The sequence below is a fragment of the Streptomyces yongxingensis genome, assembly GCF_055597465.1.
This window is the reverse complement of record NZ_CM145717.1, coordinates 3,745,344-3,802,008: the sequence shown is the minus strand read 5'-3', so window position 1 is coordinate 3,802,008 and position 56,665 is coordinate 3,745,344. Positions and strand designations below refer to the sequence as shown.

The following is a 56,665-nucleotide window of genomic DNA, read 5'->3' as shown; positions in this document are numbered from 1 at the left end:
AGCAGCGCGACGCCCTGCGCTCCAAGGGCAAGCAGCCCCCGCATCTGCTGGTGATGACGGCCACGCCGATCCCGCGCACCGTCGCCATGACCGTCTTCGGCGACCTGGAGACCTCCGTCCTGGACCAGCTCCCCTCGGGCCGTTCCCCGATCGCCTCCCATGTGGTGCCCGCCAAGGACAAGCCGCACTTCCTGACCCGCGCCTGGGAGCGGGTGCGCGAGGAGGTGGCCGCCGGCCACCAGGCGTATGTGGTGTGCCCGCGGATCGGGGACGAGGAGGACGAGTCCAAGGCGGCGAAGGAGAAGTCCGCCGAGGACGAGGCCGAGAAGCGCCCGCCGCTGGCCGTCGTCGACGTCGCCGAGCAGCTCGTCAAGGGCCCGCTGAGTGATCTGCGGGTGGAGGTGCTGCACGGCCGGATGCAGCCCGAGGCCAAGGACGAGGTGATGCGCCGCTTCGCCGCGGGCGAGGTGGACGTCCTGGTCGCCACGACCGTCATCGAGGTCGGGGTGAACGTCCCCAATGCCACCGCCATGGTGATCATGGACGCCGACCGGTTCGGCGTCTCCCAGCTGCACCAGTTGCGCGGCCGCGTCGGCCGGGGCTCGGCCCCCGGGCTGTGTCTGCTGGTGACCGACATGCCCGAGGGCAGCCCCGCCCGGGCGCGGCTGGGCGCGGTCGCGGCCACGCTCGACGGCTTCGAGCTGTCCCGGATCGACCTGGAGCAGCGCCGGGAGGGCGATGTGCTCGGCCAGGCCCAGTCCGGGGTCCGCTCCTCGCTGCGGGTGCTCGCCGTCATCGACGACGAGGAGGTCATCGCGGCGGCCCGGAAGGAGGCGGCCGCGATCGTCGCCGCCGACCCGGAGCTGGCCGGATTGCCGCAGCTGCGCACCGCGCTGGACGCCCTGCTGGACAAGGAGCGCGCGGAGTTCCTCGACAAGGGCTGAGAGCCTGTGTCATGTCCCCGGCCGGGCGTGCGACGCCTGGCACGCGCCCCCAGCTACCGCTGGGAGGTGCCCCCTGACGCCGCACGCTGATCCGACCGGGGACATGACACAGGCTCTGAGCCCGAGGGGAGCGCCCGGCCCCCGCAGGCCCCCGTACGCCATATCGTGGAGGTGCGGCGGCTCCGCCCGGACGGGCACGGGGCGCCGCGCCCCGACCACCGCGAAGGACGGCCCACACCCATGACCCGCGTGATCGCCGGAGCGGCCGGCGGCCGCCGCCTGGCCGTGCCGCCGGGAAACGGCACCCGACCCACCTCGGACCGGGCGCGTGAGGGCCTGTTCTCCACCTGGGAGTCGCTGCTCGGCTCGCTGGACGGGGCCCGCGTCCTGGACCTGTACGGCGGCTCCGGCGCGGTCGGCCTGGAGGCGCTGTCCCGGGGCGCCGCCCACACGCTGCTGGTCGAGTCCGACCCGCGGGCGGCCCGCACGATCCGTCAGAACGTCCGCACCCTCGGACTGCCCGGCGCGGAGCTGCGCACCGGCAAGGCCGAACAGACCATCGCCGGACAGGCCCCCGACACCGGCCCGTACGACGTCGTTTTCCTGGATCCGCCCTACGCGGTCACCGACGCCCAACTCCAGGAGATACTCCTCACACTCCTGGGGAAGGGCTGGCTCGCGCCCGGCGCGCTGGCCACCGTTGAGCGCAGCACACGAGGTGGGGAGTTCGTGTGGCCTGCCGGATTCGAGGGGCTCAGGGCCCGTCGCTACGGCGAGGGCACGCTTTGGTACGGTCGCGCCGCCTCGACGTGCGAGAACGCGTCATGACCGGACCCGAGAGCGAGGAAACTCCGTTGCGCCGCGCAGTCTGTCCGGGGTCGTTCGACCCCGTCACCAATGGACACCTCGACATCATCGCCCGTGCCTCCAAGCTCTATGACGTCGTGCACGTCGCCGTGATGATCAACAAGTCGAAGCAGGGCCTGTTCACGGTGGACGAGCGGATCGATCTCCTCCGCCGGACCACGGAGGAGTACGGAAACGTTCAGGTGGAGGCGTTCCACGGACTTCTGGTGGACTTCTGCAAGCAGCGGGACATCCCCGCGATCGTCAAGGGGCTGCGGGCCGTCAGCGACTTCGACTACGAGCTGCAGATGGCCCAGATGAACAACGGCCTCTCCGGCGTGGAGACGCTGTTCGTGCCCACCAACCCCACCTACAGCTTCCTCTCCTCCAGCCTGGTCAAGGAGGTCGCGGCCTGGGGCGGCGACGTCTCCCACCTGGTGCCGCCGATCGTCCTGGAGGCGCTCGCCGAGCGGCTCGGCCGGAAGTAGCGGCTGACGGGGCGTCAGCGGCTGTCCGGGAGGCGCCCGCTGGCCGTACAGTCGTGCCGTTCGTATTCCGTACCCATCCGCATCCAGACAGTCTGCGAGCACCCACAGTGGACGTGCAGAAGAAGCTCGACGAGATCGTCGATACCGTCGGCGGCGCCCGGTCCATGCCCATGTCGGCCTCGTGCGTGATCAACCGCGCCGAGCTGCTCGCCATGCTCGAAGAGGTGCGCGCGGCACTCCCGGACTCCCTGGCCCACGCCCAGGAGCTGATCGGCGGCCGGGACCAGATGGTCGAGGAGGCCCACCGGGAGGCCGAGCGGATCATCGAGTCCGCGCACGCCCAGCGCGCCTCGCTGATCTCGGACACCGAGCTGGTGCGGAAGTCCCAGGAGGAGGCCGACCGGATCCTCGCCGAGGCCCGCCGGGAGGCCGAGGAGATCCGCGCCGAGGCCGACGACTACGTGGACAGCAAGCTGGCCAACTTCGAGGTCGTGCTCACCAAGACCATCGGCTCGGTCGACCGCGGCCGGGAGAAGCTGCTCGGCCGCGCCCCCGGCGCCGATGACGGCATCGGGCAGCCCGACGAGGGCCCGGAGCGCAGCGCCGACCCGGCCACCCTGCGGCACCGCGCGGACGAGTACGTGGACACCAAGCTGGGAGCCGTCTCCGCGGTCCTCGCCAAGACCCTGGAGGCGGTCGGCCGGGGCCGCCAGAAGCTGCTCGGGGCCCGGCCCGCCGATGAGCTCGGCGCCCATATGGCGGCCCAGGACGAGGCCGGCATGGCCCTGCGGACCACCGACGACGACTATCTGGCGGACCTGGCCCAGTCCCAGGCGGACCTCGCCCAGCCCGTCGCCCCGCCCGACCGGGCGGCCGCCGACGCCGCGTACTACGACGCTACCGCGGGCTACCAGCAGCAGCAGGCGTACGGCTACCAGCAGGCGTACGTACAGCAGGACCCGTACGCCACGCAGGGCGGCGGCTATCAGCAGGACGCCTACGGCTGGCAGCAGCAGCAACAGGCCCAGGCCCAGGGCTACGATCCGAACGCGGCCTACGTGCCCCAGCAGCCTCAGCAGCCGCCCCAGCACCAGCACCAGCAGCAGCAGGCGGGCGCCGCGCTCGACGAGACCAGCCTGTTCGACACGAGCATGATCGACCTCGACCAGCTCCGCCAGTACGAGCAGGGCCGCTGAGCGCTCCGCGGGAAGTGCCGCGACGCGTCGTCGGCTGACTGCGGCGCCGTCGTGGCTGGTCGCGCCCGCGCGGCGGAGCCGTACATCGACACGGCCCCTCTGCCCTCCGGGGCGCGAGAACCCCTTCCCCACCGGGCGGATTGGGTCTACGGCGGCCCGTCCAGTATCCTGGCTCTTCGGTCGCGAGTACGTCCGCGATCTCGGCTGCCCGATTCGTAGCGGATGTTCGGGTGGCCCGCCGCAGCGTAGAAAGCAGGAAGCCCTGAACGCCCGCCTCGACCACCGCGCCCCCCTCGTGTTCGACACGCGCGAGCTGGGCCGTCGTCCCGGTGCGCTCAAAAGGGTCTCCCGCTCCGTGGTGGCACCCAAGGCCCTCGGTATCGAGGTCATCGGGGTGCGGGAGGGCGCGACGATCGAGCTGGACCTCCGCCTGGAGTCGGTCATGGAAGGGGTGCTTGTCACAGGCACCGCCCGTGCGCCGCTCACGGGGGAGTGCGTAAGGTGTCTGGAGCCGCTGGAGCGAGAGCTCGAAGTGGATTTCCAGGAGATGTACTCCTACCCCGACGCCGACGACCGGAGCCGCGAAGCGGATACCGGCGACGACGCCGAGGAGGAGGACACGCTCTTCCTCGAGGCCGACCTGTTCGACCTCGAGCCCGTGCTGCGCGACGCGGTGGTGCTCGCACTGCCGCTGCAGCCGGTGTGCCGGGAGGACTGCCCGGGGCTGTGTGCCGAATGCGGCGCCCGGCTCGCGGACGACCCCGACCACCACCACGAGTCCGCCGACATCCGTTGGGCGGCACTGCAGGGACTCGCCGAGGCCATGAGGGACGGCGAGAAGGACAACGCACCCCGCGAGCGCGGGGATGACTCACAGGAGAAGTAGCCGTGGCTGTTCCGAAGCGGAAGATGTCGCGCAGCAACACGCGCCACCGCCGGTCGCAGTGGAAGGCTGCGGTCCCCAACCTGGTGGCGTGCGAGCGCTGCCACGAGCCGAAGCAGCAGCACATCGCGTGCCCGAGCTGCGGCACCTACAACCGCCGCCAGGTCCTCGAGGTCTGATCGGCGGGTGACAGGCTCTATGTCAGACGCCACCACGCCCCCGCGCAAGCGCGGTGAAGCGGCCCAGGCGGACACGGCCTCGTCTCACACGATCCTGGAAGGGCGGCTCGGGTACCAGCTCGAGTCCGCCCTTCTGGTGCGTGCGCTGACCCACCGCTCCTTCGCGTACGAGAACGGCGGGCTGCCCACCAACGAGCGGCTGGAATTCCTCGGGGATTCGGTGCTCGGCCTGGTGGTCACCGACACGCTGTACCGCATCCACCCCGACCTGCCCGAGGGCCAGCTGGCCAAGCTGCGGGCCGCGGTGGTCAACTCGCGCGCGCTCGCGGAGGTGGGCCGCGGCCTCGACCTCGGCGCCTTCATCCGGCTCGGCCGGGGCGAAGAGGGCACCGGAGGCAGGGACAAGGCTTCCATCCTCGCCGACACCCTTGAAGCGGTGATCGGCGCGGTCTATCTCGACCGGGGGCTCGACGCCGCCGCGGAGCTGGTCCACCGGCTCTTCGACCCGCTGATCGAGAAGTCCTCGAACCTCGGCGCCGGCCTGGACTGGAAGACCAGCCTCCAGGAGCTGACCGCCACCGAGGGTCTCGGGGTCCCGGAGTACCTGGTCTCCGAGACCGGTCCCGACCACGAGAAGACCTTCACGGCTGCCGCCCGCGTCGGTGGTGTCGCGTACGGCACCGGCACCGGCCGCAGCAAGAAGGAAGCCGAGCAGCAGGCGGCCGAGGCCGCCTGGCGCGCCATCCGCGCGGCTGCCGACGAGGCCCAGGCGAAGGCCAAGGCGGCCGACGCCGGAACCGCGGGCACGGCGGCGGACGGCGGAGCCGCCGCCGACACGGCCTCCACGGCACGCTGATCGGCCTTCCCCGACCCGCACCGTCCATCACGTCCGTAACACCCCTCACCGCCCCCGGGCGGACGGCCCGCCCGGGCCGTTCCGCCCGGGGGCGGTGAGGGCTCAAAGGCTTGAGGAGGCCCCCGTTGCCCGAGCTGCCCGAGGTCGAGGTGGTCCGCCGCGGACTGGAGCGCTGGGTCAGCGGACGTACGGTCGCCGAGGTCCAGGTGCTGCACCCCCGCGCGGTCCGCCGCCACCTCGGCGGCGCGGAGGACTTCGCGGGCCGCCTCCGGGGCCGCCGTGCCGGGACGGTCCGCCGCCGCGGCAAGTACCTGTGGCTGCCGTTCGACGACGACGCGCCCGCCGAGTCGGTCCTGGCCCATCTCGGGATGAGCGGGCAGCTCCTGGTCCAGCCGGCCGAGGCGCCCGACGAGAAGCACCTGCGCATCCGGGTCCGCTTCGCCGACGACGCGGGCACCGAGCTGCGCTTCGTCGACCAGCGCACCTTCGGCGGGCTCTCGCTGCACGACACCGTCCCCGGCGACCCGGAGGGACTGCCGGACGCCATCGCGCACATCGCCCGCGACCCGCTGGACCCCGCCTTCGACGAGGCCGCCTTCCACGTCGCGCTGCGCCGCCGCCGCACCACGATCAAGCGGGCGCTGCTGGACCAGTCGCTGATCAGCGGGGTCGGCAACATCTACGCCGACGAGGCGCTGTGGCGCGCCCGGCTGCACTACGACCGGCCGACGGCCACCCTCACCCGGCCGCGCGCCGCCGAACTCCTGGACCATGTGCGCGAGGTGATGACCGCCGCGCTGGCCGTCGGCGGCACCAGCTTCGACAGTCTCTATGTGAACGTGAACGGCGAGTCGGGGTACTTCGAGCGCTCCCTGGACGCCTACGGCCGGGAGGACGAGCCCTGCCGCCGGTGCGGCACCGCGATGCGCCGCCGCCCCTGGATGAACCGCTCCAGCTACTTCTGCCCGCGCTGTCAGCGCCCGCCGCGCCCGGCCACCGCGGCGGCCCGTCCGGCGTCCCGCGCGGCTGCCGCCTCGCCGCTCCCGGCGCGCGTGGTGTCGTAGCGCTCCTGGGCCGTCAGCACCTCGGGCATCCGGTCCTCGACCAGGTGGATCAGGGCCAGCAGCCGCTCGGCGACCGCGCTGCCCAGCGGGGTCAGCCGGTAGTCCACCCGGGGCGGGTTGGTCGGCTGCGCCTCGCGGTGCACCAGACCGTCGCGCTCCAGTGCGTGCAGCGTCTGGGAGAGCATCTTCTCGCTGACGCCGTCGACCCGCCGCCGCAGCTCGTTGAAGCGGAAGGTGCCGTCGTGGAGCGCGCCCAGGATGAGGCCGCCCCACTTGCCGGTCACATGCTCCAGGGTGCCGCGCGAGGGGCAGGCGCGGGCGAACACGTCGAAGGCCAGGTCCTCCGCGTCCACCGCGGAGGACGACCCGCCAGTGCGTTCACTGTCCATGCTCACACCATACGCGCACTCAGCGCTGACTCCAGGGTCGCGCTTTCGGCGGGTGAGTGTGCTGCTCGTGCGGGCATGGGAAAGCCCGGGGCGCCTTAGCGTGCCCCGGGCTTTCCCATGCGGCCGGACGCGGAGGCCCGCTCAGGGGCTTCCGCTCAGCGGCTCAGTAGCCGAAGTCCTGGGTCCACCAGGGGCCGCCGTCGCCGAAGTGCGCGCCGACGCCCAGTCGCTTGAACGAGCAGTTGAGGATGTTGGCGCGGTGGCCGGAGCTGCTCATCCAGGAGTCCATCACGGACTGCGCGTCCGACTGGCCCCGGGCGATGTTCTCCCCGCCGAGGTCCAGGATGCCCGCGCTCTCGGCGCGCTCCCAGGGGCTGTCGCCGTCGGGGTTGATGTGGTCGAAGAACTGGCGCAGGGACATGTCCTCGCTGAAGTCCTCGGCGAGCTGGGCGAGTTTGGAGTCGGCCGTCACGGGGGCGCAGCCGACCTTCTCGCGCTCTTTGTTGACGAGGGTGAGGACTTCGGCCTCCGAGGCGGTCTCGGGGCCGGCCGACTCCGCCGGGGGCGCGGGTGCGGTCGGCTCCGTCGAGGGCGTCCGGGACGGCTTGCCGTGCCCGCCGCCGTTCGCCCCGCCCTTGCCGTTGCTGTTGTCGCTTCCCTTGCCCTCGCCGTTTCCGCCGGGCCGGTCGTTCCCGGAGGGCTCGGAGGGCCCCGGCCGCTCCGGCGGGGTGGTGGAGGGCGTCCCAGAGGGCTTGGAGGGGGTCTGGGAGGGAGTTGTGGAGGGTACGTGAGGGCGGTCGTCACCACGGCTGGGAGGCACCGTGCTGCGACCGGTGGGGGCCGCGGACTGCGAGCCCTGTGTCTCCAGGCCGGAGTCCGAGGGACCGCCCGCCTGAACCTGTCCGGCGGAGTCATTGCCCCCGCCGAGCTTGTAGCCGTTCGGACCCAGTCCGGAGGCCATCGCCACGGCGCCGACCGCGACAGCGGCGGACACGCCCAACAGTCCGGTCCGGACCGGAGCGAGGGGGCTCCGGTGCGGTCCCCGGTGGCGGCCCGCGGCGGCCACCTGCGCCGGGGTACCGGGGGCAGATCGTCGATGGCGGCCCATCTCCTGCCTTCCTTGTGTGCTCGGCGTCAAAAGTCGCTCGAAATGTGTCACTCGTGTGCGCGAGTCATGTATCACTCGTGTGGGTGAGTCCTGTTGAGCCGGGACTGTACGCCATTCGGGCCCCAACGCGCCTGCCTACTGGGCAATTCGATGGTTTAGCGGCTGCTCGGGCGGGGGGTTAGCGTGCGCATATGAACGAAAGAGTCCGCCTCACCGTGTGGGTCCGCGGCCGCGTGCAGGGCGTCGGCTTCCGCTGGTACACCCGGGCCAACGCGCTGCGCATCGGGGACCTCGTCGGCTTTGCCTCCAACCTCGCCGACGGGCGGGTGCAGGTGGTCGCGGAGGGCCCGCGTACGGAATGCGAACAACTGCTCGAATGGCTCCGAGACGGCGACACGCCCGGGAAAGTCGAGGGAATCACCGAGATCTGGGACACACCGCGCGGCGGCTACGACACCTTCGAGATCCGTTGATCAACTCACCGGAGGCACCCTCCGCGGTGCCCCTCTGACCACGCCTTCCCTGCGCACGGTGAGCAGAAATCGGCTGATGGTTGCCAACGGGGCCGCTCCATGGAAGGCTGCGGAGTCACGAAAGATCCCCGACCGCGATGGGTCATCTGGAGAGGGGCGGCACCATGCGCCGCCGGTCTGCTCTCGGCCCCTGCGGGCCCGTCGGCGTGTGATCGTGTTGACCCTCAAACCAATTGGTGAGACGCTGGAAGCCCCGCGCACCTTAACTGTTTGCCGCGCAGCACGGTAGTAATTCGGCAGGCATCGCGGGTGCAAATCCCTCACGACCCACACCGCTTCGGTCGGTCACTCATTGTGGAGGACCATCCATCATGGCAAAGGCGCTTCTCGGTTACGTCGGCGGTTCCGACCCCCGAGTCCTCGCCGAGATGCGACGGCTTCAGCAGCGCGTCCAGGACCTCGAATCCGAGATCGTCCGGATTCAGGCCGAGAACGACGCGCTGTCCGCCGCCGCTCGTCACGGCGACTCGCTGCTCGAAAGCATCGACGTATCCCAGGCGGAGCCTGCGCTCGCCTGACCCAGCCCCAGGGCCGGTCGGGCTGCATCGTCAGCCGCTTGAGAATCCTCAAGGGACGCTTCGGCGTCCCTTCGTCGTATCCCCAGCGTGCCTCCGAGCCACCCTTACCGACTGATGTGCCCCTCTCTCCCAGCGGTGAAACCGATCATTGCTGAAACGGAGAAAAGCGGGACGGGTGCGCCGCGCCACCGTCAGGGGACGGTGCCGGAGGAAGGGCGGCGGGTAGAGTCCAAAGGCGTGCATCTCAAGAGCCTGACCCTGCGAGGGTTCAAATCCTTCGCCTCCGCCACGACGCTCCGGTTCGAGCCGGGCATCACCTGCGTCGTCGGCCCCAATGGCTCGGGCAAGTCCAATGTCGTGGACGCCCTTTCCTGGGTCATGGGCGAACAGGGTGCCAAGTCCCTGCGCGGCGGCAAGATGGAGGACGTCATCTTCGCCGGGACCACCGGCCGCCCCCCGCTCGGCCGCGCCGAGGTCTCGCTCACCATCGACAACGCCGATGGCGCGCTGCCCATCGACTACGCCGAAGTCACCATCACGCGGATCATGTTCCGCAACGGCGGCAGCGAGTACCAGATCAACGGGGACACCTGCCGGCTGCTGGACATCCAGGAGCTGCTCTCGGACTCCGGCATCGGCCGGGAGATGCACGTCATCGTCGGGCAGGGTCAGCTCGACGGGGTGCTGCACGCCGACCCGACCGGCCGCCGCGCCTTCATCGAGGAGGCCGCGGGCGTCCTCAAGCACCGCAAGCGCAAGGAGAAGGCGCTGCGGAAGCTGGACGCGATGAAGGCCAACCTCGCCCGCGTCCAGGACCTCACCGACGAGCTGCGCCGCCAGCTCAAGCCGCTCGGCCGGCAGGCCGCGGTGGCCCGGCGGGCCGCCGTCATCCAGGCCGATCTGCGCGACGCCCGGCTGCGGCTGCTCGCCGACGACCTGGTGACCCTGCGCGAGGCGCTGCGCGCCGAGGTCGCCGACGAGGCGGAGCTCAAGCGGCGCAAGGAGGCCGCGGAGGCCGAGCTGCGCACCGCGCAGCAGCGCGAGGCCGCGCTGGAGGAGCAGGTGCGGCGGCTCGCGCCCCGGCTCCGGGACGCCCAGCAGACCTGGTACGAGCTCTCGCAGCTCGCCGAGCGGGTGCGCGGCACGATCAGCCTGGCGGACGCCCGGGTCAAGAGCGCCACCTCCGCCCCCGGGGAGGAGCGGCGCGGCCGCGACCCGGAGGACATGGAGCGCGAGGCGGCCCGCATCCGGGAGCAGGAGGCCGAGCTGGAGGCCGCCCTGGAAGCGGCGAGCCGGGCGCTGGACGACACCGTGGCGCACCGGGCCGAGCTCGAGCGGAGCCTGGCCGATGAGGAGCGCCGGCTCAAGGACGTGGCCCGCGCCATCGCCGACCGCCGCGAAGGGCTCGCCCGGCTCCAGGGCCAGGTGAACGCCGCCCGCGGCCGGGCCGGTTCGGCCCGCGCCGAGATCGAGCGGCTGGCCGCGTCCCGCGACGAGGCACAGACCCGGGCGGTCGCCGCGCAGGAGGAGTACGAGCAGCTCAAGGCGGAGGTCGACGGACTCGACGCGGATGACGCGGAATTGGCGGAGCGCCACGAGGCCGCGAAGCGCGAGCTGGCGGAGGCGGAGGCCGCGCTGAGCGCGGCCCGCGAGGCGGCGACGGCCGCCGAACGCGAGCGCGCCGCGACCTCCGCACGGCATGACGCCCTCGCCCTCGGCTTGCGCCGTAAGGACGGCACGGGCGCCCTTATGGCCGCCGCCGACCGCCTCGGCGGGCTCCTGGGCCCCGCCGCCGAACTCCTCACCGTGACCCCGGGCTTCGAGGTCCCGGTCGCCACGGCCCTGGGCGCCGCCGCCGACGCGATCGCCGTCAGCGGTCCCCACGCGGCCGCCGAGGCGATCCGCCTCCTGCGGGCCGACGACGCCGGCCGTGCCGCTCTGCTGCTGACGACGCCGGACGCCGAGGGGGAGGAGCCCCCGTCCGCCAACCTCGCGGAGCCGTCGTCCACCGCCTCGGAGCCGGGCAGCTCCGGCGCACCGCACGCCACCTCCACCGAGTCCGCGCCGGGCACCGCCGCCCTCGTGCCGGGGACGCGCGCCGAGGGGGCCGTGCCGGGAGTGCCCGGCCAGGCACCCCCGCCGCGATGGACCGCCGCGTCGGCGGCCGCGGCCTCGGGCGCCGGCGGCAACGCCGGAGGGCCGAGCGCGTGCGCGGGGTCGGAGGCAGGGGTCGCCTTGTCGGGCACAGTGGGCGAGGCTGCCGCTCCGGCGGAGCCCGCGCCCTCGGTTGCCGCCGGGGGGCCGCCCGAACCGTCCGTCTCCACACGCGTACCGCACCCCGTGGGGAGCGGGCCGCACGGGCAGGAGCGGGACCGGGGAGGCGAAGAGCTGCCGCGGGTGGCGGATTTGGTGGATGGGCCGGCCGCGCTGCTGCCCGCCGTAAGGCGGTTGCTCGACGGCATGGTGGTGGTCGAGACCCTGGAGGATGCCGAGGAGCTCCTCACCCGGCGCCCGGAGTTGACGGCCGTGACCGCCGAGGGCGATCTGCTCGGGGCGCACTTCGCGCAGGGCGGGTCCGCCGGGGCGCCCACGCTGCTGGAGGTGCAGGCGTCCGTCGACGAGGCCGCGGCCGAGCTCGAGCGGCTCGCCGTACGGTGCGAGGAGCTGGCCGGGGCGCAGCGCGCGGCGCAGGAGCGGCGGGCCGAGTGCCTGGCGCTCGTCGAGGAGCTCGCGGGCCGCCGGAGCGCGGCGGACCGCGAGAAGTCGCGGGTCGCGCAGTCGCTGGGCCGGCTGGCCGGGCAGGCGCGCGGGGCCGCCGGGGAGGCCGAGCGGAGCGCCGCGGCCGTCGCCAGGGCCGAGGAGGCACTGGAGCGGGCGACCGAGGAGGCCGAGGAGCTCGCCGAGCGGCTGGCCGTGGCGGAGGAGGAGCCGGGGGAGGAGGAGCCCGACACCTCCGTACGCGACCGGCTGGCGGCCGACGGCGCCAACGCCCGGCAGACCGAGATGGAGGCGCGGCTCCAGGTCCGTACGCATGAGGAGCGCGTCAAGGGGCTCGCGGGGCGGGCCGACGCGCTCGACCGGGGCGCGCGCGCCGAGCGCGAGGCCCGGGCGCGCGCCGAGCAGCGGCGCGCCCGGCTGCGCCATGAGGCCGAGGTGGCCTCCGCCGTGGCGTCCGGCGCCCGTCAGCTGCTCGCGCATGTCGAGGTGTCGCTGGTGCGGGCCGAGCGGGAGCGGGACGCCGCGGAGCGCGCCAAGGCCGAGCGCGAGCGGGAGCTGGACACCGCCCGTGGCCAGGGGCGTGATCTCAAGGGCGAGCTGGACAAGCTGACCGACTCGGTGCACCGGGGTGAGGTGCTGGGCGCCGAGAAGCGGATGCGGATCGAGCAGTTGGAGACCAAGGCGCTGGAGGAGCTGGGCGTCGAACCGGCCGGGCTGATCGCCGAATACGGCCCCGACCAGCCCGTCCCGCCGTCCCCGCCCGCCGAGGGCGAGGTGCTGCCGGAGGATCCGGACCATCCGCGCAACCAGCCGGTGCGGTACGTCAGGGCGCAGCAGGAGAAGCGGCTGAAGGCCGCGGAGCGCGCGTACCAGCAGCTCGGCAAGGTCAACCCACTGGCGCTGGAGGAGTTCGCGGCGCTGGAGGAGCGGCACCAGTTCCTGAGCGAGCAACTGGAGGACCTCAAGAAGACCCGGGCCGATCTCCTCCAGGTGGTCAAGGAGGTCGACGAGCGGGTCGAGCAGGTCTTCACGGAGGCGTACCGGGACACCGCGCGCGAGTTCGAGGGCGTCTTCTCGCGGCTGTTCCCGGGCGGGGAGGGGCGGCTGGTGCTGACCGACCCCGAGAACATGCTGACCACGGGCGTGGATGTGGAGGCCCGGCCGCCGGGCAAGAAGGTCAAGCGGCTGTCGCTGCTCTCGGGCGGTGAGCGCTCGCTGACCGCCGTGGCCCTGCTGGTGTCGATCTTCAAGGCGCGGCCGAGCCCGTTCTATGTGATGGACGAGGTCGAGGCGGCGCTCGACGACACCAATCTGCAGCGGCTGATCCGGATCATGCAGGAGCTGCAGGAGGCTTCCCAGCTGATCGTGATCACCCACCAGAAGCGGACGATGGAGGTCGCCGACGCGCTGTACGGCGTCTCCATGCAGGGGGACGGCGTCTCGAAGGTCATCAGCCAGCGCTTGCGGTGACCGTTTCAATACTTGAAGTCAAGGCTTGCCCTCGCGTGTCGGCGTGCTGGAGCGATTTCTTCGTCACACCCTATTGACTTCGAAACTTGAAGGAATAGTCTCTGCAACGTTGCTTTTACCTTCAAGTGGTGGTCGACGTCTCAGCAGCCTCCGCTGGAAGGGCCAGCCGTCCCCCCACGTCCGGCAGCGTTGCCGGGCGGGCGTCAGGAGTTCACGTTGTCCACCACCGTGCAGGCACAGGGAGCCGAGGGCCGCAAGGCCCAGCCGGATCACCTCGGCCACGTCATCTTCATCACCGCAGCCGCCGCGATGGGCGGCTTTCTCTTCGGCTACGACAGCTCGGTGATCAACGGAGCGGTCGAGGCGATCCGCGGCAAGTACGACATCGGCTCCGCGGCCCTCGCCCAGGTCGTGGCCATCGCCCTGATCGGCTCGGCCGTCGGCGCCGCCACCGCGGGCCGGATAGCCGACCGGATCGGCCGGATCCGCGTCATGCAGATCGCCGCCGCCCTCTTCACGATCAGCGCGGTCGGCTCGGCGCTGCCCTTCTCGCTGTGGGACCTGGCCTTCTGGCGGGTGCTCGGCGGCGTCGGCATCGGCATGGCCTCGGTGATCGGCCCCGCCTACATCGCCGAGGTCGCCCCGCCCGCCTACCGCGGCCGGCTCGCCTCGTTCCAGCAGGCCGCGATCGTCGTCGGCATCGCCATCTCCCAGCTCGTCAACTGGGGCATCCTCAACCTCGCCGACGGCGACCAGCGCGGGCAGATCGCCGGCCTGGAGGCATGGCAGTGGATGCTCGGCGTCATGATCATCCCCGCCGTCCTCTACGGGCTGCTGTCCTTCGCCATCCCCGAGTCGCCCCGCTTCCTGATCTCCGTCGGCCGCACCGCCCAGGCCAAGCAGGTCCTGGAGGAGGTCGAGGGCAAGACCGTGGACCTCGATGTGCGGGTCGCCGAGATCGACCAGGCCATGCGCAGCGAGGAGAAGTCGACCTTCAAGGACCTCCTCGGTGGCCGGTTCGGGCTGCTGCCCATCGTCTGGATCGGCATCGGGCTCTCGGTCTTCCAGCAGCTCGTCGGCATCAACGTGGCGTTCTACTACTCCTCGACGCTGTGGCAGTCCGTCGGCGTCGACCCGAGCAGTTCGTTCTTCTACTCCTTCACCACGTCGATCATCAACATCCTCGGCACCGTGATCGCGATGATCTTCGTCGACCGGGTCGGCCGCAAGCCGCTCGCGCTCATCGGCTCCGTGGGCATGGCCGTCTCTCTCGGTTTGGTGGCCTGGGCCTTCTCGGCGCACCTGGTGGACGGCAAGCTGCCGCACACGGAGGGTGTCCTGGCGCTGATCGCGGCCCACTCCTTCGTGCTCTTCTTCGCCCTCTCGTGGGGCGTGGTGGTCTGGGTCCTGCTCGGCGAGATGTTCCCGAACAAGATCCGCGCCGCCGCCCTCGGTGTCGCCGCCTCCGCCCAGTGGATCGCCAACTGGGCCATCACCGCCAGCTTCCCGAGCCTGTCGGACTGGAACCTGTCGGGTACGTACATCATGTACACGGCCTTCGCCCTGCTCTCGATCCCGTTCATCCTCAAGTGGGTGCCGGAGACCAAGGGCAAGGCGTTGGAGGAGATGGGCTAACCCCCCCCGCCACCCACTCCTCGCACAGGAGAACTGCCCCGCCTCAGTCCTTGAGGCGGGGCAGCACTCGTTCCGCGAACAGCCGCAGGGACCGCCAGCCCTCCTCGACCGGCATCCCTCCGCACAGCGGATGGAGCACCAGGCTCGCCGCCTCGCCGCCCTCCTCGGCCAGCGCCAGGCACTCCTCCGGGGTGACGATGCGGTAGACGCCCTCACGGCGCAGCGCCGCCACGTCCTCGGCCCGTGAACGCACCGCCGAGCGCACCGTGCCCTGCTGCCAGGAGGCGTACCTGCGCGCCTCGTACAGCAGATGGGTGCCGTACTCCGCCCAGGCCCGGTCCGGGTCCTCGGACAGATGCAGCAGCGGGGTGGCCGCCGGGGGCATCAGACACCAGCCCTCGGTGCCGTACTCCTCCCGCCGCGCGTGGTAGTACGCCTCCAGTTCCGGCAGATGCGCGCTCGGGAAGAACGGGAGGCCCAGGCGCGCCGCGCGGCGGGCCGCCGCCTGGGAACTGCCGCCGATCAGCAGCGGCGGATGCGGCCGGGTGTACGGGCGCGGGGTGATCCGGACGGTGCGGCCCCGGTACTCGAAGGGCTCGCCCGTCCAGGCCGCGAGCAGCGTCTCCAGCGCCTCGTCCTGGAGCGCGCCGCGCCGCTTCCAGTCCGTGCCCAGGGCCGCGTACTCCTCCGGCCGGTAGCCGATCCCCGCCACCGTGATCAGCCGCCCGCCACTGGCCAGATCCAGCACGGCGAGGTCCTCGGCGAGCCGCAGCGGGTCGTACAGCGGCGCGATCAGCGCCGAGACGGTGACGGTGATCCGGCGGGTGGCGCCCAGCAGCGTGCCCGCGAAGGCCAGCGGCGCGGGCAGCCAGTTGTCGGGGGACCCGTGGTGCTCCTCGGTCTGGAGGGTGGAGACGCCCCGCTCATCGGCGAAGGCCGCCATCTCCAGCGCGGCGCGGTACCGCTCGGACAGGCCGCGCGGAGTCGCGTCGGGATCGACGAGGTTGAGGCGTACGACCGTGACGGGCATGGCGGATGTCCTCCTTCGTCATGGGACGCGGCAGCCGGACGGTAGCTGACGGACCGTCAAATCACCACCGTCATGGCACATTCGGCCCACCGCACGGGCACGGCCGGGGCGGATGACTCATGTGCCTGGGACGCGGGGCGGCCGATGGTGGGGGCCGGCCCGCTCCATGGGCCGCAGCCCGCATACGCCAACTGAGGAGGGGCGCGTGACGATCAGCACGGGGGAATCGCTCATCACCGCGGCCGACATCGACGACCTCATCACCCGGGTCCGGCAGACCGCCGGTGACCCCGGGCCCCTGGAATCCGCCAAGGCCACGCTGTTCTCCGGCGACGGCAGCGACCCCGACCCCGACGTCGCGCGGCTCATCCGGCAGCGGCTGCTGGTGACCGCCCTCCGCCACGGGGGCGCGCTGCTGGCCAAGCTGCTCAGCCGGCTCAGCCCCCGTGAGACCGCGATGGTGCGCCGCTACGCCCACCGGCTCGCGAACTTCCTCGACACGCTGGAGGTCTGGGCGGCGCAGCCCGTCATGCTCGCCCTGATGCGCTTCGGGCTGCCTTACGGAGAGGCGGAGACGATCGCGGTGGCAGTACTGCTGCTCGTGGGGTGAGCACCGGATCCCGCCACCGATGGAAACGGGGGTGCTAGGAGGTCACCGGTTCGGGTGGGCCGGGGCATCCGCGCACTTCGCGGCCGCGGTGGCGGGTAGTGCTCGGGGCGAGACACAAGGAGAACGACCATGCGCCCTACCCGAATCCGCACGGCGATCGCCCTCGGCCTGAGCGCCGGGGCCGTCATGTGGACCGCGGCCGCCTCCCCCGCCACCGCCTCCTCCCTTGCCGCCACGTCGGCCGACACCGACTGGCGGGAGGCGGGGCACTACGACACCACCGCGGCCTGCAAGCGCGTGGGCAAGGCCGGTGTCGAACGGCACAAGTGGGACGAGTACAAGTGCCGCCCCGGCCGTAACGACAACTACGTCACGCTGTGGGTCAGAGGCGGCCGCTCCGGCACGGCGCGCGCCCTGACCGCCGGGCCGGCCGCCGGTTGAGATGCGACGGGCCGCACTGCCGAAGGACCGCGCCGTGCGCGCCGCGGGCGGGGCATCGGTACTGATCGTGGTGGTCCTGGCCGGATGGGTGGCCGGGCTGCTGCGGGTCAACGACGAGTGGCTCGCGCTCGCCTACCCCCATCCCCGGGGCGCCACCGTGCTGACCAGGGTCGCCGTCGGCGTCCCGGTGCTGGGCGTCGGCGTGCTGCTGCTGGCCGAGCGCTCGGCCCGGCGCTACGGCGGCGTCCTGCTGGTGGCCGGCGGCCTGTGGCTGCTGCCCTCGGCCGCCGCCGGACTGCTGGGCCTGGCCGACCTGGGCACCACGGGCGCCGTGCTGTCCCTGCTGCTCGCCGCCGCCAAGATGGCCTGCCGCCCGCTGACCGTACTGCTGCTGCCGCTGTGGCTGTTCCCCCGGTGCGGGCGCCGGCGGTGGCAGTGGTGGGTGATCAGCCTGGGCGCGTCCGGCTACTGGCTGGGGTACGCGGGGCTGTGGCTGATCAGCGAGCCCCGAGTGGGCTCCGTGGCCAACCCGGCGTTCTCCACCGTGAGCGGCCAGTGGGCCTTTGACCACCTCGACGCCTACGCCGAGGCCGAACCCTGGGTGCTGCGCAGCGTCGCCGCGGCCGTGACCGCCGCCCTGTGCGGCCGCGCCGCCGTCTCGCGCGGCGCCGAGCGGCGCGACTGGGCGCTGCTGGCCGCCGCCTACCCCGCCTGCGTCTCGCTCCTGCTGTCCCAGTGGGGCGAGGGCGTGCCCACCATCGTGGCCCGTACGGTCGGCAGCGCCGTATGGGCCGCCGCGATCTGCCTCGGCGTCGCCCGCACCGGCATATGGCGGCTGGACCGCTCCACCAGCCACCGCCTCGCCCGCGCCTTCGTGCTGACCTCGCTGGCCGCCGTGGTGGTCTGCGCGGTCGTCGCCGTCCAGGCCGGACTCCCCTCCGTGCGCAGCGGGGCCACCACCATCACCGCCGGATGCGCCCTGGTGCTGGGCTGGGGGCTGCGGCCGAGCGCCCGCAAGCTCACCCTCTGCGTCGAGCGCGCCTTCTACGGGCCCCGGGCCCGCCCGCACGAAGCCGTGAGCGCCCTCGCCGTACGGCTGCAACAGGCCCCGCACCCGGGCGAGGTGCCGCAGCAGATCTGCCGCAGCGCCGTGGAGGACCTCGGCGTCTCGGGCGCCGCCGTCAGCGTCGACACCCGCGCCGGGCCCCGGCGGCTGGCCGCCGCGGGGGCCCCGCTGACCGGCGCGGTCCAGACGTTCCTGCTGCGCCACCACGGGCGCACCGTCGGCCGGTTGGAGGTCTCCCGCGACGGCTCCGGCACCCCGGCCGAACGCGACAGCGGACTGCTCTCCCTCCTCGCCGACCAGGCCGCCCCCGCGCTCGCCGCGCTGCGCCTGGCCGAGGAGGCCCAGGCCGCCCGCGAGCGCTTGGTGCTCGCCCGCGAACAGGAGCGCCGCCGGCTGCGCCGGGAGATCCACGACGGACTCGGCCCCCAACTGGCCGCCGTAAGGCTGCGCCTGGACATCGCGCAGACCTCCTGCCCGCCCGGCCACCCCGCCACCCCGCAGCTGTGCGAGGCCGCCGAGACGCTCGCCGAGGCCCTGGTCGAGGTGCGCCGGATCACCGCGGGCCTGGCCCCGGCCGCGCTGGCCGAGCGCGGACTGGCCGGTGCGGTCCGCGACCTGGCGCACCGGCTGGGCGTCGACGGCCTGCGGGTCAGCGTGGCCAGCCGCCCCGCCGCACTGCCCCCGCTGTCGCCGGGCGTGGAGACGGCCGCGTACCGGATCGCGGCGGAGTCGCTGACCAACGCCGTACGGCACGCCCGGGCGCGCCAGGTGAGCGTCGAGCTGACCGCGGGCCCGGACATCCTCGAGGTCAAGGTCACCGACGACGGCAGCGGCCTGCGCGAGACCGCGGTGCCCGGTGTCGGCCTCGCCTCGGTCACCGAACGGGCCGAGGAGATCGGCGGCTCCTGCTCGGTGACCGGAGCGGCCACCGGCACGGTGGTCCACGCGGTGCTGCCCCTCGCGGGCCCGGGCGAACACGGCAATCCGGAGGAGCACCGGAAGCCCACCGGCCACGAGGCGTGCCGGGCCCTCCTCAAGACCAGCAGACCGATGAGCCGGGCGCCGTAGGGCTTCCCGCCTCTGGGGTCTTCCGGCGAGAGAGCCGAAGGGGCGCGTCGCTGTCGTAAGGGAGAGCGCGCGCAGGGAGCGAGGGCTGCGATTGATTTGCGGCTGCCGCCGCGTGGGCGACCGAGCACGGTCGACCGTCGACAGGGGGCACCTCCCAGCGGTAGCTGGGGGAGAACCGAGCCTCGAAAAAGAAAGGCGGGCGAAGCGTGTCGCAGTGGCGGGTACTGCTGGTGGACGATCATCCCCTCTTCCGGGAGGGTCTGGCCGCCGCCGTCAATCTCGATGACGCGTTCACCGTCGTCGGCCAGGCGGCCTGCGCGGACGGGGCGATGGCCGAGGCCGTGCGCACCGGTCCGGATCTGGTGATGATGGATCTCGCGCTGCCGGGCCGGTCCGGGCTGGAGGCGACCCGGCGGATCCTGTGCGATCACCCCGAGATCCGGGTGCTGGTCATGACGATGTCCGAGGACGACGACAGCTTGCTGGCCGCCCTGCGCGCCGGAGCCCGCGGCTATCTCCTCAAGGGCGCGGGCCGGGACGAGATCCTGCGGGCCCTGCACACCGTGGCGCGCGGCGGCGCGGTGTTCAGCCCGCGGATGGCCGAGCGGCTCGGGGCGCTGGTCGGCGCGTCGGGCTCGGCGTCCGCGAAGGAGGCGTTCCCGACGCTGACCGCCCGGGAGCTGGAGGTGCTGGATCTGCTCGCGGCCGGGCTCGGCTACCGCCAGATCGCCCAGCGGCTGGTGGTGACGGACAAGACGGTGCGCAATCACGTCGGATCGATCTTCGCCAAGCTCCAGGTGCGCGACCGCGCCCAGGCGATCGTGCGCGCCCGGCGGGCCGGGCTGGGAGGCGAATGACTCGCTCCCCCTCGTGGCTGATACTGGGGGGCGTTATGGAATACCTCATCCTTGCCGTAGTCATCGCTGTGGTCGCGGTCGCCGCGATCAGCGGGCTCGTGATCAGCGGCCGCAAGAAGAAGCGGCTGCCCCCGCCCCCGCCGAGCAGCCCCACCGTCACCGCGCCGCCCGCCGAACCGCACGTCGGCGAGGAGGCCGAAACCCCGCGTGAGGAACCACGCAGAACCATCGAGGAGGTGGACCTCCCGGGGGCCGAGGCCCCGGCCGCGACCGCGGAGGCACCCGCGCCCGAGGTCCCGCCGATCGAGGTCCCGGAGCCGACCGCCGGCCGGCTGGTCCGGCTGCGCGCCCGGCTGTCCCGGTCCCAGAACACTCTGGGCAAGGGGCTGCTGACGCTGCTGTCCCGGGAGCACCTCGACGACGAGACCTGGGAGGAGGTCGAGGACACGCTGCTGACCGCGGACGTCGGCGTGGCGCCGACGCAGGAGCTGGTCGAGCGGCTGCGGGAGCGTGTGAAGGTGCTCGGCACCCGTACGCCCGACGAGCTGCGCGGTCTGCTGCGCGAGGAGCTGCTGCACCTCATCGGCACCGAGGCCGACCGTTCGGTGCACACCGAGAGCGGTGTGGGCGCGAACGGTGAGGAGAAACCGGGCGTCGTCATGGTCGTCGGCGTCAATGGCACCGGTAAGACGACCACGACCGGCAAGCTGGCCCGGGTGCTCGTGGCCGACGGCAAGTCCGTGGTGCTCGGCGCGGCCGACACCTTCCGTGCCGCCGCCGCAGATCAGCTCCAGACCTGGGGCGAGCGGGTCGGTGCCCGTACGGTCCGGGGGCCGGAGGCCGGCGATCCGGCGTCGGTCGCCTTCGACGCGGTGAAGGAGGGCATCGCCGAGAGCGCGGATGTCGTCCTGATCGACACCGCCGGGCGGCTGCACACCAAGACCGGTCTGATGGACGAGCTGGGCAAGGTCAAGCGGGTCGTGGAGAAGCACGGCGCGGTGGACGAGGTGCTGCTGGTCCTGGACGCCACGACCGGGCAGAACGGCCTGGTGCAGGCGCGGGTGTTCGCCGAGGTGGTGGACATCACCGGCATCGTGCTGACCAAGCTGGACGGCACGGCCAAGGGCGGCATCGTGGTGGCGGTCCAGCGCGAGCTGAACGTCCCGGTCAAGCTGGTGGGCCTGGGCGAGGGCGCGGACGATCTCGCGCCGTTCGAGCCGGAGGCGTTCGTCGACGCGCTGATCGGCGGCTGAGGCCCGTGGTGGGGGGATCACCCGTATCGCGCCGGACGGGCCGGGGTCGAATTCCCGGCCCGTCCGGCGTTTCGCGCAGGCGGCGGACCGGCGGGGATCAGCCCCCGGCCCGATGACTCAGATAGGCCAGGGTCCCCAGGACCAGCCGGGCGTGCGGCGGGCGGTCCGCGGTGTCGAGGGTCGGCGGGCGCAGCCAGCGGACCGGTCCGAGGCCGCCGAGGTCCGAGGGCGGGGCGGTGATGTGGTCGCCCGGGCCCAGACAGCGCAGATCGAGGTCGGCGTCGTCCCAGCCCATGCGGTACAGCAGCTCGGGCAGTTCGGCGGCGGCGCCTGGGGCGACGAAGAACTGGGCGCGCCCGTGCGGGGTGGCGGCCACCGGGCCGAGGGGCAGCCCCATCCGCTCCAGCCGGACCAGCGCGTGTCCACCCGCGTACTCCGAGACCTCCAGGACGTCGAACGAGCGGCCCACGGGGAGCAGTACGGCCGCCCCGGGGACCCGCTCCCACGCGGCCGCGGCGGCGTCCAGCGTGGCGCCCGCCGGGACGCCGGGGGCGAAGGCGAGCGGATGCGCCCCGGGGGAGGGACAGTCCCGGTCACCGCATGAACATTCGTTTCTGCCGCCCCCCGAGCCCCGTGCCGCCCGCGCGCCCGGCACCACGTCCCAGCCCCACAGACCGGTGTACTCCGCCACCGTCGTGGACTCGGACGTACGGCTGCGGCGCCGTGAGCCGGACCGCATGTCCCGGATGCCGCCGATCGTGAAGCCCATGCCCCCTCCAACGGGTCCCGCTCTCGATGGTTACGAGTCGGAGCGTCACGATGACGCTCCGTCGCCGATGAGGTGCGGCGGTGTGCGCTCCGATGTGACGGAGGTGGTGAGACGCGACCCGTGCGCCCCCACGTGCACCCCTTCACCTGTTCCCGTCGCCTCGGTGTCAAGTGAATCGTGGGAAACGGCAACCGGGTTCATTCGAAGGGGTGGCGAATGGTGGCGTTTTCGGGAACCGCCTCGCCGGAGGCGTGATCGTAGGATTACTTTCAGTGCACAGTCCCTGGAAACAGCGCTCGCTCGAACGCGAGCTGACGACGGGCGGAGTACGGATCGGTACATGCCACTGGCATGAGGCGGTTCCCCGTCCGGGCGGTTGATGCGCCGTATCCCGGGGACAACTGACCGTGACAGAAGGCATTCTGGTGGCGGTCCGGGAAGATTCGTGGGATGGGGGCGTTCCGGGTGGGCGACGGCGGCGGCGGTGCTGGGAAGCGCCCCAATGCGCAATTGGGGTCGTGGTTCGTGCGCAGCGGCTGGTCGAAGGGGGAGCTGGCGCGCCAAGTCAACCGCAGGGCACGGCAGTTAGGTGCCCACCACATCAGCACGGACACCTCGCGGGTGCGCCGCTGGCTGGACGGCGAGCAACCCCGCGAGCCGATTCCGCAGATCCTTTCCGAGTTGTTCTCCGAGCGCTTCGGCTGTGTGGTCGGCATCGAGGACCTCGGGCTGCGCGCCGTCCACCGGTCACCGTCCGTGTCCGGGGTGGACCTTCCCTGGGCCGGGCCCGAAACCGTGGCGCTGATCGGCGAGTTCTCCCGCAGCGATCTGATGCTGGCCCGCCGCGGCTTCCTCGGCACCTCGCTCTCGCTGTCCGCGGGCCCCGCCCTCATCGAGCCCATGCAGCGCTGGCTGGTGCCCTCGACGGGCGGACAGCCCGGCGGCGCCCGGGCGGCCGACGGCGGGCGCGCGCGCCGGGTCTCCCGGCTCTCCGAGCCCGAGCTGGAGCTGCTGGAGTCCACCATCGTGATGTTCCGTGCCTGGGACGCCCAGTGCGGGGGCGGGCTGCGCCGCAAGGCGGTGGTCGGCCAACTGCACGAGGTCACCGACCTGCTCCAGGAGCCGCATCCGGACGCGGTCTCCCGGCGGCTGTTCAAGGTCGCGGGCGAGCTCGCCCAGCTGGCCGGGTGGATGAGCTATGACATCGGGCTCCAGCCCACCGCGCAGAAGTACTTCGTGCTCGCGCTCCACGCCGCCAAGGAGTCCGGCGACCGCCCCCTCGGCTCGTACGTCCTCTCCAGCATGAGCCGCCAGATGATCCACGTCGGGCGGCCCGACGACGCGCTGGAGCTGATCCACCTCGCGCAGTACGGCAGCCGGGAGAACGCCACGCCGCGCACCCAGGCCATGCTGTATGCGATGGAGGCCCGTGCCTACGCCAATATGGGCCAGCCCAGCAAGTGCCACCGCGCCGTGAAGATGGCCGAGGACACCTTCGCCGAATGCGCCGGGGGCGACGGCGACCCGGACTGGATCCGCTTCTTCTCCGAGGCCGAGCTCAACGCGGAGAACGCCCACTCCTACCGCGATCTCGCCTATGTGGCCGGCCGCAGCCCCACCTACGCCAAGATGGCCGACCCGGTGATGCGCAAGGCCGTGCGGCTCTTCGGCCAGGAGACCGAGAACGAGTCCGGCCCCCAGCGTTCGTATGCGCTCAACCTGATCGGCATGGCCACCGTCCACCTCCTCCAGAAGCAGCCCGAGCAGGCCGCGGCGGTCGCCCACGAGGCGCTGCCGCTCGCCAAGCGGGTGCGCTCGGAGCGGGTCAACAACCGGCTGCGCAAGACCGTGGACACGGCGGTGCGCCAGTTCGGCGACGTGCCGGAGATCACCGATCTCAGTGAGCGGCTGGCCACTCTCATTCCCGACACCCCCGAGACGACGGGTCCCGGCCAGGCCGTCTGAGCGGCCCCGGCGATGATCGCGACACCGTAACGGAGGGCTCCGGCCCGCCCACCGCGGTTCACCGCCACGTAACACTCCCGCGTCCTTCGTCACTGCCGTGAAACATCGGGCGGCATTGGCTGAAACGGCGCTGCGCCAACCTCGAGGCGAATACCGGCCCACCGATGTCCTGCCCGCACGGGCCGTCGCTTCGAGGAGACGTCCACATTGAATGGCGCAAATACAGCGTTCGTCTTGATCAGCGCTGCGCTCGTGATGCTGATGACCCCTGGCCTGGCCTTCTTCTACGGCGGCATGGTGCGGGTGAAGAGCGCCCTGAACATGCTGATGATGTCCTTCATCTCGCTCGGCGTCGTCTCGCTGCTGTGGGTGCTGTTCGGCTACTCGCTCACCTTCGGCGATGACGTCGGCGGCGGGCTGCTGGGCAATCTCGACCACATCGGCTTCAAGGGCATCGAGCCGACCTCGCTGTGGGGCGAGAAGCCGGACGCGATCCCGGTCCTGGCCTTCGCGCTCTTCCAGCTGATGTTCGCGGTGATCACCCCCGCGCTGATCAGCGGAGCCGTCGCCGACCGCGTCAAGTTCGGCGCCTGGACGCTCTTCATCACCCTGTGGTCCACGGTCGTCTACTTCCCCGTCGCACACTGGGTCTGGCAGGCCGACGGCTGGCTGTTCAAGCAGGAGGTCATCGACTTCGCGGGCGGCACGGCGGTCCACATCAACGCGGGCGCCGCGGGCCTCGCGGTGGCCCTGGTGCTCGGCAAGCGCATCGGCTTCAAGAAGGACCCGATGCGCCCGCACAACCTGCCCCTGGTGATGCTCGGCTCCGGTCTGCTGTGGTTCGGCTGGTTCGGCTTCAACGCCGGCTCCGCCCTCGCCGCCAACGGGACCGCCGCCAACATGGCCTTCAACACCCAGATCGCCACCGGCGTCGCGATGCTCGGCTGGCTCGCCTACGAGCGCATCCGGCACGGCGCGTTCACCACGCTGGGCGCCGCCTCCGGCGCGGTCGCGGGCCTGGTCGCCATCACTCCCTCGGGCGCGGCGGTCGACGCCTGGGGCGCCATCGTGATCGGCCTGGTGGCCGGTGTCGTCTGCTCCTGGGCCGTCAGTCTCAAGTACAAGCTGGGCTTCGACGACTCGCTCGACGTGGTCGGAGTGCACCTGGTCGGCGGCCTCATCGGCACCCTCCTGGTCGGCGTCCTGGCCACCGACGGCGTCGGCGGCATGACCCAGTTGGGCAAGCAGGCCCTCGGCGCCTTCACCGTGCTGGTCTACTCCTTCGCCGTCTCCTGGGTCCTGGCCAAGCTCATCGACGTCACCATCGGCTTCCGGGCCAGTGAGGACGACGAGCTCGGCGGTGTCGACCAGGCGTTCCACGCCGAGACCGCCTACGACTTCAGCGCGGTCGGCGGATCCCCCCGTAGTACGGTGCCCGCCGCGGGCCAGGCCGGCGCGTCCGCGCCGCAGAAGCCGCACAACAAGAAGGTGGACGCGTGAAGCTCATCACCGCAGTAGTGAAGCCGCACCGGCTCGACGAGATCAAGGAGGCGCTGCAGGCGTTCGGCGTCCAGGGTCTGACCGTCACCGAGGCCAGCGGCTACGGCCGTCAGCGCGGCCACACCGAGGTCTACCGGGGCGCCGAGTACACCGTCGACCTGGTGCCCAAGGTGCGCATAGAGGTGCTGGTCGAGGACGAGGACGCCGACGACCTGGTCGACATCGTGGTCAAGGCCGCCCGCACCGGAAAGATCGGGGACGGCAAGGTCTGGAGCGTCCCCGTCGAGACCGCGGTCCGCGTCCGCACCGGGGAGCGCGGCCCGGACGCCCTCTGACCCCTCCGGACCACCAGTGGCACGCGGACAGGGAGCCGAGTTGACGGACAGCCTCGAGACCACGACCCACACCACCGACTCGGGGCCCGGCGGCTACGCGGCGGCGCGGCTGCGACTCCTCCAGGAGGAGTCGCGGTCCGGGCCGCCGCGCCGCGCCGCCCTGGCCGAACTCACCGATCAGTGGCTGGCCGCCCTGCTCACCGGCGGGACGGAGGCCGCCGGGATCGCCCGGGGCGTCGCCCTGGTGGCCGTCGGCGGCTACGGACGCGGCGAACTCTCCCCGCGCAGCGACCTCGATGTGCTGCTGCTGCACGACGGCTCTGCCGACCGTGCCGCCCTCGCCGCGCTCGCCGACCACATCTGGTACCCCGTCTGGGACATGGGCCTCGCCCTCGACCACTCCGTGCGCACCCCCGACGAGGCCCGCGGGACCGCCGCCGAGGATCTGAAGGTCCAGCTCGGCCTGCTCGACGCCCGCCACATCGCGGGCGACGCCGCGCTCACCGCCGATCTGCGCACCGCCGTCCTCGGCGACTGGCGGGCCCAGGCCCCGCGGCGGCTGCCCGAGCTCCACGCCCTGTGCCAGGAGCGCGCCGAGCGCCACGGAGAGCTCCAGTTCCTGCTCGAACCCGATCTGAAGGAGGCCCGCGGCGGGCTCCGGGACGCCACCGCGCTGCGCGCCATCGCCGCCTCCTGGCTCGCCGACGCCCCCCGCGAGGGCCTCGACGACGCGCGGCGGCGGCTGCTGGACGCCCGCGACGCGCTCCATCTGTCCACCGGCCGCGCCACCGACCGCCTCGCGCTCCAGGAGCAGGACCAGGTCGCGGGCGCCCTCGGGCTGCTGGACGCCGACGCCCTGCTGCGCCAGATCTACGAATCCGCCCGGATCATCTCCTACGCCTCCGATGTCACCTGGCGCGAGGTCGAACGGGTGCTGCGCGCCCGCTCATCCGCCCGGCCCCGGCTGCGCGCCCTCCTCGGCGGGCGCGGAGGCGCGGGAAGCGGCGCGGACGCGGGGGAGCGCAGCCCGCTCGCCGAGGGCGTGGTGGAGCAGGACGGCGAGGTGGTGCTGGCCCGCGCCGCGCGCCCCGACCGCGACCCCGTGCTCCCCCTGCGGGCGGCCGCGGCGGCCGCCCAGGCCGGGCTTCCGCTGTCCCCGCACGCCGTGCGGCGGCTGACCGCCGCCGCCCGGCCGCTGCCCGTCCCGTGGCCGCCCGAGGCCAGGGAGCAGCTGATCACGCTGCTGGGCGCGGGCGAGTCCACCGTCGGAGTGTGGGAGGCCCTCGAGGCCGAGGGGCTGGTCACCCGGCTGCTGCCGGACTGGGAGCGGGTGCGCTGCCGTCCGCAGCGCAACCCCGTCCACCGCTGGACCGTGGACCGGCACCTGGTCGAGACCGCGGTCCGGGCCAGCGCCCTCAGCCGCCGGGTCGGCCGCCCCGATCTGCTGCTGGTCGCCGCGCTGCTGCACGACATCGGCAAGGGCTGGCCCGGCGACCACTCGGTGGCCGGGGAGACCATCGCCCGGGACGTCGCCGCCCGTATCGGCTTCGACCGCGCGGACGTCGCGGTCCTCGCCACCCTCGTACGCCACCATCTGCTGCTGGTCGAGACCGCCACCCGCCGCGACCTGGACGACCCGGCCACGGTGCGCTCGGTCGCCGAGGCCGTCGGCAGCGCCACCACCCTGGAACTGCTGCACGCCCTCACCGAGGCCGACGCCCTCGCCACCGGCCCCGCGGCCTGGAGCGCCTGGCGCGGCTCCCTCGTCGCCGACCTGGTCAAACGGGTCTCGGCGGTGCTCGCGGGGGAACCCGCGGACGACTGGTCCACCCCGCAGCAGACCACGGCCGAGCAGGAGCGCCTCGCGGTCGAGGCATGGCGCACCGGCGGTCCGGTGCTGGCCCTGCACGCACGCTCCGAGGCACTGCCGCCGGGCGAAACGGGCCTCCTTACGGATGCCGTCGAAGCGCCGCCGGAGGAGGGGCCCACCGGCCCCGAGCCGATCGGCGTGGAACTCCTCATCGCCGTCCCCGACCAGCCCGGCGTCCTCGCCACGGCGGCGGGCGTCCTGGCCCTGCACCGCCTTACGGTGCGCGCGGCGGACCTGCGTTCCGTCGAGCTGCCGTCGGAGCTGGACGCGGCGGGCGCCGCGGGCGGAGTGCTGCTGCTGAGCTGGCGGGTGGCGGCCGAGTACGGTTCGCTGCCGCAGGCCGCCCGGCTCCGGAACGACCTGCTCCGCGCCCTGGACGGCTCGCTCGACATCGTCGCCCGCCTCGCCGAGCGCGAGGCCGCCTACCGCAAGTACCCCCGCCGCCGCGGGGTGCACGCCCCACCACCCCGGGTCACGGTCGCCCCCGGCAGCTCCCAGCTCGCCACCGTGATCGAGGTCCGCGCCCAGGACGCCCCCGGCCTGCTGCACCGCATCGGCCGCGCCCTGGAGCACGCCGGCGTCGCGGTCCGCAGCGCCCACGTCTCCACCCTCGGCGCCAACGCGGTGGACGCGTTCTATGTCACAGACGACTCCGGCGCCCCCCTGAAACCCATGCACGCGGCCGAGGTGGCACAGAACGTCGAGCGGGCACTGACCAGCCCGCCCGGCGCCTGAGGGGGCGGATCGGTCCCACTTCCCAGCCCCTCCGGCGCTTGAGGAGCGGGGTCCGGGGCGGAGCCCCGGCGGGGGCACGGGGGCGGGGCCCCCGGAACGAGGGTCGCGCCGCACACCAGGGGGCAGACCGTTCGCGCGACGGGCGGATACCCTTGGAGGCCGACCACCGACCCGACATCCGACCGAAGGATTCGCGACCACCGTGTTCGATACCCTCTCCGATCGCCTCGCAGCGACTTTCAAGAACCTCCGGGGCAAGGGACGCCTCAGCGAGGCGGACATCGACGCCACGGCACGCGAGATCCGGATCGCCCTGCTCGAAGCCGACGTGGCGCTGCCGGTCGTCCGGGCGTTCATCAAGCAGGTCAAGGAGCGCAGCCTCGGCGCGGAGGTCTCCCAGGCGCTCAACCCCGCCCAGCAGGTCATCAAGATCGTCAACGAGGAGCTCATCGGCATCCTCGGCGGCGACGCCCGGCGCCTCCGCTTCGCCAAGCAGCCGCCGACCGTGATCATGCTCGCGGGTCTGCAGGGCGCCGGTAAGACCACGCTCGCCGGAAAGCTCGGCCGCTGGCTGAAGACCCAGGGCCACACCCCGCTGCTCGTCGCCTGTGACCTCCAGCGCCCCAACGCCGTCAACCAGCTCTCGGTGGTCGCGGAGCGGGCCGGTGTCGCCGTCTTCGCCCCCGAGCCGGGCAACGGTGTCGGCGACCCGGTGAAGGTGGCGCAGGACTCGATCGAGTTCGCCCGGACCAAGCAGCACGATGTCGTGATCGTCGACACCGCGGGCCGCCTCGGCATCGACGAGGAGCTGATGCGGCAGGCCGCCGACATCCGCGACGCGGTCCGCCCGGATGAGGTCCTCTTCGTCGTCGACGCGATGATCGGCCAGGACGCGGTGAACACCGCGGAGGCGTTCCGCGACGGCGTCGGCTTCGACGGTGTGGTGCTCTCCAAGCTCGACGGCGACGCGCGCGGCGGTGCCGCGCTGTCCATCGCGCACGTCACCGGCCGTCAGATCATGTTCGCCTCCAACGGCGAGAAGCTGGACGACTTCGACGCGTTCCACCCGGACCGCATGGCGTCCCGCATCCTCGGCATGGGCGACATGCTCAGCCTGATCGAGAAGGCCGAGCAGACCTTCAGCCAGCAAGAGGCCGAGAAGATGGCGGCCAAGCTGGCGAAGGGCCCCAAGGAGTTCACGCTCGACGACTTCCTGGCGCAGATGGAGCAGGTCCGCAAGATGGGCTCCATCTCCAAGCTGCTCGGCATGCTGCCGGGCATGGGCCAGATGAAGGACCAGATCAACAACCTGGACGAGCGGGATGTGGACCGCACCGCGGCCATCATCAAGTCGATGACCCCCGGCGAGCGCCAGGACCCCACGATCATCAACGGCTCGCGCCGCGCCCGTATCGCCCGCGGTTCCGGCGTCGAGGTGAGCGCGGTCAAGAACCTGGTGGAGCGGTTCTTCGACGCGCGCAAGATGATGTCGAAGATGGCCCAGGGCGGCATGCCGGGGATGCCCGGGATGCCGGGCATGCCAGGCATGGGCGGCGGCAACAAGCGCAAGGGCAAGCAGCAGAAGAAGGCCAAGGGCAAGCAGCGCTCGGGCAACCCCATGAAGCGCAAGGCCGAGGAGCAGGCCGCCGCGGCGCGCCGCGAACAGGGCGGCGCGTTCGGGCTGCCCAATGGTGACCAGGGCGGTCAGGACTTCGAACTCCCCGACGAGTTCAAGAAGTTCATGGGCTGAGCCGCCCCGGCCCCCGAGCCGTCCCCGTACGAACGAACCGTAAGGCCCCTGCGCACACCGTCAGGGGCCTTATGCGACGGCCCCGTTCAGACGCGGCAGATCAGATAGCGGAAAACGTTCGGCATCCACACCGTGCCGTCCGCCCGCTGATGCGGATGCAGCGCCTCGGTGATCTCCTTACGGACCTGGGTCGGATCCGTGGCCCGCTCCGCCGCGTCGAACAGCCCCGTCGACAGCAGCCCGCGCACCGCGCTGTCGGTGTCGGCGTACCCGAACGGGCAGGCCACCCGCCCCGAGCCGTCGGGCCGCAGGCCCGCCCGCGCGGCCAGCTCCTCCAGGTCGTCGCGGCCGGACGGCCGCCAGCGCGCGGGAGGAGGCACCTCCTGGCGGTAGCCGGGGGCGCACATGGGATCGGCCAGCCGGGCGCCCACTCGCAGCACCCCGGAGGTGGCGCAGCGCTCCGGCGGACCCCATCCGGCGAGCACCACGGCCCCGCCGCGCTCGGTGCCGGCCGCGGCGGCCGCGAGCGTGGACGCGGCGGCGGACACCGTCGCACCGGGCCTTCCCGCGCCCAGGGCCGACAGCGGCTCGAAGGCGGTCACCACCGTGAAGGCCCCGTCCGTCGCGGCCTCCCGCACGCAGGGGCTCTCCGGGCCGCCGAGACCCAGCCGGGCGGGCCGCGCCCGGTCGCCCGGCGCGCCCGCGGCGGTCAGCCGCTCCCGCGCGAGGCCCAGGCGCCGCTCGTCCGTGTCCACCCCGCAGACCGCGGCGCCGCGTGCGGCCGCGATGAGGAGGGCGAGCCCGGAGCCGCAGCCGAGGCCCAGCAGACGCGTCCCGGCGCCGACGTCCAGCCGTTCGTACACGGCCTCGTACAGCGGGACCAGCATCCGCTCCTGGATCTCCGCCCAGTCGCGGGTGCGAGCGTGCGCGTCCGTCGTCCACGACGAGGAGGGGCGCGGGCGGTGCCGCCGTACGAGCGTAGATGTCATCGAAAGGGCCCCAATCAGCGAAGAGCAGTGCCGTCGTCAGATTCGGTGTCACATCCCCCGTTGTGCGTTGTGACGTCCCACCCCCAAATGCCAGGGAACTCCGCATCCGTCCCCGCGTCCAGAGGTTTCACGGCCGTGCTTGCGTGCCCCCTGTGTGCGCCCCCGCACACCTGTGCGTACGCCTCGCTCCCGGAACCGCCCCCCTGACCTCCGGCGGGCCGCCTGAGGGGCGCGGGCGTGGCACGGGCGATGGCCGGCACTGATCGGCTCGTTCTGGCCCGATTCACGGTTCGGTACCCCCGAGCCGTACGATCGGCGCCATGGCCAAGGCTCCCGTGCTCACCCCCCAGGCGGAGGACTTCCCCCGCTGGTACCAGGACGTGATCAACAAGGCCGAACTGGCCGACAACGGCCCGGTGCGCGGCACCATGGTGATCCGACCGTACGGGTACGGGCTGTGGGAGCGGATGCAGCAGGACATGGACGCCCGCATCAAGGCGGTCGGCGTCCAGAACGCGTACTTCCCGCTCTTCATCCCGCAGTCGTATCTGGCCAAGGAGGCCGATCACGTCGAGGGGTTCGCGCCGGAGCTCGCGGTCGTCACCCACGGCGGCGGTAAGGAGCTCGAGGAGCCGGTCGTCGTCCGGCCCACCTCCGAGACGATCGTCAACGAGTACTTCTCCAAGTGGGTGCAGAGCTACCGCGATCTGCCGCTGCTGATCAACCAGTGGGCCAATGTGGTGCGTTGGGAGCTGCGGCCGCGGCTGTTCCTGCGGACGACCGAGTTCCTGTGGCAGGAGGGCCACACCGCGCACGCCTCGCACGAGGACGCCCGGGACTTCGCCGCCCGGATCCACCGCGAGGTCTACGCCCGGTTCATGGAGGACGTCCTGGCGATGGACGTGGTCCTGGGCCGCAAGACCGCCCGGGAGCGGTTCGCCGGCGCCCTCAACACCCTCACCCTCGAAGGGATGATGGGCGACGGCAAGGCGCTCCAGCTGGGCACCAGCCATGAGCTCGGCCAGAACTTCGCCCGTGCCTTCCACACCAGCTATCTGTCCAAGGACGGCGAGCAGGAGCTGGTCTGGCAGACCTCCTGGGGCAGCACGACCCGGATGGTCGGCGCGCTGGTGATGATGCACGGCGACGACAACGGCCTGCGGATCCCGCCGCGGCTGGCCCCGATCCAGGTCGTGGTGCTGGCGATCAAGGGCGACGACGCGGTGCTCGCCAAGGTCCGCGAGATCGGCGAGCTGCTCACCGCGGCGGGCGTGCGGGTCCATGTCGACGACCGTACGGACACCCCCTTCGGCCGGCGCGCGGTCGACTGGGAGCTCAAGGGCGTGCCGGTCCGGGTCGAGGTCGGCCCGCGCGACCTGGAGGGCGGCACCGCGATGGTGGCCAGGCGCATCCCCGGCGGCAAGGAGCCGGTGCGCGCCGAGCTGCTGCCGGAGCTGCTGCCCAAGGTCCTGGAGGAGGACCAGGCGCTGCTGCTGCGGCAGGCCCGTGAGCGCCGTAAGGCGCGCACCACGGACGTGACGACCATGGAGGAGGCCGCCGAGGCGGCGGCCGCGGGCGGCTGGGCCCGCATCCGGTGGGCGGACCTGGGCCCGGAGGGCGAGGCGGCGCTCGCCGAGCGGTCCGTGTCCGTGCGGTGTCTGGTCACCGAGGACGGGGCGGTGCCGGACGCCGACGACGCTCCCGGTAACGTCGCGTTCGTCGCGAGGGCCTACTGACGTCGCGAGAGCTGACGTCGCGAGGGCCTACTGAACCGGTACGTACCGGCTTGGTGCGCGGTGCGTGGCTCATCCATACATTTACGCACCCGCCCCTCGTCGTCGTACATCATCGTGAACTGACTGGTACGTGCAAATTATTTGGGATGCCCCGGAATCGGAACACCGGACCGGTCCCGCTCGTTAGCACGACGTGAGCACGACACCACCTGTTCTCGCCGCAGAGCTGGCGCAGGCGTGGGCCGATATTCAACGGCACCACCCCGAGCTGCCGGATCTCGCCGCGCCCGAATCGCTGATCGGAGAATCGTCGTCCGCATGTGGCGCCGAGCTCTCCTTCGAACGGCTGCTGCATGAGGCAGTGCATGGGATCGCCGCTGCCCGCGGTGTCCGTGACACCTCACGCGCCGGCCGCTACCACAACCGCCGGTTCCTGGCGATCGCCGAGGAGCTGGGGCTGGACCACCCCGAGGAGCCGCATCCCAGTAGCGGCTTCTCGCTGGTCACCCTCAGCCCCGAGGCGAGAAAGCGGTACCGGACGACGATCGACCGCCTCCAGCGCGCGCTCAAGGCGCACACCGTGGCGACCACCGCCGAGACCTCCCGCACCTTCCGCGGGCCTGCCGCGCGGCACGGCTCGTCCGGTGGCGGGGTCCGGGTCAAGGCGGTGTGCGACTGCGGCCGCAATGTCCGCGTCGTCCCGTCGGTGCTGGCCCAGGCGCCGATCGTGTGCGGTGGATGCGGGAAGCCGTTCCGCATTCCGGAGCCGGTGGCCGCGGTCGGCTGACCTGTCACGGTGTGGCAGAATGGTCTGCTGTACTCGACAGCCGACCAGGACCCCTCTCTCCTCCGGCTGACGCGTCCATCGGGCACTCGGGTACCGCAACCCCACGCGGCACGTCGCAGTGCTCAACCACGTCAAGACCAGGAGACACCACTTCCGTGGCAGTCAAGATCAAGCTGAAGCGTCTGGGCAAGATCCGGTCGCCTCACTACCGCATCGTCGTCGCCGACTCCCGTACCCGCCGTGACGGCCGGGCGATCGAGGAGATCGGTCTGTACCACCCGGTGCAGAACCCGTCGCGCATCGAGGTGGACTCGGAGCGTGTGCAGCACTGGCTGAAGGTCGGCGCGCAGCCGACCGAGCCGGTGCTGGCCATCCTGAAGGTCACCGGCGACTGGCAGAAGTTCAAGGGTCTGCCCGCCCCGGCCCCGATGAAGGTCGCCGAGCCGAAGGCCGACAAGCGCGCGCTGTTCGAGGCGGCCGCCAAGGACGCCGGTGACGAGCCGAAGGGTGAGGCGATCACCCCGAAGGCGAAGAAGGCCGACAAGAAGTCGGACGAGGCGGCCGAGTCCGCTGAGTCCACCGCCTCGACCGAGGCCTGAGGATGCTCGAGGAGGCCCTCGAGCACCTGGTGAAGGGCATCGTCGACAACCCCGACGACGTGCAGGTGGCCTCGCGCAACCTGCGGCGCGGGCGGGTGCTGGAGGTCCGGGTGCACCCCGATGACCTCGGCAAGGTGATCGGCCGCAACGGCCGCACCGCACGCGCCCTGCGCACCGTCGTGGGCGCCATCGGCGGCCGTGGGATCCGCGTCGACCTCGTCGACGTCGATCAGGTCCGCTGAGGCGATCAAGAAGAGCACCGGCACGGGCCGGGGAGGGCTTTGGGCCGTCCCCGGCCCGTGTGTGTGAAGGGACATCGCATCGTGCAGTTGGTTGTCGCGCGGATCGGCCGTGCCCATGGCATCAAGGGCGAGGTCACCGTCGAGGTGCGGACGGACGAGCCGGAGCTGCGGCTCGGCCCGGGCGCCGTGCTGGCCACCGAGCCCGCCTCGGCCGGGCCGCTGACCATCGAGTCCGGCCGGGTGCACAGCGGCCGGCTGCTGCTGCGCTTCGAGGGGGTACGCGACCGCAACGCCGCGGAGGCGCTGCGCAACACCCTGCTGATCGCTGAGGTCGACCCGGAGGAACTCCCCGAGGATCCCGAGGAGTTCTATGACCATCAGCTGATCGACCTCGATGTGGTCACCGTGGACGGCACGGAGGTCGGGCGGATCTCCGAGATCTCCCACCTGCCGTACCAGGACCTGCTGGTCGTGAAGCGCCCCGACGGGGGTGAGGTGATGATCCCGTTCGTGTCCGAGGTCGTGCCGGAGATCGATCTGGAGGCGCAGCGTGCCGTGATCGACCCGCCGCCGGGCCTGCTCGACGAGGCGGAGGCGGAGATCGCGGGCAGCCGTAAGGACGAGACCGAGGGCAGCCGTAAGGGCGACACCGCGGGCGGCCGTGAGGATGGGTCGTCATGAGGCTCGACGTCGTCACGATCTTCCCCGAGTACCTGGAGCCGCTGAACGTCTCGCTCGTCGGCAAGGCCCGCGCCCGCGGCCGGCTCGACGTGCGCGTCCACGATCTGCGCGCCTGGACGCACGACCGTCACAACACGGTCGACGACACCCCGTACGGCGGCGGCCCCGGCATGGTGATGAAGCCCGAGCCCTGGGGCGAGGCGCTTGACTCGATCATGGCCTCGGGCGAGGCCGAGGGGCTGGTCAAGCCCACGCTGATCGTGCCGACCCCGAGCGGCCGCCCCTTCACCCAGGCCCTCGCCGTCGAGCTCGCCGAGCGCCCCTGGCTGGTCTTCGCGCCCGCCCGCTACGAGGGCATCGACCGCCGGGTGATCGAGGAGTACGGCGAGCGGCTGGAGGTCCACGAGGTCTCGATCGGCGACTACGTCCTGGCCGGCGGCGAGGCCGCGGTGCTGGTGATCACCGAGGCGGTGGCCCGGCTGCTCCCGGGTGTGCTGGGCAACGCCGAGTCGCACCGCGACGACTCCTTCGCCCCCGGCGCGATGGCCGACCTCCTGGAGGGGCCCGTCTACACCAAGCCCCCCGAGTGGCGCGGCCGCTCCATCCCGGAGGTGCTGATCAGCGGCCACCACGGCAGGATCGCCCGCTGGCGCCGGGACGAGGCGTTCCGCCGCACCAGCGAGAACCGCCCCGATCTGATCGAGCGCTGCGACCCGGCGACGCTCGACAAGCACGACCGCGCGCTCCTGGCCGAGCTGGGCTGGGAGGAACTGCCCGGGACCGGCGGGACGACCGGTGGGGCCCGATTTGGGCGGCCGGACCGGGCCGTGGAAGAATAGGCCGCTGCCGTACGTCCGGGTGTGCGCCCCTGCCACAGGGGGACCGACGCCCACCCGATGAGGGCGGCACTCCGAATCATCATCCGATATTCCGCCGATGACCTGTGGCATCAGCGAGGAAAGCAGACGATCATGTCTCACCTGCTCGACACCGTCGACTCCGCGTCGCTGCGCAGCGACATCCCGACCTTCCGCCCCGGCGACACGGTCAACGTCCACGTCCGCGTCATCGAGGGCAACCGCTCCCGTGTCCAGCAGTTCAAGGGCGTCGTCATCCGCCGCCAGGGCTCCGGTGTCCGCGAGACCTTCACCGTCCGCAAGGTGAGCTTCAGCGTCGGCGTGGAGCGCACCTTCCCGGTGCACACCCCGATCGTCGAGAAGATCGAGGTCGTCACCCGCGGTGATGTGCGCCGGGCGAAGCTGTACTACCTGCGCGACCTCCGCGGCAAGGCCGCCAAGATCAAGGAGAAGCGCGAGAGCTGAGTCCGCGGCTGGATCGCGGCGATTTTGCGCGACTACTGAGCTACCGCCGGATCATCCGGCCGGGCCGGATAGGCTCTGGCCCGATGAACACCGAAGGACAGCTCGCGGAGCGCGACCGCTCCCCGGGCTCCGAGAAGGAGCACGAGGGGCGGTCGCGCTCTTCGTGTGCCCCCGCGCGGGCCGGGGAGCCCCGGTCCGCCGGGCGGCTGCCGCAATGGCTGCGCAGGGGCCGGCCGACCGGCGGCGGGCGCTGGCGGCGGGCGGCGCTGCTCGCGACCGCGTGTGCCGCGCTCGTGCTGCTGGTGAGCGGCTTTGTGCTGCAGCCGTTCCTGATCCCGAGCGGTTCCATGGAGAGCACCCTCCGCCCCGGGGACCGGGTGCTGGTGAACAAGCTCGCCTACCAATTCGGGGACGATCCGCGCCGCGGCGACGTTGTCGTGTTCGACGGAGCCGGTTCCTTCGGCGAGGAGGAGCCGTCCGGGAATCCGGTGACGGGTCTGCTGCGCAAGGCGGCCGCGGCGGTCGGGCTGGCCGAACCGGCCGAGTCCGACTACGTCAAGCGCGTGGTGGGCATCGGTGGTGACCGGGTCACCTGCTGCGACGAGCGGGGGAGGATCGAGGTGAACGGTCAGCCGGTGGACGAGCACTACCTGCACCCCGGGGACAGGCCCTCGCGGGTGCGCTTCGACATCGCCGTGCCCGAGGGACGGCTGTGGGTGATGGGCGACCACCGCGACGCCTCCCGGGACTCGCGTGACTATCTGGGCGCCCCGGGCGGGGGCACGGTCCCCGTCGACAAGGTGATCGGCCGCGCCGAATGGATCGGCTGGCCGTTCGGCCGCTGGTCCGGCGTACCCCGGACGGACGCCTTCACGAGCGTGCCCGCGGCGCCCGGCCGCATACCGTCCGCTGCCCCCGGTGGTGACCATGGGTAAGCGCGGGCGTCCTCGTGCCAGGGCGCGCCAGGCCGCTCCGCCCGCCGGCGTCGACATGGGCACTCCCCGTCCGCCGGGCGAGCGCCGGGTGGGCGGCCGCGCGGAGCGGCGCAGGATCCAGCGGCGCATCAAGCGCAGGCGGCGCCGTTCGGCCGTCAAGGAGATACCGATCCTGGTGGGCGTGGCGCTGGTGATCGCGCTCGTACTGAAGACCTTCCTGGTGCAGGCGTTCGTCATTCCGTCCGGCTCGATGGAACAGACCATCCGGATCGGCGACCGGGTGCTGGTGGACAAGTTCACCCCGTGGTTCGGCTCGAAGCCGGAGCGCGGCGACGTGGTGGTGTTCAAGGACCCCGGCGGGTGGCTGGACGACGAGCGGAAGCCGCCCAAGGACGACCCGCCGGTCATCAAGCAGGGCAAGGAGTTCCTGACCTTCATCGGGCTGCTGCCGTCCTCCGACGAGCAGGACCTGATCAAGCGGGTGGTCGCGGTGGGCGGCGACACGGTGGAGTGCTGTGACACGAACGGTAAGGTCACCGTCAACGGGACGCCGCTGAACGAACCGTATCTGCACCCGGGGAACCCGCCGTCGCAGAAGCAGTTCAAGGTGACGGTCCCTCAGGGGCGGATGTTCGTGATGGGCGATCACCGGTCCAACTCGGCGGACTCCCGGGTCCATCTGGACGAGCCGTACCAGGGCACCGTGCCGGACAACATGGTGGTCGGCCGCGCCGTGGTGATCGCGTGGCCGTTCGGGCACATGCGGCGGCTCGAGGAACCGGGCACCTACGCCTCGGTGAAGGACGCGCCGAGTGGGGCGACACAGGCCGAGGGCTCGGCGCATAGGCTGTCCCCCATGGATCAGCAAGGAATGGTCCAGCTCCCGACCCCTGCGGAACTCCCGCTCGTTATGGGAGTGGTGATCCTGCGCCGTTCGTGGGGCAGGCGGCAGTCAGGCGTGAGGAGTGGATGTGGGGGATTTGGCGGTCGGCGCACGATCCGGTCACGAAGAGCCCGAGAGGCAGCCCGGGACGGGGGCGGAGCACCCCACGGACGGGGCGGACGAGGCGCCCGAAGCCGGTGCACCCACGAACGGGACGGCTGCCGCGCCCAGGGCGTCGGACCCACACGGAGCCGATGGCGGGCCGGAACCCTCCGATCCCCAGGACGGTCCCGGCGCGGCTGATCCGTCCGGGCCCGGGGACGGGGCGTCGACGCCGGGCCCCGGGAAGCCAGGCGGGCCCGGGAAGCTCGGCAAGCCCAAGAAGGTGCGCTCCTTCTGGAAGGAGCTGCCGATCCTGGTCATCATCGCGCTGGCCCTGGCACTGCTGATCAAGACCTTCCTGGTGCAGGCGTTCTCGATCCCGTCCGACTCGATGCAGGACACCCTGCAGCGGGGCGACCGGGTGCTGGTGGACAAGCTCACCCCGTGGTTCGGCTCCGAGCCCGAGCGCGGTGAGGTGGTCGTCTTCCACGACCCGGGCGGCTGGCTCGGCGAGTCCCAGACCAAGAGCTCCGGCCCGGTCGCCGAGGGCATCCAGAAGGCGCTCAGCTTCATCGGGCTGATGCCGTCGGCGGAGGAGAAGGACCTGATCAAGCGGGTCATCGCGGTCGGCGGGGACACCGTCTCCTGCAAGCGCGGCGGTAAGGTCATGGTCAACGGCAAGCCGCTGGACGAGCCGTACATCTTCCCCGGGAACACCCCCTGTGACGAGAAGCCGTTCGGCCCGATCAAGGTGCCCGAGGGCCGGATCTGGGTGATGGGCGACCACCGTCAGGACTCGCTGGACTCCCGCTACCACCAGAACCTGAACAACGGCACGGTCTCGGTGGACGATGTCGTCGGGCGCGCGATCGTCATCGCCTGGCCGATCAACCGCTGGTCCACCCTGCCGGTGCCGAGCACCTTCGACCAGCCGGGTCTGGGCGCGGCCGCAGCGATGGCCCCCTCCGCCCTGGGGTTCGCGGGGGCGCTGCCGATCGTGCTGTGGCGCCGCCGCCGACTGATCGCCAAGGTCCGGGCGGAGGCCGGGAGCCGGCCGGAGCGGTTGACCGCCGACTGCTGACGGGGCCCGTACCGCCGGGTAAGGTGCGGTCCCGTGTGCCCCGGGGCACACGGAACCTGATCTTCTACGTCTGTTGCGTACGGCGGGAGCACTGGAATGAGCGGAGCCCAAGGGGTGGGGGGCGGCAAGCCGCGGCGCACGCCCGGCAGCGTGCTGTCCGGGCTGGCGGTGGCCGTCGGGTGTGTGCTGTTCCTCGGCGGCTTCGTCTGGGGCGCGGTGCTCTACAAGCCGTACACGGTCCCCACCGACTCCATGGCGCCGACGATCGGCAAGGGCGCCCGGGTGCTGGCGGAGCGGGTCGACGGCGGCGACGTGCGCCGCGGCGATGTGGTGGTCTTCCGCGACCAGGTGTGGGGCGACCTGCCCATGGTGAAGCGGGTCATCGGGGTCGGCGGCGACCGGGTCGAGTGCTGTGACAAGCAGGGCCGGCTGCGGGTGAACGGCAAGGTCCTCGAGGAACCGTATCTGCGCTCGGGGGAGCAGGCGTCCGCGTCGGTCTTCTCCACCACCGTGCCCAAGAACCGGCTGTTCCTGCTGGGCGACCATCGCAGCGACTCCCTGGACTCGCGGGTGCACCTCACCGACGAGGCGGGCGGCGCCGTGGAGCGGGGGGCGGTGGACGCCCGGGTGGACGCCACCGCCTGGCCACTGGGGTCCTGGGGGACGGTGGGGCGGCCGGATGCCTTCAAGGCGCTGCCGGGCGGGATCTCGCAGCCGGGACCGCTGGGGCCGATCCTGATCGCGGTCGCCGTGGGCGCGGTGCTGATCCTGGCGGGCGCGGCCCACGGGCCGATCGTCCGGCGCAGGGCGGGCGGCGGCGCACAGCGGGACCAGGCGGCGAAGGGGAAGGTGGCCGCGAGTGGCTGAGGGGCCGGGCGGAGCCGAACGGAGCGGCACGGACGAGCGGCGGTTGCGGAAGGTCGCCCGGGTGGTGCTGCTGGACCCACGGGACCGGATCCTGCTGCTGCACGGCTTCGAACCGGACGATCCGTCCTCGACCTGGTGGTTCACCCCGGGAGGCGGTCTGGAGGGCGAGGAGAGCCGCGAGGAGGCCGCGCTCCGCGAGCTCGCGGAGGAGACCGGGATCACCGATGTGCGGCTCGGCCCGCTGCTGTGGCGGCGGATCTGCTCCTTCCCGTTCGCCGGGCGGCGCTGGGACCAGGACGAGTGGTACTACCTGTGTCGTACCCAACAGACCCCGGCGCGCGCCGGGGGCGGGCTGACGGAGCTGGAGCGGCGGAGCGTGGCCGGTCTGCGCTGGTGGACGGCGGATGAGCTGGCCACGGCCACCGAGCCGGTGTACCCGACACGGCTGCCGGAGCTGTTGCGTACGCTGCTCGTCGAGGGACCTCCGAGTGCACCGGTGATCCTGGAGACTGAGCGCGTCTGACGCACAATGGGGGGACGCACGGCTGAAGGGGAACATGCCATGAGCGCCGAGGACCTCGAGAAGTACGAGACCGAGATGGAGCTGAAGCTCTACCGGGAGTACCGCGATGTCGTCGGTCTGTTCAAATATGTGATCGAGACCGAGCGCCGCTTCTATCTCACCAACGACTACGAGATGCAGGTGCACTCGGTCCAGGGTGAGGTCTTCTTCGAGGTGTCGATGGCCGACGCCTGGGTCTGGGACATGTACCGCCCGGCCCGTTTTGTGAAGCAGGTACGGGTTCTCACGTTCAAGGACGTGAATATCGAGGAGCTGAACAAGAGCGACCTCGATCTTCCGAGCGGCTGACCCCGGCTTCCGGGCGGCTGACTCCAGCTCCCGGGCGGCTGACTCCACCTTCCGGGCGGCCGAGTTTTCCACAGCCGGACGGCTGTCCACAGGAATGGTCCAAGATCCCTGAGCGGGGCGCGGGGGCGTCACAGTCGGTGCCGGAGGTGGTGCCGAATGAACGCCCGAGGAGCGCTGGGCCGCTACGGCGAGGATGTGGCGGTCCGCACATTGGCGGAAGCCGGGATGACCGTCCTGGAGCGCAATTGGCGATGCCGGGACGGCGAGATCGACATCGTCGCGCTCGATGCCGGGGCGCTGGTGGTGTGCGAGGTCAAGACGCGCCGCGAGGGTGGTTACGAGCATCCGATGGCGGCCGTCGGACCGGACAAGACCGAGCGGCTGCGATGGCTGGCGGAGCGCTGGCTGGAGCGGCACGGCGGCCCGCCGCCGGGCGGGGTGCGGATCGATGTGGTGGGGGTGGTGCTGCCCCGCCGGGGCGCGCCCGTGGTCGAGCATGTGCGAGGGGTGGCTTGATGGGGTTCGCCCGCACCTGCTCGGTGGCGCTGGTCGGGGTCGAGGGCGTGGTGGTGGAGGTCCAGGCCGACCTGGAGCCGGGAGTGGCCGCTTTCACCCTTGTCGGACTGCCCGACAAGAGCCTGGTGGAGAGCCGGGACCGGGTCCGCGCGGCCGTGGTCAATTCCGGCGGCGAATGGCCGCAGCGGAAGCTCACGGTCGGGCTCAGCCCGGCATCCGTGCCCAAGGGCGGCAGCGGCTTCGACCTGGCCGTGGCCTGTGCGGTGCTCGGCGCGGCCGAGCGTGTGGACCCGCGGGAGATCGCCGATCTGATGATGATCGGGGAGCTCGGGCTGGACGGCCGGGTGCGGCCGGTCCGTGGGGTGCTGCCGGCCGTGCTCGCCGCCTCCGAGGCGGGCTACCGCCAGGTCGTGGTCCCCGAGCAGACGGCGGCGGAGGCGGCCCTGGTGCCGGGCGTCTCGGTGCTGGGGGTACGGAGCCTGCGCCAGCTGATCGCGGTGCTGACGGACGAGCCGGTGCCCGAGGAGGAGGAGCCCCAGGAGCTGGGCCGCCCCGATCCGATGCTGGCGGGGCTCACCGTGCCCGGCGCCGGTATGGGCACCGGTGTCGCCGCGGTGCCCGGGGCCGGGGCGGGGCGGCCCGATATGGCCGAGGTCGCCGGGCAGCGGGCCGCGCGCACCGCCCTGGAGGTCGCTGCCGCGGGCGGGCACCACCTCTTCCTGAGCGGGCCTCCGGGCGCCGGGAAGACCATGCTGGCCGAGCGGCTGCCGGGGCTGCTGCCGCCCCTCACCCAGCAGGAGGCCCTGGAGGTCACCGCGGTCCACTCGGTCGCCGGGGTCCTCCCACCGGGGCAGCCCCTGGTGGAGACCCCGCCGTACTGCGCCCCGCACCACTCGGCGACCATGGCCGCGCTCGTCGGCGGGGGCAACGGCCTGCCCAGACCCGGCGCGGTCTCGCTCGCCCATCGCGGAGTGCTCTTCCTGGACGAGGCTCCCGAGTTCAGCGGGAAGGCGCTGGACGCCCTGAGACAGCCCCTGGAGTCGGGGCATGTGGTGGTGGCCCGGTCCGCCGGGATGATGCGGATGCCGGCGCGCTTCCTGTTGATGCTGGCGGCCAACCCCTGCCCTTGCGGGCGCCACGGTCTGATGGGCGACGTCTGCGAGTGCTCGCCCGCCACGGTCCGCCGCTATCAGGCACGGCTGTCCGGACCGCTGCTGGACCGGGTGGACCTGCGGGTCCGCGTCGAGGCGGTGAGCCGGACCGAGCTCACCGGGGCGCGCGCCGGGGCGGAGAGCAGCGCGTCGGTCGCGGCCCGGGTCCGGGAGGCCCGGGAGCGGTCCGCTGCCCGCCTCCACGGCACCCCCTGGCGGCTGAACAGCGAGGTGCCGGGCCATGAGCTGCGCACCCGCTGGCAGCCGTTCCCCGGTGCGCTGCGCGAGGCCGAGCGCGATATGGAGCGCGGGCTGCTCACCGCCCGGGGGCTCGACCGGGTGCTGAGAGTCGCCTGGACCGTCGCCGACCTGGCCGGGCACGACCGGCCCATGGCGCCGGACATCGCCCAGGCGCTGCAGCTGCGCACGGGGGTCAGCCGCGGGGTGCCGGTCCCGGCGGGGGAGTGCTGATGTCGGCTCCTTCGACGGGCGGTCGCGGCGCCGTCCCCGCCCTGTTCTCCGAGCCTGGGCCGGGGTACGACGGCTGGGACGAGGACCAGGGGCGCCCGGAGGGGCGGAGCGTCCCGGACGCAGGGCAGGGGCTGCCCGAGGGGTGGGGCACCCCGGACGAGGGGCGGGAGCTCGCTGAGCGGCGGGGCGTTCCGGACGAGGAGCGGCTGGCGCGAGCGGCGCTCACCCGGCTCTTGGAGCCCGGGGACGAGACCGTGGGGCGCTGGCTGCGCGGTATGGGGCCGGTGGCGCTGTGGCGGGCGCTCACCGGGAAGGGCAAGCCCCCGCCCGGGGCCACCGGGGAGCGGCTGGCCGGATGCGCCCTTCGGGCGGCCGGGGTGGACCCGGCCGCCGACCTCGCGCTGATCGCCCGGTGCGGAGGACGGTTCATCTGCCCCGGGGATCTGGACTGGCCCGGTCAGCTCGACGATCTCGGTGACGCTCGCCCGGTCGGGTTATGGGTGCGCGGCCCGGCCGACTTGCGGATGTGGGCGCTGCGCTCGGTCGCCGTGGTCGGCGCGCGGGCCTGCAGCGACTACGGCGCGCATGTCGCGGCGTCCCTCGGCGCCGGGCTCGCCGAGCGGGGCTGGGTGGTCGTCTCCGGGGCGGCCCACGGCGTGGACGGCGCGGCTCACCGAGGGACGCTCGCCGCGGGCGGGGCCACCATCGCGGTGCTGGCCTCCGGTGTGGACGTCCCCTATCCGCGAGCGCATGCCGAGTTGATCGAGCGCATCGCGGAACAGGGCCTGGTGCTGGCCGAGTTGCCCCCCGGAGCGCATCCGACACGCCCCAGATTCGTGCTTCGCAACCGGGTCATCGCCGCCCTCACCCGCGGCACGGTCGTGGTCGAGGCCCAGTACCGCAGCGGATCGCTGGTCACCGCGCGCCGGGCACAACAGCTCGGGCGGTCCACCATGGGGGTGCCCGGACCGGTGACCAGCGGGCTCTCGGCCGGGGTGCATGAACTGCTGCGCGGCGAGGCCGTCCTGGTCACCGACGCCGCCGAAGTGGCCGAGCTCATCGGCGGCATCGGTGACCTCGCCCCGGAGCGGCGGGGGCCGCTGGTCGAGCGGGACCTGCTCGATCCCGTGACGGCACGGGTGCTGGAAGCGTTGTCGGCACGGGGCGGCAACCACCTGCGGGATGTGGCCCGGGAATCCGGGACCGGCTGCGACGAGGCCCTGGGCCGGCTCCATGAACTGCTCGCCCTGGGTTTCGTCGAACGTCATGGCGATCGATGGGAGTTGGTCCCGCCCGTGCGCCGGAGCGACGGCGCATGGCGAGGCGATCCCCCGAATCGGGGCAATCGGGTGAAAGGGTTGAGGCGATGACCGTATCCGCACACCGCCGAGCCGACGCCCTTCGCATACCGCGACGCCTTAGTCACGCTACGCTCACAAGGTTTCCGGCGGAAGTGTACGTCCTCACCCATGTCATGGCAGAACGGCTCAAGGCGACGAATGCCCCAGCACATCTCCGGGTCTGACAGCGCGGCGCCGCCCGCGGCCCGCGGCGCGGTGCGCCCTGCCGCGCCCTCATCGCTCGACGAGCTGTGGCGGTCGTACAAGACCACGGGCGACGGCCGGCTGCGGGAGCAGCTGATCCTGCACTACTCACCGTTGGTGAAATATGTGGCCGGCCGGGTCAGCGTCGGGCTGCCCTCCAATGTCGAGCAGGCGGACTTCGTGTCGTCCGGGGTCTTCGGACTCATCGACGCCATCGAGAAGTTCGACCCCGAGCGCGCCATCAAGTTCGAGACCTACGCGATCACCCGGATCCGCGGCGCGATGATCGACGAGCTGCGGGCGCTGGACTGGATCCCGCGGTCGGTCCGCCAGAAGGCCCGGGCCGTGGAGCGGGCGTACGCCACGCTGGAGGCGCAGCTGCGCCGCACCCCCTCGGAGGCCGAGGTGGCCGCCGAGATGAGCATCAGTCTCGAGGAACTGCACGGTGTCTTCAGTCAGTTGTCGCTCGCCAATGTGGTCGCCCTGGAGGAGTTGCTGCACGTCGGCGGCGAGGGTGGCGACCGGCTCAGCCTCATGGACACCCTTGAGGACACCGCGGCGGACAACCCGGTCGAGGTGGCCGAGGACCGGGAGCTGCGCCGGCTGCTCGCCCGGGCGATCAACACCCTCCCGGAGCGGGAGAAGACCGTGGTCACGCTCTACTACTACGAGGGGCTCACCCTCGCCGAGATCGGCCAGGTGCTCGGCGTCACCGAGAGCCGGGTCAGCCAGATCCACACCAAATCGGTGCTCCAGCTGCGGGCGAAACTCGCCGATGTCGGACGCTGAATCGTCCCTCCGGCATCGCCCTCCGGGCGGCCTCTTCCGTAAAGTGGTTGGGTGCCCAGGATTCGAGCGGCCTCAGTGGCCGAGCACCGGACGATGCAGCGCGCGGCCCTGCTGGAGGCCGCCCGCACCCTGCTGTCCGAGGGCGGCACGGAGGCGCTGACCTTCCCCGCCCTCGCCGAGCGCACGGGACTCGCACGGTCCTCCGTCTACGAGTACTTCCGCTCCCGCGCCGCCGTGGTCGAGGAGCTGTGCGCCGTGGACTTCCCGGTCTGGGCCGCCGAGGTCGAGGCCGCCATGGAGCGGGCCGACGGGCCCGAGGCGAAGATCGAGGCGTATGTCCGACGGCAGCTCGCGCTCGTCGGCGACCGCCGGCACCGCGCGGTGGTGGCGATCTCCGCCGGTGAGCTGGACGCGGGCGCACGGGAGAAGATCCGGGCCGCCCACGGCGGGCTGATCGCCATGGTGGTCGAGGCCCTCGCGGCCCTCGGGCATGAGCAGCCCCGGCTCTCGGCGGTACTCCTCCAGGGCGTCGTGGACGCCGCGGTCCGGCGCATCGAGCTGGGTGCGGCCGAGGACCCCGACCGGATCACCGAGGCGGCCGTCGCCATGGCCCTGCGCGGCGTCCGGGGCTGACCACCCGGCCCTTCCACAGCTTCAGCGGGCGCGCGGGGCCCGGATGGGACGACCGGGCGACCCGGACCGACCCGGACCGACCCGGGCGACCCGGACCGACTCGGGCGACCCAGCCGGATCCGGGCCCAGAGGGATGCCGCCGCCAGCGCCGCGGCCGTCGGCAGCCGGGTGTCCCCGGCGGGGGAGGCGAGCGCGGAGAGCGTGGGCGCGTCGCGCACCCCGAACACCGGGAGCAGCCGGGACGGCCCGCCCCGCAGTATCGACGGCGGCAGCAGTGACAGCGGATCGAGATAGCGATCCGCGCGGCGCAGCCCCCAGTGCAGACAGCCCGGCCGGCAGTGGAAGGGGCCAGGCGCCACCACGCCGACCACCTGCCCGGCGGTCACCCGCTCCCCCTTGGTCACCGTGGCGCGCAGCGGTTCATAGGTGGTGCGCAGGGGAGGGGAGCCGGTCCCCGACACCTCGATCACCAGCACACCACGGCCCGCGACCGGACCCACGAAGCTCACCCGCCCCGGGGCCGCCGCCCGTACCCGCTCGCCCGGTCGCGCCGCGAGGTCGACCCCGCGGTGCCCCGCCGCCCAGGGCGCTGGAGGCGGCCGCCAGCCCCTCAGCACGACAGGCCGCACCGCGCCCGGCGTACCGTCGACCGGCCATGACCGTTCCGCGCTCGGTCTCGACCGCTCCCCGCTCGGCCTGGTCCTCGGTTCCGGATCCGGCACCGCGCGCGAAGTAGGCGCCGCGCGCGGATCCGCCGCCGCGGCCCGTGCCGCCGGAAGAGGTAACACCCGAAGAGAGGCTGTCGGCACCGGCGGCACCGACAGCGCAAGAATCACCAGGGCAAGAGCCCACCCCACCACAAGCCTTCGCATGCCCCCACGATGGCCCGGCGGCCCGAAGCGGGTGGATCATGGACGGAATCGGGGGACTACTCACCGGTTGTGGATAACGCCGTCACCCGGCACCGTACCGGTCCCGTACACTTCTTATGGCGATCCGGGTCACCGGATCGACTTCGCACGCCCCGCCACCGGTGCTCCGATCGCGCATCGGTCAGCTCGGTGGCCGCGCCCCTCGGTCCTCGGACGACCCCCCGAAAGGGCCCCGTCCGTGGCAGGCGCGCCGGGACGTCAGGAGCGGCGGCCACCCGGCCGCCGTGGAACCGAGTACCTCAAGGAGTACGGCCATGGCCGTCGTCACGATGCGGGAGCTGCTGGAGAGCGGCGTCCACTTCGGGCACCAGACCCGCCGCTGGAACCCGAAGATGAAGCGCTTCATCTTCACCGAGCGCAACGGCATCTACATCATCGACCTGCTCCAGTCGCTGTCGTACATCGACCGCGCCTACGAGTTCGTCAAGGAGACCGTCGCCCACGGCGGCTCCATCATGTTCGTCGGCACCAAGAAGCAGGCGCAGGAGGCCATCGCCGAGCAGGCGACCCGCGTCGGCATGCCGTACGTCAACCAGCGCTGGCTGGGCGGCATGCTCACCAACTTCTCGACCGTCTACAAGCGCCTGCAGCGCCTGAAGGAGCTCGAGCAGATCGACTTCGAGGATGTGGCCGCCTCCGGCCTCACCAAGAAGGAGCTCCTGGTCCTCTCCCGTGAGAAGGCCAAGCTGGAGAAGACCCTCGGCGGTATCCGCGAGATGCAGAAGGTGCCGAGCGCCGTCTGGATCGTGGACACCAAGAAGGAGCACATCGCCGTCGGTGAGGCGCGCAAGCTCCGGATCCCGGTCGTCGCGATCCTCGACACCAACTGCGACCCGGACGAGGTCGACTACAAGATCCCGGGCAACGACGACGCGATCCGCTCCGTCACCCTGCTCACCCGGGTGATCGCCGACGCCGTCGCCGAGGGCCTCATCGCCCGTTCCGGTGCCGCCACCGGTGACGAGAAGGCCGACAAGGCCGCGGGCGAGCCGCTCGCCGAGTGGGAGCGCGACCTGCTCGAGGGCGAGAAGAAGGCCGACGAGGCCGAGGCCAAGCCGGCCGAGGCCGCCGCGGACAAGCCCGCCGAGGACGCCGCCAAGCCCGCCGAGGCCGCCGAGGCCGCCGCGGACAAGCCTGCCGAGGACGCCAAGCCGGCCGAGGCCCCCGCCGCGGGCACCGAGCAGGGCTGACCACTCAGACGTCACTCAGACGGTGTATGACGGCGGGGGACGGTGCCTGTGGCGCCGCCCCCGCCGTTCACCCGTAGAGCTTTCGACTTTCGAGAAGAGATTCACAGATCATGGCGAACTTCACCGCCGCTGACGTCAAGAAGCTCCGTGAGCTGACCGGCGCCGGCATGATGGACTGCAAGAAGGCGCTGGACGAGGCCGAGGGCAACGTCGACAAGGCCGTCGAGATCCTGCGCGTCAAGGGCCAGAAGGGCGTGGCCAAGCGTGAGAGCCGCAACGCCGAGAACGGTGCTGTCGTCTCCCTCATCGCGGACGACAAGTCCTCCGGCGTCCTGGTCGAGCTGAAGTGCGAGACCGACTTCGTGGCCAAGGGCGACAAGTTCGTGGCCGTCGCCGACGCCATCGCCGCCCACGTCGCCAAGACCTCCCCGGCCGACCTGGAGACCCTGCTGGCCTCCGAGATCGAGGCGGGCAAGACCGTTCAGGCGTTCGTCGACGAGGCCAACGCGACCCTCGGCGAGAAGATCGTCCTGGACCGCTTCGCGCAGTTCTCCGGCGGCTATGTCGCGGCCTACATGCACCGCACCAGCCCGGACCTGCCGCCGCAGGTCGGCGTCCTGGTCGAGCTGGACAAGGAAGACGCCACGGTCGCCAAGGACGTCGCGCAGCACATCGCCGCCTTCGCCCCGAAGTTCCTCACCCGCGACGAGATCCCGGCCGAGACGGTCGAGAACGAGCGCCGGGTCGCCGAGGCCACGGCCCGCGAGGAGGGCAAGCCCGAGGGCGCCCTGCCGAAGATCGTCGAGGGTCGCGTCACCGGCTTCTTCAAGGAGAACGTGCTGGTGGACCAGCCGTTCGCCAAGGACAACAAGAAGTCCGTCCAGAAGATCCTGGACGAGGCCGGTGTCTCGCTCAAGCGCTTCGCCCGTTTCCGCGTCGGTGTCTGAGCCGAGCAGCGAATGACCGGCGACCCCGATAGGGTCGTAGGCAGCCAACCGTCGACCGGTCGGCCGCAGATGTGACGAGGAGGCCATTGCCGCAGAGGTCGTAACAGGACCCGTCCGGCAGTGGCCTTCTTCGTATGTGCACGAGGAGATCTCCAATGAATCACGGCGCGGACGCCAAACAGGCCGCCGATGACAAGAAGGCGCACGGCGCGGCCCCACACGGTCGCTTCCTGCTGAAGCTGTCCGGCGAGGCGTTCGCCGGAGGCGGGGGACTCGGTGTCGACCCCGATGTCGTGCACGCCATCGCCCGCGAGGTCGCCGCCGTGGTCAGGGACGGCGCCGAGATCGCCATCGTCATCGGCGGCGGTAACTTCTTCCGCGGTGCGGAGCTGCAGCAGCGCGGTATGGACCGGGCCCGCTCGGACTACATGGGCATGCTCGGAACCGTCATGAACTGTCTCGCCCTCCAGGACTTCCTGGAAAAGGAGGGCATCGACTCCCGGGTCCAGACCGCCATCACCATGGGCCAGGTCGCGGAGCCGTACATTCCGCTGCGTGCGGTGCGCCATCTGGAGAAGGGGCGTGTGGTCATCTTCGGCGCGGGTATGGGTATGCCGTACTTCTCCACGGACACCACCGCGGCCCAGCGAGCGCTGGAGATCGACGCGCAGGCCCTGCTCATGGGCAAGAACGGCGTGGACGGGGTCTATGACTCCGACCCCGCCCGCAACCCCGACGCGGTGAAGTTCGACGCGCTGGAGTACGGCGAGGTGATCACCCGGGACCTCAAGGTCGCCGACGCCACCGCGATCACCCTCTGCCGGGACAACAAGCTGCCCATCCTCGTCTTCGAGCTCCTGGCCGAAGGAAATATCGCCCGTGCGGTGAAGGGTGAGAAGATCGGCACGCTTGTGAGCGACCAGGGCTCCCGGGCCTGACGGCTCGAACGGGGGATGGACAACGGCCTGCCGGTCGGACACCGTGCAGGAGAAGACGCACGCAGGGGCGAGGCTCTGCTTACTGATAACACCAGGAGCAAGTGGTGATCGAAGAGATCCTCCTCGAGGCCGAGGAGAAGATGGAGAAAGCCGTTGTGGTCGCCAAGGAGGACTTCGCCGCGATCCGCACCGGGCGTGCGCACCCGGCGATGTTCAACAAGATCGTGGCGGACTACTACGGTGCGTTGACGCCGATCAATCAGTTGGCGTCGTTCTCGGTGCCGGAGCCGCGGATGGCCGTGGTCACGCCGTTCGACAAGACCGCGCTCCGCAACATCGAGCAGGCGATCCGGGACTCCGACCTGGGCGTCAACCCGAGCAATGACGGCAACATCATCCGTGTGGTGTTCCCTGAGCTCACCGAGCAGCGCCGTAAGGAGTTCATCAAGGTCGCCAAGGGCAAGGGCGAGGACGCGAAGATCTCGATCCGCAGCGTCCGCCGCAAGGCCAAGGAGTCCATCGACAAGCTGATCAAGGACGGCGAGGTCGGCGAGGACGAGGGGCGCCGCGCCGAGAAGGAGCTCGACGACACCACGGCGAAGTACGTCGCGCAGGTGGATGAGCTGCTCAAGCACAAGGAAGCCGAGCTGCTCGAGGTCTGATGAACGACTCTTCCTGGGGGGCCCAACCAAGCGCCGGACTCCGGGGACCGGGCGGTCAGGGCACCTCCCCCGGCTATGGCTGGGAGGTGCCCACTTCTTCGGCGGGTCCCGCGCACGAGGTGGGTGAGGCGGCGCAAACTCGCCCCATGCCCACCGTGCCCCACGCAGGCGGCGACTCCGGCGAGGCCGCCGACCGTGACAGGGGGGCCGCTCGGCTGAGCGGCCCCCTCTTCCGCGACGAGCGGGAGCCGCAGCCCGGACCCCGGCAGCCCGCCGGGCACCGGCCGACGCCCCCCGACCCCGCGCCCGACCCGGCCTCCGCCGACGGCGGCGCGCGCGGTGCCGGCGCCGGGCAGAGCAAGAAGAGCGCGGGCCGGAATCTGCGCGCCGCGATAGGGGTGGGCGTCGGCCTCGGCGTGATCATCCTGGCCTCGCTCTTCATCTACAAGCCCGTGTTCGTCGGCGTGGTGGCGGTCGCGGTGGTGGTCGGGCTCTGGGAGCTGACCTCGCGGCTGACCGAGCGCAAGGACATCCGGGTCCCCCTGGTGCCGCTCGCCGTCGGCGGGGTCGCCATGGTCGTCGCCGGCTATGTGCGCGGCGCCCAGGGCGCGGTGGTGGCGGTCGCCCTTACGGCGCTCGCGGTGCTGGTCTGGCGGATGACCGAGCCGCCCGACAACTACCTCAGGGATGTCACCGCAGGCGTCTTCGCCGCTTTCTACGTGCCGTTTCTGGCCACTTTCGTGGCGCTCATGCTCGACACCGACGACGGCCCGTGGCGGGTCCTGACCTTCCTGTTGCTGACCGTGGTCAGCGACACGGGGGCGTACGCGGTGGGCTGGCGCTTCGGCAAGCATCCGCTGGCCCCGCGCATCAGCCCCGGCAAGACCCGCGAGGGGCTGCTGGGCGCGGTGACCTTCGCGATGGCCGCGGGCGCCCTGTGCATGCAGTTCCTCATCGACGACGGCGTCTGGTGGCAGGGCCTGCTGCTCGGCCTCGCCGCCGCGGTCAGCGCGACCCTCGGCGACCTCGGCGAGTCCATGATCAAGCGCGACCTCGGCATCAAGGACATGGGCAAGCTGCTGCCCGGCCATGGCGGGATCATGGACCGGCTCGACTCGCTGCTGCCCACCGCGCCGGTGGTGTGGCTGCTGCTGGTGATCTTCGTGGGCGGCGGCTGACCACGCCCGCCCACGGGCCCCGCGCCACTCCCGGCGCGGGGCCCTTCGTACGTCTGCGACACTGGGAAAACCATGCCTAAGCCCGGAGAACTCACCTTCGTCGCGCCGCGTGGGGCCAAGAAGCCCCCGCGGCATCTCGCCGACCTCACGCCCGCCGAGCGCCGGGAGGCCGTCGCCGCCCTCGGGGAGAAGCCCTTCCGGGCGGGTCAGGTGTCGCGTCACTACTTCGCGCGCTACGCCGACGACCCCGCTCAGTGGAGCGACATCCCGGCCGCCGCGCGCGAGAAGCTGGCCGCCGGGCTGCTGCCGGATCTGATGAGCGTGGTGCGGCACATCAGCTGTGACGACGACACCACGCGCAAGACGTTGTGGCGGCTGTTCGACGGCACGCTCGTGGAGTCCGTTCTGATGCGCTATCCGGACCGGGTCACCATGTGCATCAGCTCGCAGGCGGGCTGCGGGATGAACTGCCCGTTCTGCGCCACCGGGCAGGCGGGGCTGGACCGCAATCTGTCCACCGCCGAGATCGTGCACCAGATCGTCGACGGGATGCGGGCCCTCCGGGACGGGGAGATCCCCGGTGGCCCGGCCCGGCTGTCCAACATCGTCTTCATGGGCATGGGCGAGCCACTGGCCAACTACAACCGCGTCGTCGGCGCCATCCGTCGGCTCACCGACCCCGAGCCCGACGGCCTCGGCCTGTCGCAGCGCGGTATCACCGTCTCGACGGTCGGCCTCGTCCCGGCGATGCTGCGGTTCGCCGACGAGGGCTTCAAGTGCCGCCTCGCGGTGTCGCTGCACGCGCCCGACGACGAGCTGCGCGACACCCTCGTGCCGGTCAACACCCGCTGGAAGGTGCGCGAGGTCCTGGACGCCGCGTGGGAGTACGCGGAGAAGTCCGGCCGCCGGATCTCCATCGAGTACGCGCTGATCAAGGACATCAACGACCAGGCGTGGCGCGCCGATCTGCTCGGCCGGCTGCTCAAGGGCCACCGGGTGCATGTGAACCTCATCCCGCTCAACCCCACGCCCGGCTCCAAGTGGACGGCGTCCCGGCCCGAGGACGAGAAGGCGTTCGTGGCGGCCCTGGAGGCCCATGGGGTGCCGGTGACCGTCCGGGACACCCGGGGCCAGGAGATCGACGGGGCCTGCGGGCAGCTGGCGGCTTCGGAGCGCTGAGCACCGGCTGATACGGTGCCTGGGCAACGTTGCATCATGCGATCGTCGTAGAAGTGAACGTCCGTACAAGTGAACATTCCGACAGGGGAGCGCTCAGAGCGCTGAGAGTGCGGCACGGCCGCAGACCCTCGGACCTGATCCGGGTCATACCGGCGTAGGGAGTCAGTATCACCATGAACAGCCAGCTTCGGCGTGCCATCTCGGCCGCCCTCCTCGGCTCACTGGCCTTGAGCGCGCTCGTCGGCTGCGGCGAGGACACCAAGAGCGGGTCGGACTCCAAGACGGTCACCCTGGTCACGCATGACTCGTTCGCGGCCTCCAAGGCCGTCCTCAAGGAGTTCACCAAGGAGACCGGCTACAAGGTGCGGGTGCAGGCCGGCGGCGACGCCGGAGCCGCCGTCAACCAGGCGATCCTGTCCAAGGGGCACCCCCAGGGCGATGTGTTCTTCGGTGTCGACAACACCCTGCTCTCCCGCGCGCTCGACAACGACCTGTTCACCCCCTACACGGCGAAGGGGCTGGACAAGGTCCCGGCGGCCCTTCAGCTCGACCGGGCCGAGCACCGCGTCACCCCCGTCGACTTCGGCGACATCTGCGTCAACTACGACCGGAAGTACTTCGCCGACAAGAAGCTGACGCCGCCCCGGACGCTGGACGATCTGACCAAGCCCGCCTACAAGAACCTCCTCGTCACCGAGAACGCGGCCACCTCGTCCCCCGGTCTCGGCTTCCTCCTCGCCACGGCCGCGAAGTACGGCGACGACGGCTGGAAGGGCTACTGGAAGAAGCTGCGGGCCAACGGCGTCGAGGTCGTCGACGGCTGGGAGCAGGCGTATTACGACCGGTTCTCCGGCTCGGCGGGCGGCGGCAAGGGCGACCGGCCGCTCGTCGTCTCCTACGCCTCCAGCCCGCCCGCCGAGGTGGCCGACGCCAAGACCAAGCCCGCGAAGGCCCCCACGGGGGTGGCGACGGGCACCTGTTTCCGGCAGGTGGAGTTCGCCGGGCTGCTGAACGGCGCGGGCAACACCAAGGGCGGCAAGGCGCTGCTGGACTTCCTGCTGAGCAAGCGGTTCCAGGAGGACGTCCCGCTGAACATGTACGTCAACCCGGCGCGCGAGGACGCCAAGCTGCCGGAGCTGTTCACCCGATACGGGGTCAGGATCGCCGACTCGGCCACCCTGGCGCCGCAGAAGATCGCCAAGAACCGTGAGTCGTGGGTCAAGACATGGTCCTCGCTGGTCCTGTAGAGCCCCGCGAGAACCGTAAGAAGGCCGACGGCCACCGTAAGGCCGACAGGGCGGGCAACGGCGGCCGTCGCGCGACCGCCCTCCGGCTCGCCCTGATGGCGGTGCCGCTCGCCTTCTTCGCGGTCTTCTTCGCCTATCCCGTGGCCGCCATCGTCGCCCGGGGGCTGCGCGTCGGCGGACGGTGGCGGTTCGGCCGGATCGCCGAGGTGGTGACCGATCCGGCGACGCTGGACGTCCTGTGGTTCACCTGCTGGCAGGCGGTCGCGTCGACCGCCCTCACGCTCGTGGTGGCGCTGCCCGGCGCCTATGTCTTCGCTCGCTTCGACTTCCCCGGCAAGGGGCTGCTGCGGGCCGTGGTGACCGTGCCGTTCGTCCTGCCGACCGTCGTCGCCGGATCGGCCTTCCTGGCCCTGCTCGGCCGGGGCGGGCTGCTGGACGAGCTGTGGGGAGTGCGGCTGGACACCTCCGTCTGGGCGATCCTCCTGGCCCATGTCTTCTTCAACTACGCGGTCGTCGTCAGGACCGTGGGCGGGCTGTGGGCCCAGCTCGACCCGCGCCAGGAGGAGGCCGCGCGAGTGCTCGGCGCGAGCCGGCTGTCGGCCTGGCGCCGGGTGACGCTGCCCGCGCTGGCACCCGCCGTGGCCGCCGCCGGGCTGATGGTGTTCCTGTTCACCTTCACCTCCTTCGGCGTGATCCAGATCCTGGGCGGCCCCCGCTACGCCACCCTGGAGGTGGCGATCTACCGGGAGACCGCGCAACTGCTCGACCTCCCCACGGCCGCGGTGCTGACCCTCGTCCAGTTCGCCGCGGTCGCGGCCGTATTGGCCCTGCACGCGTGGACCGTAAGGCGCCGCGAGAGCGCCCTGCGGCTGGTCGACCCCGGCCGCACCGCGCGCCGCCCGAAGGGCCCGGCCCAGTGGGCGCTGCTGTGGGGCGTGCTGGCGGTGGTCGCGCTGCTGATCGTGACACCGCTCGCGGTGCTGGCGGAGCGCTCGCTGAACGGACCGGACGGCTACGGCTTCACCTACTACGAGGCGCTCCGGTCGGCCGCCGACAGCGGGGGCACCTTCTTCGTGGCTCCCATGGAGGCCGTCGGGAACTCCCTGTGGTACGCGGCGGTCGCCACCGTCTTCGCCCTCGTCGTGGGCGGTCTCGCCGCCGCCGCGCTCACCCGTAAGGCGGGCATGTTGGTACGGGGCTTCGACGCGCTGCTGATGCTGCCGCTGGGCACCTCGGCCGTCACCGTGGGATTCGGGTTCCTGATCGCCCTGGACGAGCCCCCGCTGGATCTGCGCGCCTCCTGGGTCCTGGTGCCGCTCGCCCAGGCCCTGGTGGGCGTGCCCTTCGTCGTACGGACCATGCTGCCGGTGCTGCGGGCGGTGGACCACCGGCTCCGGGAGGCGGCGGCCGTGCTCGGGGCGTCCCCGTGGCGGGTCTGGCGGGAGGTGGACCTGCCGCTGGTCGGGCGGGCCGTGGCGGTCGCGGCGGGCTTCGCGTTCGCCGTCTCCCTGGGGGAGTTCGGGGCGACGGTCTTCATCGCGCGCCCCGACCATCCGACCCTCCCCGTGGCCATCGCCCGCTTCCTGGGCCGGGCCGGACAGCTCACCTACGGGCAGGCGATGGCCCTGAGCACGATCCTGATGCTGGTCTGCGCCGGATCGCTGCTGGCGCTCGAGCGCATCCGCACCGACCGTTCCGGAGAGTTCTGAATGACGCTGCTGCGACTGGACGAGGTGACCGTAAGGTTCGGTCGGCGCGACGCGCTGGACGCCGTGGACCTGGAGGTCGCCGAGCGCGAGACGGTCTGTGTGCTGGGCCCGAGCGGAAGCGGCAAGTCCACCATGCTGCGCGTGGTGGCCGGGCTGCAGCGCCCCGACGCCGGCCGGGTGTGGCTCGCCGGACGCGACCAGAGCGGGGTGCCCACGCACCGGCGCGGCGTGGGGCTGATGTTCCAGGACCACCAGCTGTTCCCGCAGCGGGACGTGGGTGGCAACGTCGCCTTCGGGCTGCGGATGCGCAAGGTGGGGCGCGCGGAGGCGGACCGCCGGGTCGCCGAACTGCTGGAGCTGGTGGGGCTGCCGGGCGCCCAGCGCCGCCCCGTCGACTCGCTCTCCGGC

General features: G+C 72.0%; 54 protein-coding genes, 1 pseudogene and 1 riboswitch (2 of these 56 only partly in view). Of the genes and pseudogenes, 49 read left to right on the top strand and 6 right to left on the bottom strand.

Going from position 1 to position 56,665, the window contains the following annotated elements:
* The 8 genes from recG to mutM form a co-directional block, all read left to right on the top strand.
* Positions 1-944 carry the final stretch of an ATP-dependent DNA helicase RecG gene (gene recG / locus ACZ6TD_RS15825; protein ID WP_471357761.1) on the top strand. 1,204 nt of this gene lie to the left of the window's left edge, so the window shows 944 of its 2,148 coding nt (coding positions 1,205-2,148); its start codon lies off the left edge, out of view; it ends in the stop codon at positions 942-944.
* 240 nt (positions 945-1,184) lie between these two features.
* Positions 1,185-1,772, top strand: a complete 588-nt coding sequence (gene rsmD, locus ACZ6TD_RS15820) for a 16S rRNA (guanine(966)-N(2))-methyltransferase RsmD (RefSeq protein WP_471354527.1) — start codon at positions 1,185-1,187, stop codon at positions 1,770-1,772.
* Positions 1,769-2,278, top strand: a complete 510-nt coding sequence (coaD, locus tag ACZ6TD_RS15815) for a pantetheine-phosphate adenylyltransferase (RefSeq protein ID WP_471354525.1) — start codon at positions 1,769-1,771, stop codon at positions 2,276-2,278. The genes rsmD and coaD overlap by 4 nt, the downstream gene beginning before the upstream one ends.
* Positions 2,279-2,385: 107 nt before the next feature.
* Positions 2,386-3,474, top strand: coding sequence for a cell division initiation protein (locus ACZ6TD_RS15810; RefSeq protein ID WP_471354523.1), 1,089 nt, complete (start codon positions 2,386-2,388; stop codon positions 3,472-3,474).
* A 295-nt stretch (positions 3,475-3,769) separates the two neighbouring features.
* On the top strand, positions 3,770-4,360 hold the full coding sequence (locus ACZ6TD_RS15805) for a YceD family protein (RefSeq protein WP_471354521.1): 591 nt from the start codon (positions 3,770-3,772) through the stop codon (positions 4,358-4,360).
* A 2-nt stretch (positions 4,361-4,362) separates the two neighbouring features.
* Entirely contained in the window at positions 4,363-4,536 is a 174-nt protein-coding gene (gene rpmF / locus ACZ6TD_RS15800; protein ID WP_037948573.1) for a 50S ribosomal protein L32, read from the top strand.
* 19 nt (positions 4,537-4,555) lie between these two features.
* The gene (rnc, locus tag ACZ6TD_RS15795; RefSeq protein WP_471354519.1) at positions 4,556-5,392 is read left to right on the top strand and encodes a ribonuclease III; all 837 of its coding nucleotides are present in this window, start codon (positions 4,556-4,558) and stop codon (positions 5,390-5,392) included.
* A 125-nt stretch (positions 5,393-5,517) separates the two neighbouring features.
* Positions 5,518-6,456, top strand: coding sequence for a bifunctional DNA-formamidopyrimidine glycosylase/DNA-(apurinic or apyrimidinic site) lyase (gene mutM / locus ACZ6TD_RS15790; RefSeq protein ID WP_471354517.1), 939 nt, complete (start codon positions 5,518-5,520; stop codon positions 6,454-6,456).
* On the opposite strand, the gene ACZ6TD_RS15785 is transcribed toward mutM, so the two are convergent.
* On the bottom strand, positions 6,366-6,845 hold the full coding sequence (locus ACZ6TD_RS15785) for a winged helix-turn-helix transcriptional regulator (protein ID WP_471354515.1): 480 nt from the start codon (positions 6,843-6,845) through the stop codon (positions 6,366-6,368). The genes mutM and ACZ6TD_RS15785 overlap by 91 nt on opposite strands.
* A gap of 163 nt (positions 6,846-7,008) precedes the next feature.
* The gene (locus ACZ6TD_RS15780) at positions 7,009-7,953 is read right to left on the bottom strand and encodes a CAP domain-containing protein (RefSeq protein WP_471354513.1); all 945 of its coding nucleotides are present in this window, start codon (positions 7,951-7,953) and stop codon (positions 7,009-7,011) included.
* A gap of 191 nt (positions 7,954-8,144) precedes the next feature.
* On the opposite strand from ACZ6TD_RS15780, the gene ACZ6TD_RS15775 reads away from it, so the two are divergent.
* From ACZ6TD_RS15775 to ACZ6TD_RS15760, 4 genes are all read left to right on the top strand, one after another.
* Positions 8,145-8,426: an acylphosphatase gene (locus tag ACZ6TD_RS15775; RefSeq protein ID WP_471354511.1), complete on the top strand. Its 282-nt coding sequence runs from the start codon at positions 8,145-8,147 to the stop codon at positions 8,424-8,426.
* A 371-nt stretch (positions 8,427-8,797) separates the two neighbouring features.
* Entirely contained in the window at positions 8,798-9,004 is a 207-nt protein-coding gene (locus tag ACZ6TD_RS15770) for a hypothetical protein (RefSeq protein ID WP_037948583.1), read from the top strand.
* A 237-nt stretch (positions 9,005-9,241) separates the two neighbouring features.
* Positions 9,242-13,192: an AAA family ATPase gene (locus ACZ6TD_RS15765; protein WP_471354509.1), complete on the top strand. Its 3,951-nt coding sequence runs from the start codon at positions 9,242-9,244 to the stop codon at positions 13,190-13,192.
* 216 nt (positions 13,193-13,408) lie between these two features.
* Positions 13,409-14,827, top strand: a complete 1,419-nt coding sequence (locus ACZ6TD_RS15760; RefSeq protein ID WP_471354507.1) for a sugar porter family MFS transporter — start codon at positions 13,409-13,411, stop codon at positions 14,825-14,827.
* A 43-nt stretch (positions 14,828-14,870) separates the two neighbouring features.
* Here ACZ6TD_RS15760 and ACZ6TD_RS15755 read toward each other — a convergent pair whose 3' ends face one another.
* Positions 14,871-15,857: an LLM class flavin-dependent oxidoreductase gene (locus ACZ6TD_RS15755; protein ID WP_471354506.1), complete on the bottom strand. Its 987-nt coding sequence runs from the start codon at positions 15,855-15,857 to the stop codon at positions 14,871-14,873.
* Between the two features lie 205 nt (positions 15,858-16,062).
* Between ACZ6TD_RS15755 and ACZ6TD_RS15750 the strand changes: the two genes are divergently transcribed.
* The 5 genes from ACZ6TD_RS15750 (at position 16,063) to ftsY (ending at position 21,152) form a co-directional block, all read left to right on the top strand.
* Positions 16,063-16,467, top strand: a complete 405-nt coding sequence (locus ACZ6TD_RS15750) for a hypothetical protein (protein ID WP_471354504.1) — start codon at positions 16,063-16,065, stop codon at positions 16,465-16,467.
* A 129-nt stretch (positions 16,468-16,596) separates the two neighbouring features.
* Complete coding sequence (locus tag ACZ6TD_RS15745) at positions 16,597-16,908, top strand: hypothetical protein (RefSeq protein ID WP_471354502.1); 312 nt, start codon at positions 16,597-16,599, stop codon at positions 16,906-16,908.
* A gap of 1 nt (position 16,909) precedes the next feature.
* A complete protein-coding gene (locus ACZ6TD_RS15740; protein WP_471354500.1) occupies positions 16,910-19,042 on the top strand; it encodes a sensor histidine kinase in 2,133 nt (710 codons plus the stop codon).
* A gap of 206 nt (positions 19,043-19,248) precedes the next feature.
* Positions 19,249-19,899 carry a response regulator gene (locus ACZ6TD_RS15735; protein ID WP_471354498.1) on the top strand — a complete coding sequence of 217 codons (651 nt, stop codon included), beginning with the start codon at positions 19,249-19,251 and terminating at the stop codon, positions 19,897-19,899.
* 35 nt (positions 19,900-19,934) lie between these two features.
* Positions 19,935-21,152, top strand: a complete 1,218-nt coding sequence (gene ftsY, locus ACZ6TD_RS15730; RefSeq protein ID WP_452881187.1) for a signal recognition particle-docking protein FtsY — start codon at positions 19,935-19,937, stop codon at positions 21,150-21,152.
* 97 nt (positions 21,153-21,249) lie between these two features.
* On the opposite strand, the gene ACZ6TD_RS15725 is transcribed toward ftsY, so the two are convergent.
* The gene (locus tag ACZ6TD_RS15725; protein ID WP_471354496.1) at positions 21,250-21,921 is read right to left on the bottom strand and encodes a bifunctional DNA primase/polymerase; all 672 of its coding nucleotides are present in this window, start codon (positions 21,919-21,921) and stop codon (positions 21,250-21,252) included.
* Positions 21,922-22,371: 450 nt separating this feature from the next.
* On the opposite strand from ACZ6TD_RS15725, the gene nsdA reads away from it, so the two are divergent.
* From nsdA to ffh, 5 genes are all read left to right on the top strand, one after another.
* Positions 22,372-23,886 (top strand): transcriptional repressor NsdA, encoded by a 1,515-nt coding sequence (gene nsdA, locus ACZ6TD_RS15720; RefSeq protein WP_471354494.1) that lies wholly within the window; start codon positions 22,372-22,374, stop codon positions 23,884-23,886.
* Positions 23,887-24,093: 207 nt separating this feature from the next.
* The gene (locus ACZ6TD_RS15715) at positions 24,094-25,386 is read left to right on the top strand and encodes an ammonium transporter (RefSeq protein ID WP_471354492.1); all 1,293 of its coding nucleotides are present in this window, start codon (positions 24,094-24,096) and stop codon (positions 25,384-25,386) included.
* Entirely contained in the window at positions 25,383-25,721 is a 339-nt protein-coding gene (locus ACZ6TD_RS15710; protein WP_413806940.1) for a P-II family nitrogen regulator, read from the top strand. The genes ACZ6TD_RS15715 and ACZ6TD_RS15710 overlap by 4 nt, the downstream gene beginning before the upstream one ends.
* A 40-nt stretch (positions 25,722-25,761) precedes the next feature.
* Positions 25,762-28,326 (top strand): [protein-PII] uridylyltransferase, encoded by a 2,565-nt coding sequence (locus ACZ6TD_RS15705; protein WP_471354490.1) that lies wholly within the window; start codon positions 25,762-25,764, stop codon positions 28,324-28,326.
* A gap of 202 nt (positions 28,327-28,528) precedes the next feature.
* The gene (ffh, locus tag ACZ6TD_RS15700; RefSeq protein ID WP_471354488.1) at positions 28,529-30,076 is read left to right on the top strand and encodes a signal recognition particle protein; all 1,548 of its coding nucleotides are present in this window, start codon (positions 28,529-28,531) and stop codon (positions 30,074-30,076) included.
* An 86-nt stretch (positions 30,077-30,162) separates the two neighbouring features.
* On the opposite strand, the gene ACZ6TD_RS15695 is transcribed toward ffh, so the two are convergent.
* Positions 30,163-31,065 carry an SAM-dependent methyltransferase gene (locus ACZ6TD_RS15695; protein WP_471354486.1) on the bottom strand — a complete coding sequence of 301 codons (903 nt, stop codon included), beginning with the start codon at positions 31,063-31,065 and terminating at the stop codon, positions 30,163-30,165.
* Positions 31,066-31,385: 320 nt separating this feature from the next.
* Between ACZ6TD_RS15695 and proS the strand changes: the two genes are divergently transcribed.
* The 18 genes from proS to ACZ6TD_RS15605 all read left to right on the top strand — a co-directional run bounded on the left by proS (position 31,386) and on the right by ACZ6TD_RS15605 (position 46,275).
* Positions 31,386-32,801 (top strand): proline--tRNA ligase, encoded by a 1,416-nt coding sequence (gene proS / locus ACZ6TD_RS15690; protein ID WP_471354484.1) that lies wholly within the window; start codon positions 31,386-31,388, stop codon positions 32,799-32,801.
* A gap of 193 nt (positions 32,802-32,994) precedes the next feature.
* A complete protein-coding gene (locus tag ACZ6TD_RS15685) occupies positions 32,995-33,588 on the top strand; it encodes a hypothetical protein (RefSeq protein WP_137979763.1) in 594 nt (197 codons plus the stop codon).
* A 155-nt stretch (positions 33,589-33,743) separates the two neighbouring features.
* Positions 33,744-34,187 (top strand): 30S ribosomal protein S16, encoded by a 444-nt coding sequence (gene rpsP / locus ACZ6TD_RS15680; RefSeq protein ID WP_037948612.1) that lies wholly within the window; start codon positions 33,744-33,746, stop codon positions 34,185-34,187.
* A 2-nt stretch (positions 34,188-34,189) separates the two neighbouring features.
* A complete protein-coding gene (locus tag ACZ6TD_RS15675) occupies positions 34,190-34,429 on the top strand; it encodes an RNA-binding protein (protein WP_005311361.1) in 240 nt (79 codons plus the stop codon).
* An 81-nt stretch (positions 34,430-34,510) separates the two neighbouring features.
* Positions 34,511-35,110, top strand: coding sequence for a ribosome maturation factor RimM (gene rimM / locus ACZ6TD_RS15670; RefSeq protein WP_471354482.1), 600 nt, complete (start codon positions 34,511-34,513; stop codon positions 35,108-35,110).
* Complete coding sequence (gene trmD / locus ACZ6TD_RS15665; protein ID WP_470015346.1) at positions 35,107-35,949, top strand: tRNA (guanosine(37)-N1)-methyltransferase TrmD; 843 nt, start codon at positions 35,107-35,109, stop codon at positions 35,947-35,949. Before rimM ends, trmD begins: the two co-directional genes overlap by 4 nt.
* Before the next feature lie 132 nt (positions 35,950-36,081).
* Complete coding sequence (rplS, locus tag ACZ6TD_RS15660; protein ID WP_020868146.1) at positions 36,082-36,432, top strand: 50S ribosomal protein L19; 351 nt, start codon at positions 36,082-36,084, stop codon at positions 36,430-36,432.
* A gap of 83 nt (positions 36,433-36,515) precedes the next feature.
* A complete protein-coding gene (lepB, locus tag ACZ6TD_RS15655; protein ID WP_471354480.1) occupies positions 36,516-37,367 on the top strand; it encodes a signal peptidase I in 852 nt (283 codons plus the stop codon).
* Positions 37,360-38,553, top strand: coding sequence for a signal peptidase I (gene lepB, locus ACZ6TD_RS15650; protein WP_471357759.1), 1,194 nt, complete (start codon positions 37,360-37,362; stop codon positions 38,551-38,553). The genes lepB (ACZ6TD_RS15655) and lepB (ACZ6TD_RS15650) overlap by 8 nt, the downstream gene beginning before the upstream one ends.
* A gap of 82 nt (positions 38,554-38,635) precedes the next feature.
* The gene (lepB, locus tag ACZ6TD_RS15645; protein WP_471354478.1) at positions 38,636-39,433 is read left to right on the top strand and encodes a signal peptidase I; all 798 of its coding nucleotides are present in this window, start codon (positions 38,636-38,638) and stop codon (positions 39,431-39,433) included.
* A 96-nt stretch (positions 39,434-39,529) separates the two neighbouring features.
* Positions 39,530-40,300, top strand: a complete 771-nt coding sequence (gene lepB, locus ACZ6TD_RS15640; RefSeq protein ID WP_471354476.1) for a signal peptidase I — start codon at positions 39,530-39,532, stop codon at positions 40,298-40,300.
* Entirely contained in the window at positions 40,293-40,823 is a 531-nt protein-coding gene (locus tag ACZ6TD_RS15635; protein WP_471354474.1) for an NUDIX hydrolase, read from the top strand. The genes lepB (ACZ6TD_RS15640) and ACZ6TD_RS15635 overlap by 8 nt, the downstream gene beginning before the upstream one ends.
* A 39-nt stretch (positions 40,824-40,862) precedes the next feature.
* Positions 40,863-41,171: a DUF2469 domain-containing protein gene (locus ACZ6TD_RS15630; protein ID WP_004944840.1), complete on the top strand. Its 309-nt coding sequence runs from the start codon at positions 40,863-40,865 to the stop codon at positions 41,169-41,171.
* A gap of 156 nt (positions 41,172-41,327) precedes the next feature.
* Positions 41,328-41,687, top strand: coding sequence for a YraN family protein (locus ACZ6TD_RS15625; RefSeq protein WP_201850838.1), 360 nt, complete (start codon positions 41,328-41,330; stop codon positions 41,685-41,687).
* Entirely contained in the window at positions 41,687-43,309 is a 1,623-nt protein-coding gene (locus ACZ6TD_RS15620) for a YifB family Mg chelatase-like AAA ATPase (RefSeq protein ID WP_471354472.1), read from the top strand. Before ACZ6TD_RS15625 ends, ACZ6TD_RS15620 begins: the two co-directional genes overlap by 1 nt.
* Positions 43,309-44,679 carry a DNA-processing protein DprA gene (gene dprA / locus ACZ6TD_RS15615; RefSeq protein ID WP_471354470.1) on the top strand — a complete coding sequence of 457 codons (1,371 nt, stop codon included), beginning with the start codon at positions 43,309-43,311 and terminating at the stop codon, positions 44,677-44,679. Before ACZ6TD_RS15620 ends, dprA begins: the two co-directional genes overlap by 1 nt.
* Positions 44,680-44,808: 129 nt before the next feature.
* A complete protein-coding gene (gene whiG / locus ACZ6TD_RS15610) occupies positions 44,809-45,642 on the top strand; it encodes an RNA polymerase sigma factor WhiG (RefSeq protein ID WP_470015337.1) in 834 nt (277 codons plus the stop codon).
* A 93-nt stretch (positions 45,643-45,735) separates the two neighbouring features.
* Positions 45,736-46,275: a TetR family transcriptional regulator gene (locus ACZ6TD_RS15605; protein ID WP_137979769.1), complete on the top strand. Its 540-nt coding sequence runs from the start codon at positions 45,736-45,738 to the stop codon at positions 46,273-46,275.
* 341 nt (positions 46,276-46,616) lie between these two features.
* Here ACZ6TD_RS15605 and ACZ6TD_RS15600 read toward each other — a convergent pair.
* Positions 46,617-47,147: pseudogene (locus ACZ6TD_RS15600) on the bottom strand (murein hydrolase activator EnvC family protein); the annotation flags it as partial.
* A gap of 314 nt (positions 47,148-47,461) precedes the next feature.
* On the opposite strand from ACZ6TD_RS15600, the gene rpsB reads away from it, so the two are divergent.
* From rpsB to ACZ6TD_RS15555, 9 genes are all read left to right on the top strand, one after another.
* Positions 47,462-48,397, top strand: coding sequence for a 30S ribosomal protein S2 (gene rpsB / locus ACZ6TD_RS15595; protein WP_471354468.1), 936 nt, complete (start codon positions 47,462-47,464; stop codon positions 48,395-48,397).
* Positions 48,398-48,507: 110 nt separating this feature from the next.
* Positions 48,508-49,344, top strand: a complete 837-nt coding sequence (gene tsf / locus ACZ6TD_RS15590) for a translation elongation factor Ts (protein ID WP_471354466.1) — start codon at positions 48,508-48,510, stop codon at positions 49,342-49,344.
* A gap of 155 nt (positions 49,345-49,499) precedes the next feature.
* The gene (pyrH, locus tag ACZ6TD_RS15585; RefSeq protein WP_020868133.1) at positions 49,500-50,282 is read left to right on the top strand and encodes a UMP kinase; all 783 of its coding nucleotides are present in this window, start codon (positions 49,500-49,502) and stop codon (positions 50,280-50,282) included.
* A gap of 104 nt (positions 50,283-50,386) precedes the next feature.
* Positions 50,387-50,944 (top strand): ribosome recycling factor, encoded by a 558-nt coding sequence (frr, locus tag ACZ6TD_RS15580; RefSeq protein WP_030834259.1) that lies wholly within the window; start codon positions 50,387-50,389, stop codon positions 50,942-50,944.
* Entirely contained in the window at positions 50,944-52,122 is a 1,179-nt protein-coding gene (locus tag ACZ6TD_RS15575) for a phosphatidate cytidylyltransferase (protein WP_471354464.1), read from the top strand. The genes frr and ACZ6TD_RS15575 overlap by 1 nt, the downstream gene beginning before the upstream one ends.
* A gap of 72 nt (positions 52,123-52,194) precedes the next feature.
* Positions 52,195-53,301: a dual-specificity RNA methyltransferase RlmN gene (rlmN, locus tag ACZ6TD_RS15570; RefSeq protein ID WP_470014965.1), complete on the top strand. Its 1,107-nt coding sequence runs from the start codon at positions 52,195-52,197 to the stop codon at positions 53,299-53,301.
* A 73-nt stretch (positions 53,302-53,374) separates the two neighbouring features.
* Positions 53,375-53,479, top strand: a riboswitch (TPP riboswitch).
* Positions 53,475-54,548: a thiamine ABC transporter substrate-binding protein gene (locus ACZ6TD_RS15565; protein WP_471354462.1), complete on the top strand. Its 1,074-nt coding sequence runs from the start codon at positions 53,475-53,477 to the stop codon at positions 54,546-54,548. Its footprint overlaps the riboswitch before it by 5 nt.
* A gap of 95 nt (positions 54,549-54,643) precedes the next feature.
* Positions 54,644-56,257, top strand: coding sequence for an ABC transporter permease (locus ACZ6TD_RS15560; protein WP_471357757.1), 1,614 nt, complete (start codon positions 54,644-54,646; stop codon positions 56,255-56,257).
* Positions 56,258-56,665, top strand: partial view of an ABC transporter ATP-binding protein gene (locus tag ACZ6TD_RS15555; RefSeq protein WP_471354460.1) — the start only. It continues 630 nt past the right edge of the window; only the first 408 of its 1,038 coding nucleotides appear in the window; its start codon is at positions 56,258-56,260; its stop codon lies off the right edge, out of view.

Coding starts and splice junctions, on each gene's coding strand:
- rsmD (WP_471354527.1), top strand. CDS start 1,185: ATGACCCGCGTGATCGCCGGAGCGGCCGGCGGCCGCCGCCTGGCCGTG.
- coaD (WP_471354525.1), top strand. CDS start 1,769: ATGACCGGACCCGAGAGCGAGGAAACTCCGTTGCGCCGCGCAGTCTGT.
- rnc (WP_471354519.1), top strand. CDS start 4,556: ATGTCAGACGCCACCACGCCCCCGCGCAAGCGCGGTGAAGCGGCCCAG.
- ACZ6TD_RS15785 (WP_471354515.1), bottom strand. CDS start 6,845: ATGGACAGTGAACGCACTGGCGGGTCGTCCTCCGCGGTGGACGCGGAG.
- ACZ6TD_RS15780 (WP_471354513.1), bottom strand. CDS start 7,953: ATGGGCCGCCATCGACGATCTGCCCCCGGTACCCCGGCGCAGGTGGCC.
- ACZ6TD_RS15775 (WP_471354511.1), top strand. CDS start 8,145: ATGAACGAAAGAGTCCGCCTCACCGTGTGGGTCCGCGGCCGCGTGCAG.
- ACZ6TD_RS15770 (WP_037948583.1), top strand. CDS start 8,798: ATGGCAAAGGCGCTTCTCGGTTACGTCGGCGGTTCCGACCCCCGAGTC.
- ACZ6TD_RS15755 (WP_471354506.1), bottom strand. CDS start 15,857: ATGCCCGTCACGGTCGTACGCCTCAACCTCGTCGATCCCGACGCGACT.
- ACZ6TD_RS15745 (WP_471354502.1), top strand. CDS start 16,597: ATGCGCCCTACCCGAATCCGCACGGCGATCGCCCTCGGCCTGAGCGCC.
- ACZ6TD_RS15740 (WP_471354500.1), top strand. CDS start 16,910: ATGCGACGGGCCGCACTGCCGAAGGACCGCGCCGTGCGCGCCGCGGGC.
- ftsY (WP_452881187.1), top strand. CDS start 19,935: ATGGAATACCTCATCCTTGCCGTAGTCATCGCTGTGGTCGCGGTCGCC.
- ACZ6TD_RS15725 (WP_471354496.1), bottom strand. CDS start 21,921: ATGGGCTTCACGATCGGCGGCATCCGGGACATGCGGTCCGGCTCACGG.
- nsdA (WP_471354494.1), top strand. CDS start 22,372: ATGGGGGCGTTCCGGGTGGGCGACGGCGGCGGCGGTGCTGGGAAGCGC.
- ACZ6TD_RS15695 (WP_471354486.1), bottom strand. CDS start 31,065: ATGACATCTACGCTCGTACGGCGGCACCGCCCGCGCCCCTCCTCGTCG.
- proS (WP_471354484.1), top strand. CDS start 31,386: ATGGCCAAGGCTCCCGTGCTCACCCCCCAGGCGGAGGACTTCCCCCGC.
- ACZ6TD_RS15675 (WP_005311361.1), top strand. CDS start 34,190: ATGCTCGAGGAGGCCCTCGAGCACCTGGTGAAGGGCATCGTCGACAAC.
- trmD (WP_470015346.1), top strand. CDS start 35,107: ATGAGGCTCGACGTCGTCACGATCTTCCCCGAGTACCTGGAGCCGCTG.
- rplS (WP_020868146.1), top strand. CDS start 36,082: ATGTCTCACCTGCTCGACACCGTCGACTCCGCGTCGCTGCGCAGCGAC.
- lepB (WP_471354480.1), top strand. CDS start 36,516: ATGAACACCGAAGGACAGCTCGCGGAGCGCGACCGCTCCCCGGGCTCC.
- lepB (WP_471357759.1), top strand. CDS start 37,360: ATGGGTAAGCGCGGGCGTCCTCGTGCCAGGGCGCGCCAGGCCGCTCCG.
- lepB (WP_471354476.1), top strand. CDS start 39,530: ATGAGCGGAGCCCAAGGGGTGGGGGGCGGCAAGCCGCGGCGCACGCCC.
- ACZ6TD_RS15630 (WP_004944840.1), top strand. CDS start 40,863: ATGAGCGCCGAGGACCTCGAGAAGTACGAGACCGAGATGGAGCTGAAG.
- ACZ6TD_RS15625 (WP_201850838.1), top strand. CDS start 41,328: ATGAACGCCCGAGGAGCGCTGGGCCGCTACGGCGAGGATGTGGCGGTC.
- ACZ6TD_RS15620 (WP_471354472.1), top strand. CDS start 41,687: ATGGGGTTCGCCCGCACCTGCTCGGTGGCGCTGGTCGGGGTCGAGGGC.
- dprA (WP_471354470.1), top strand. CDS start 43,309: ATGTCGGCTCCTTCGACGGGCGGTCGCGGCGCCGTCCCCGCCCTGTTC.
- whiG (WP_470015337.1), top strand. CDS start 44,809: ATGCCCCAGCACATCTCCGGGTCTGACAGCGCGGCGCCGCCCGCGGCC.
- ACZ6TD_RS15605 (WP_137979769.1), top strand. CDS start 45,736: ATGCAGCGCGCGGCCCTGCTGGAGGCCGCCCGCACCCTGCTGTCCGAG.
- rpsB (WP_471354468.1), top strand. CDS start 47,462: ATGGCCGTCGTCACGATGCGGGAGCTGCTGGAGAGCGGCGTCCACTTC.
- tsf (WP_471354466.1), top strand. CDS start 48,508: ATGGCGAACTTCACCGCCGCTGACGTCAAGAAGCTCCGTGAGCTGACC.
- pyrH (WP_020868133.1), top strand. CDS start 49,500: ATGAATCACGGCGCGGACGCCAAACAGGCCGCCGATGACAAGAAGGCG.
- ACZ6TD_RS15575 (WP_471354464.1), top strand. CDS start 50,944: ATGAACGACTCTTCCTGGGGGGCCCAACCAAGCGCCGGACTCCGGGGA.
- rlmN (WP_470014965.1), top strand. CDS start 52,195: ATGCCTAAGCCCGGAGAACTCACCTTCGTCGCGCCGCGTGGGGCCAAG.
- ACZ6TD_RS15565 (WP_471354462.1), top strand. CDS start 53,475: ATGAACAGCCAGCTTCGGCGTGCCATCTCGGCCGCCCTCCTCGGCTCA.
- ACZ6TD_RS15560 (WP_471357757.1), top strand. CDS start 54,644: ATGGCGGTGCCGCTCGCCTTCTTCGCGGTCTTCTTCGCCTATCCCGTG.